Origin of the sequence: Actinocatenispora sera, from assembly GCF_018324685.1 — a bacterium.
In the GTDB taxonomy this organism is placed as follows: domain Bacteria; phylum Actinomycetota; class Actinomycetes; order Mycobacteriales; family Micromonosporaceae; genus Actinocatenispora; species Actinocatenispora sera.
Map to the genome: position 1 here is coordinate 1,139,330 of NZ_AP023354.1, position 56,848 is coordinate 1,196,177.

Annotated in this window: 52 protein-coding genes and 2 pseudogenes (2 of these 54 cut by a window edge); 20 read left to right on the plus strand and 34 right to left on the minus strand. The window is 72.3% G+C overall.

The genetic code is table 11. The features are described from left to right. Both Asera_RS05315 and Asera_RS05320 read right to left on the minus strand, forming a co-directional pair. On the minus strand, window positions 1–339 hold the 5' portion of the coding sequence (locus Asera_RS05315) for a septal ring lytic transglycosylase RlpA family protein (RefSeq protein WP_157034700.1). Its footprint begins 168 nt before the window's first position; only the first 339 of its 507 coding nucleotides appear in the window; it begins with the start codon at window positions 337–339; its stop codon lies beyond the left edge, outside the window. 353 nt (window positions 340–692) lie between these two features. Next, window positions 693–1,541 carry a polyprenol monophosphomannose synthase gene (locus Asera_RS05320; protein ID WP_084131115.1) on the minus strand — a complete coding sequence of 283 codons (849 nt, stop codon included), beginning with the start codon at window positions 1,539–1,541 and terminating at the stop codon, window positions 693–695. Window positions 1,542–1,780: 239 nt separating this feature from the next. Between Asera_RS05320 and Asera_RS05325 the strand changes: the two genes are divergently transcribed. Together Asera_RS05325 and Asera_RS05330 are read left to right on the plus strand one after the other, a co-directional pair. Continuing rightward, a complete protein-coding gene (locus tag Asera_RS05325) occupies window positions 1,781–2,833 on the plus strand; it encodes a questin oxidase family protein (protein WP_035295876.1) in 1,053 nt (350 codons plus the stop codon). Window positions 2,834–3,006: 173 nt separating this feature from the next. Then, window positions 3,007–3,561 carry a GtrA family protein gene (locus tag Asera_RS05330; protein ID WP_051801965.1) on the plus strand — a complete coding sequence of 185 codons (555 nt, stop codon included), beginning with the start codon at window positions 3,007–3,009 and terminating at the stop codon, window positions 3,559–3,561. Between the two features lie 166 nt (window positions 3,562–3,727). On the opposite strand, the gene Asera_RS05335 is transcribed toward Asera_RS05330, so the two are convergent. From Asera_RS05335 to Asera_RS05345, 3 genes are all read right to left on the minus strand, one after another. Continuing rightward, the gene (locus tag Asera_RS05335) at window positions 3,728–4,420 is read right to left on the minus strand and encodes a GOLPH3/VPS74 family protein (protein ID WP_051801966.1); all 693 of its coding nucleotides are present in this window, start codon (window positions 4,418–4,420) and stop codon (window positions 3,728–3,730) included. A gap of 61 nt (window positions 4,421–4,481) precedes the next feature. Then, window positions 4,482–5,507, minus strand: coding sequence for an acetamidase/formamidase family protein (locus Asera_RS05340; protein ID WP_030445216.1), 1,026 nt, complete (start codon window positions 5,505–5,507; stop codon window positions 4,482–4,484). A 16-nt stretch (window positions 5,508–5,523) separates the two neighbouring features. Further along, entirely contained in the window at window positions 5,524–6,924 is a 1,401-nt protein-coding gene (locus Asera_RS05345; RefSeq protein WP_211255514.1) for an APC family permease, read from the minus strand. Window positions 6,925–7,241: 317 nt separating this feature from the next. On the opposite strand from Asera_RS05345, the gene Asera_RS05350 reads away from it, so the two are divergent. Beyond that, window positions 7,242–8,213 (plus strand): ketopantoate reductase family protein, encoded by a 972-nt coding sequence (locus Asera_RS05350; protein ID WP_030445218.1) that lies wholly within the window; start codon window positions 7,242–7,244, stop codon window positions 8,211–8,213. Window positions 8,214–8,257: 44 nt separating this feature from the next. On the opposite strand, the gene Asera_RS05355 is transcribed toward Asera_RS05350, so the two are convergent. The 9 genes from Asera_RS05355 to Asera_RS05395 all read right to left on the minus strand — a co-directional run bounded on the left by Asera_RS05355 (window position 8,258) and on the right by Asera_RS05395 (window position 15,132). Next, complete coding sequence (locus tag Asera_RS05355) at window positions 8,258–9,193, minus strand: hypothetical protein (protein WP_030445219.1); 936 nt, start codon at window positions 9,191–9,193, stop codon at window positions 8,258–8,260. A 150-nt stretch (window positions 9,194–9,343) separates the two neighbouring features. Further along, entirely contained in the window at window positions 9,344–9,748 is a 405-nt protein-coding gene (locus tag Asera_RS05360; protein WP_030445220.1) for a hypothetical protein, read from the minus strand. Between the two features lie 261 nt (window positions 9,749–10,009). Then, complete coding sequence (locus tag Asera_RS05365) at window positions 10,010–10,753, minus strand: hypothetical protein (RefSeq protein ID WP_157034702.1); 744 nt, start codon at window positions 10,751–10,753, stop codon at window positions 10,010–10,012. 43 nt (window positions 10,754–10,796) lie between these two features. Further along, window positions 10,797–11,318: an RNA polymerase sigma factor gene (locus Asera_RS05370; protein ID WP_030445222.1), complete on the minus strand. Its 522-nt coding sequence runs from the start codon at window positions 11,316–11,318 to the stop codon at window positions 10,797–10,799. A gap of 133 nt (window positions 11,319–11,451) precedes the next feature. Further along, the gene (locus tag Asera_RS05375; protein WP_035295881.1) at window positions 11,452–11,691 is read right to left on the minus strand and encodes a MoaD/ThiS family protein; all 240 of its coding nucleotides are present in this window, start codon (window positions 11,689–11,691) and stop codon (window positions 11,452–11,454) included. Between the two features lies 1 nt (window position 11,692). Next, window positions 11,693–12,706, minus strand: a complete 1,014-nt coding sequence (gene moaA / locus Asera_RS05380) for a GTP 3',8-cyclase MoaA (protein WP_030445224.1) — start codon at window positions 12,704–12,706, stop codon at window positions 11,693–11,695. Window positions 12,707–12,820: 114 nt separating this feature from the next. Further along, complete coding sequence (locus tag Asera_RS05385) at window positions 12,821–13,816, minus strand: alpha/beta hydrolase (RefSeq protein WP_051802032.1); 996 nt, start codon at window positions 13,814–13,816, stop codon at window positions 12,821–12,823. A gap of 123 nt (window positions 13,817–13,939) precedes the next feature. Continuing rightward, entirely contained in the window at window positions 13,940–14,194 is a 255-nt protein-coding gene (locus Asera_RS05390; RefSeq protein ID WP_030445226.1) for a hypothetical protein, read from the minus strand. 176 nt (window positions 14,195–14,370) lie between these two features. Beyond that, window positions 14,371–15,132 (minus strand): GAF domain-containing protein, encoded by a 762-nt coding sequence (locus tag Asera_RS05395; RefSeq protein WP_030445227.1) that lies wholly within the window; start codon window positions 15,130–15,132, stop codon window positions 14,371–14,373. A 126-nt stretch (window positions 15,133–15,258) separates the two neighbouring features. On the opposite strand from Asera_RS05395, the gene Asera_RS05400 reads away from it, so the two are divergent. Both Asera_RS05400 and Asera_RS05405 read left to right on the plus strand, forming a co-directional pair. After that, window positions 15,259–15,765, plus strand: coding sequence for a DoxX family membrane protein (locus Asera_RS05400; protein ID WP_051801967.1), 507 nt, complete (start codon window positions 15,259–15,261; stop codon window positions 15,763–15,765). An 85-nt stretch (window positions 15,766–15,850) separates the two neighbouring features. Beyond that, entirely contained in the window at window positions 15,851–16,300 is a 450-nt protein-coding gene (locus Asera_RS05405; RefSeq protein ID WP_030445228.1) for an NUDIX domain-containing protein, read from the plus strand. 33 nt (window positions 16,301–16,333) lie between these two features. On the opposite strand, the gene Asera_RS05410 is transcribed toward Asera_RS05405, so the two are convergent. The 5 genes and pseudogenes from Asera_RS05410 to moaC form a co-directional block, all read right to left on the minus strand. After that, window positions 16,334–16,642: a hypothetical protein gene (locus tag Asera_RS05410; protein ID WP_157034703.1), complete on the minus strand. Its 309-nt coding sequence runs from the start codon at window positions 16,640–16,642 to the stop codon at window positions 16,334–16,336. Window positions 16,643–17,040: 398 nt separating this feature from the next. Further along, window positions 17,041–17,469 carry a molybdenum cofactor biosynthesis protein MoaE gene (locus tag Asera_RS05415; protein WP_425305939.1) on the minus strand — a complete coding sequence of 143 codons (429 nt, stop codon included), beginning with the start codon at window positions 17,467–17,469 and terminating at the stop codon, window positions 17,041–17,043. A 31-nt stretch (window positions 17,470–17,500) separates the two neighbouring features. Then, window positions 17,501–18,688: pseudogene (locus Asera_RS05420) on the minus strand (molybdopterin molybdotransferase MoeA); the annotation flags it as partial. 195 nt (window positions 18,689–18,883) lie between these two features. After that, window positions 18,884–19,390, minus strand: a pseudogene (locus Asera_RS05425) (MogA/MoaB family molybdenum cofactor biosynthesis protein); the annotation flags it as partial. Continuing rightward, window positions 19,354–19,854: a cyclic pyranopterin monophosphate synthase MoaC gene (gene moaC, locus Asera_RS05430; protein ID WP_030445232.1), complete on the minus strand. Its 501-nt coding sequence runs from the start codon at window positions 19,852–19,854 to the stop codon at window positions 19,354–19,356. The pseudogene Asera_RS05425 and the gene moaC, both read right to left, overlap by 37 nt. Window positions 19,855–20,954: 1,100 nt before the next feature. Here moaC and Asera_RS05435 point away from each other — a divergent pair. The 5 genes from Asera_RS05435 to Asera_RS05455 all read left to right on the plus strand — a co-directional run bounded on the left by Asera_RS05435 (window position 20,955) and on the right by Asera_RS05455 (window position 26,780). Beyond that, window positions 20,955–23,438, plus strand: coding sequence for a putative bifunctional diguanylate cyclase/phosphodiesterase (locus tag Asera_RS05435; protein WP_030445233.1), 2,484 nt, complete (start codon window positions 20,955–20,957; stop codon window positions 23,436–23,438). A gap of 157 nt (window positions 23,439–23,595) precedes the next feature. After that, window positions 23,596–24,912: a glycosyltransferase 87 family protein gene (locus Asera_RS05440; protein ID WP_244843754.1), complete on the plus strand. Its 1,317-nt coding sequence runs from the start codon at window positions 23,596–23,598 to the stop codon at window positions 24,910–24,912. 9 nt (window positions 24,913–24,921) lie between these two features. After that, window positions 24,922–25,584: a phosphoribosyltransferase gene (locus tag Asera_RS05445; RefSeq protein WP_051801969.1), complete on the plus strand. Its 663-nt coding sequence runs from the start codon at window positions 24,922–24,924 to the stop codon at window positions 25,582–25,584. A gap of 78 nt (window positions 25,585–25,662) precedes the next feature. After that, window positions 25,663–25,941, plus strand: coding sequence for a TFIIB-type zinc ribbon-containing protein (locus Asera_RS33860; RefSeq protein ID WP_051801970.1), 279 nt, complete (start codon window positions 25,663–25,665; stop codon window positions 25,939–25,941). A gap of 86 nt (window positions 25,942–26,027) precedes the next feature. Then, on the plus strand, window positions 26,028–26,780 hold the full coding sequence (locus Asera_RS05455; RefSeq protein WP_244843755.1) for a FadR/GntR family transcriptional regulator: 753 nt from the start codon (window positions 26,028–26,030) through the stop codon (window positions 26,778–26,780). A 25-nt stretch (window positions 26,781–26,805) separates the two neighbouring features. Here the strand turns inward: Asera_RS05455 and Asera_RS05460 are convergent, their stop codons facing one another. Beyond that, window positions 26,806–27,654, minus strand: coding sequence for a helix-turn-helix transcriptional regulator (locus Asera_RS05460; protein WP_030445238.1), 849 nt, complete (start codon window positions 27,652–27,654; stop codon window positions 26,806–26,808). Between the two features lie 225 nt (window positions 27,655–27,879). Here Asera_RS05460 and Asera_RS05465 point away from each other — a divergent pair, with 225 nt between their 5' ends. Next, window positions 27,880–28,953, plus strand: a complete 1,074-nt coding sequence (locus tag Asera_RS05465) for an aldo/keto reductase (RefSeq protein ID WP_030445239.1) — start codon at window positions 27,880–27,882, stop codon at window positions 28,951–28,953. Window positions 28,954–29,024: 71 nt separating this feature from the next. On the opposite strand, the gene Asera_RS05470 is transcribed toward Asera_RS05465, so the two are convergent. From Asera_RS05470 to Asera_RS05480, 3 genes are all read right to left on the minus strand, one after another. Further along, the gene (locus Asera_RS05470) at window positions 29,025–29,459 is read right to left on the minus strand and encodes an SPW repeat protein (RefSeq protein ID WP_030445240.1); all 435 of its coding nucleotides are present in this window, start codon (window positions 29,457–29,459) and stop codon (window positions 29,025–29,027) included. A gap of 331 nt (window positions 29,460–29,790) precedes the next feature. Next, window positions 29,791–32,724 carry a replicative DNA helicase gene (gene dnaB, locus Asera_RS05475; RefSeq protein ID WP_030445241.1) on the minus strand — a complete coding sequence of 978 codons (2,934 nt, stop codon included), beginning with the start codon at window positions 32,722–32,724 and terminating at the stop codon, window positions 29,791–29,793. 290 nt (window positions 32,725–33,014) lie between these two features. After that, window positions 33,015–34,841, minus strand: a complete 1,827-nt coding sequence (locus Asera_RS05480) for a DNA polymerase/3'-5' exonuclease PolX (protein ID WP_030445242.1) — start codon at window positions 34,839–34,841, stop codon at window positions 33,015–33,017. Window positions 34,842–35,032: 191 nt separating this feature from the next. On the opposite strand from Asera_RS05480, the gene Asera_RS05485 reads away from it, so the two are divergent. Beyond that, entirely contained in the window at window positions 35,033–36,517 is a 1,485-nt protein-coding gene (locus Asera_RS05485) for a vWA domain-containing protein (protein WP_030445243.1), read from the plus strand. Between the two features lie 121 nt (window positions 36,518–36,638). Further along, window positions 36,639–37,181, plus strand: a complete 543-nt coding sequence (locus Asera_RS05490; protein WP_051801971.1) for a GNAT family N-acetyltransferase — start codon at window positions 36,639–36,641, stop codon at window positions 37,179–37,181. 53 nt (window positions 37,182–37,234) lie between these two features. Here the strand turns inward: Asera_RS05490 and Asera_RS05495 are convergent, their stop codons facing one another. Continuing rightward, window positions 37,235–37,981 (minus strand): metallophosphoesterase family protein, encoded by a 747-nt coding sequence (locus Asera_RS05495; RefSeq protein WP_030445245.1) that lies wholly within the window; start codon window positions 37,979–37,981, stop codon window positions 37,235–37,237. A gap of 160 nt (window positions 37,982–38,141) precedes the next feature. On the opposite strand from Asera_RS05495, the gene Asera_RS05500 reads away from it, so the two are divergent. The 4 genes from Asera_RS05500 to Asera_RS05515 all read left to right on the plus strand — a co-directional run bounded on the left by Asera_RS05500 (window position 38,142) and on the right by Asera_RS05515 (window position 42,442). After that, entirely contained in the window at window positions 38,142–39,869 is a 1,728-nt protein-coding gene (locus Asera_RS05500) for an FGGY-family carbohydrate kinase (RefSeq protein ID WP_157034704.1), read from the plus strand. Then, a complete protein-coding gene (locus Asera_RS05505; protein ID WP_030445247.1) occupies window positions 39,866–40,498 on the plus strand; it encodes a histidine phosphatase family protein in 633 nt (210 codons plus the stop codon). Before Asera_RS05500 ends, Asera_RS05505 begins: the two co-directional genes overlap by 4 nt. Window positions 40,499–40,585: 87 nt before the next feature. Continuing rightward, window positions 40,586–41,371 carry a DeoR/GlpR family DNA-binding transcription regulator gene (locus tag Asera_RS05510; RefSeq protein WP_030445248.1) on the plus strand — a complete coding sequence of 262 codons (786 nt, stop codon included), beginning with the start codon at window positions 40,586–40,588 and terminating at the stop codon, window positions 41,369–41,371. Between the two features lie 33 nt (window positions 41,372–41,404). Next, the gene (locus Asera_RS05515) at window positions 41,405–42,442 is read left to right on the plus strand and encodes a 2-hydroxyacid dehydrogenase (RefSeq protein ID WP_035295883.1); all 1,038 of its coding nucleotides are present in this window, start codon (window positions 41,405–41,407) and stop codon (window positions 42,440–42,442) included. 219 nt (window positions 42,443–42,661) lie between these two features. On the opposite strand, the gene Asera_RS05520 is transcribed toward Asera_RS05515, so the two are convergent. The 6 genes from Asera_RS05520 to Asera_RS05545 all read right to left on the minus strand — a co-directional run bounded on the left by Asera_RS05520 (window position 42,662) and on the right by Asera_RS05545 (window position 46,536). Beyond that, window positions 42,662–43,492, minus strand: coding sequence for a hypothetical protein (locus Asera_RS05520; RefSeq protein ID WP_157034705.1), 831 nt, complete (start codon window positions 43,490–43,492; stop codon window positions 42,662–42,664). 214 nt (window positions 43,493–43,706) lie between these two features. Next, a complete protein-coding gene (gene rplI / locus Asera_RS05525; RefSeq protein ID WP_030445251.1) occupies window positions 43,707–44,156 on the minus strand; it encodes a 50S ribosomal protein L9 in 450 nt (149 codons plus the stop codon). An 11-nt stretch (window positions 44,157–44,167) separates the two neighbouring features. Then, on the minus strand, window positions 44,168–44,407 hold the full coding sequence (rpsR, locus tag Asera_RS05530) for a 30S ribosomal protein S18 (RefSeq protein WP_030445252.1): 240 nt from the start codon (window positions 44,405–44,407) through the stop codon (window positions 44,168–44,170). 54 nt (window positions 44,408–44,461) lie between these two features. After that, window positions 44,462–44,974, minus strand: coding sequence for a single-stranded DNA-binding protein (locus Asera_RS05535; RefSeq protein ID WP_030445253.1), 513 nt, complete (start codon window positions 44,972–44,974; stop codon window positions 44,462–44,464). A gap of 69 nt (window positions 44,975–45,043) precedes the next feature. Continuing rightward, complete coding sequence (gene rpsF, locus Asera_RS05540; RefSeq protein ID WP_035295885.1) at window positions 45,044–45,334, minus strand: 30S ribosomal protein S6; 291 nt, start codon at window positions 45,332–45,334, stop codon at window positions 45,044–45,046. Window positions 45,335–45,648: 314 nt separating this feature from the next. Beyond that, entirely contained in the window at window positions 45,649–46,536 is an 888-nt protein-coding gene (locus tag Asera_RS05545; protein ID WP_157034706.1) for a hypothetical protein, read from the minus strand. 364 nt (window positions 46,537–46,900) lie between these two features. Here Asera_RS05545 and Asera_RS05550 point away from each other — a divergent pair, with 364 nt between their 5' ends. Further along, the gene (locus Asera_RS05550) at window positions 46,901–47,692 is read left to right on the plus strand and encodes a deoxyribonuclease IV (RefSeq protein ID WP_030445256.1); all 792 of its coding nucleotides are present in this window, start codon (window positions 46,901–46,903) and stop codon (window positions 47,690–47,692) included. A gap of 67 nt (window positions 47,693–47,759) precedes the next feature. Then, on the plus strand, window positions 47,760–49,883 hold the full coding sequence (locus tag Asera_RS05555) for a hypothetical protein (protein ID WP_051801972.1): 2,124 nt from the start codon (window positions 47,760–47,762) through the stop codon (window positions 49,881–49,883). Between the two features lie 44 nt (window positions 49,884–49,927). On the opposite strand, the gene Asera_RS05560 is transcribed toward Asera_RS05555, so the two are convergent. The 4 genes from Asera_RS05560 to Asera_RS05575 all read right to left on the minus strand — a co-directional run bounded on the left by Asera_RS05560 (window position 49,928) and on the right by Asera_RS05575 (window position 56,250). Next, window positions 49,928–51,031, minus strand: a complete 1,104-nt coding sequence (locus tag Asera_RS05560; protein WP_157034707.1) for an aminoglycoside phosphotransferase family protein — start codon at window positions 51,029–51,031, stop codon at window positions 49,928–49,930. A gap of 174 nt (window positions 51,032–51,205) precedes the next feature. Then, on the minus strand, window positions 51,206–52,684 hold the full coding sequence (locus tag Asera_RS05565; RefSeq protein WP_051802034.1) for a glycosyltransferase family 87 protein: 1,479 nt from the start codon (window positions 52,682–52,684) through the stop codon (window positions 51,206–51,208). A gap of 42 nt (window positions 52,685–52,726) precedes the next feature. Beyond that, on the minus strand, window positions 52,727–55,729 hold the full coding sequence (locus Asera_RS05570) for a transglycosylase domain-containing protein (protein ID WP_157034708.1): 3,003 nt from the start codon (window positions 55,727–55,729) through the stop codon (window positions 52,727–52,729). A gap of 122 nt (window positions 55,730–55,851) precedes the next feature. Next, window positions 55,852–56,250, minus strand: a complete 399-nt coding sequence (locus tag Asera_RS05575; RefSeq protein WP_030445260.1) for a DUF5318 family protein — start codon at window positions 56,248–56,250, stop codon at window positions 55,852–55,854. Between the two features lie 219 nt (window positions 56,251–56,469). Between Asera_RS05575 and Asera_RS05580 the strand changes: the two genes are divergently transcribed. Then, window positions 56,470–56,848: the 5' portion of a PadR family transcriptional regulator gene (locus tag Asera_RS05580; RefSeq protein WP_084131060.1), read on the plus strand. 287 nt of this gene lie beyond the right edge of the window; 379 of the gene's 666 nt are visible here — the first part of the coding sequence; the start codon lies at window positions 56,470–56,472; its stop codon lies off the right edge, out of view.

The window sequence follows — 56,848 nt, forward strand, 5'->3', positions numbered from 1 at the left end:
GGTCCCGAACGGAAGGGTCATGTTGCCGGCGGTCATCGCGTTCTGATCGAACTTCTGGCCGCTCGCGGTGGTCGACCCGGTCGACGTGTAGTCGGCCTTGCAGCTGCCGCTGTCCCCGGTGACGACCGTGTGGACCGAGTCGTCGTCCTTCTTCGCGTCGGACCCCTGCGTGTCGCTCTTGCCGGCGGCGGCCGAACCGGTGGGGCGGGCCTTGTCGCGGGAGGCGCGCTTCTCGAGGGACTCGCGGTCGGGCTGGCTCTTGTTGTCGGCCGCGGCGGCCGGCTTGGTCGTCGGCCCCTCGTTGCCCGTCAGTGCGAAGGAAACCCCGCCGATGGCCATTGCTGCGACCGTGGCCCCGACCGCGATCGGGAGCACCGGCCGCGGAAACCGCCGCCGCACGTGTTTACCCTCCACGGTGCCCCCTTCGCTCAACAGGTCCCGCGGAACATAACGAACGGGTCACCCGGCAGGCAACCCCGCCAGCGTGTTGTGTCCGACGCGCGGAGTGACGATCGGTGAGTACTCGCCGGTAGGACCCGGTTTCCCGCCCGGAGCAGCGAAGACGATTGTTTTCCAGGTCACGCCGAGCCGGGGCGTTCAGTGGCGCGCGCCACTCGTACGGTGACGGACCGTACGCACGGGACCGCATGGTGGAGACCGCCACGACCCGGACACCGGCCGGCGCCAGCGGGTCAGCGGCCGAAGGTGCGGCGCTGCCGGCGCAGCCGCAACGGCACCAGCGCCGACTCCAGCTGCACCGCGAAGCTCATCTTCGAGGCGCCGCGGGCCCGCTCGTCGAACCGGATCGGTACCTCGACCACCTTGTGACCGCGCAGCACGGCGCGGTAGTTCATCTCCACCTGGAAGCTGTAGCCGTTGCTGCCGATCGACTCCAGCCGCAGGTCGCGCAGCGTGCCGGCGCGCCACAGCTTGAACCCGGCGGTCACGTCCCGGATCCGCAGCGACAGCAGCCGCTGGACGTAGAAGTTGGCCCAGGCGGACAGCAGCCGTCGGTGCACGCCCCACTCCTCGGCCAGCACGCCACCGGTGACGTACCGGGAGCCGATGACGACGCCGGCCCGGGTGGCGAGCAGCGTGCCGAGCATCTCCGGCAGCGCCTCCGGCGGGTGCGAGAGGTCGGCGTCCATCTGGACCACGAAGTCGGCGCCGGCGTCGAGCGCGCGGGTCATGCCGTCCACGTACGCCCGGCCGAGGCCCTCCTTGGCGGTCCGGTGCACCACGCTCAGCCGCCCGTCGTACTCGGTGGCCAGCCGGTCGGCGAGCTCGCCGGTACCGTCCGGGCTGTTGTCGTCGACCACCAGCACCCGTAGCTGCGGCAGCGGCAGCGCGAACAGCGCCTTCGTGATGATCGGCAGGTTGTCGGCCTCGTTGTAGGTGGGCAGCACCACCGTGACGGCCGAGTCGCACCACGGTTTCGGCAGCTCCACCGCGGTGGCGGCACGCTCGATCACCGGGTCGGTCGGCACGGCGGGCGGCGGCACCCGGTCCACGGCGGGAGCCGACGGAGGTTCAGACGACATGTCCTGATCGTCCACCACGCCGTTCTGCATCGTTGCGGTACCTCCGTGGTCGACCCGCCCGCCTGTCGTCCGCCGCTCGACCCCCGGCACCGCGGGTGACCAGCCTGCCGGAGCAGCGTAGTTCATCCATACCGCCCGATTCGGCGCCGCCGATCCGTCCGGTTGTCCACGCTTGACTTCAATCGAACGTGAAGTTCAACGATGTGCGGGCAGGCAACGACGCTGGATGGAGGCAGGAAATGCCGGACGGAGTACTCGACGAGGCGTACGAGCGGCTGCACCGCACCGGCCCCGAGCGACAGGGCTGGCTGACCAATCACGCCCCGATGGCCGTCGAGGTACTGGCTCGGCACGGCCACGAGGGTGACGTGCACGGCTGGCTGGACTGGTACCGGCCGAAGCTGACGGACATGCCGGCGCGGTCGGAGCCGATCGACGCGGCCCGGTGGCAGCCGGCGCTGGGTGATCCGCGGCGGATCGCCGACTGGGTCGACCTGCTGGTCGGCCAGGTCTCCGAACGTCCCTGGTCGGACGTGCTGGCCGAATGGTGGCCACGGCTGCTGCCGGGCATCGCGGCCGGCGCCACGCACGGGGTGATCCGGGTCGGCCACGCGGTCCGCACCCTGCGCGGTGGGGACGAGAGCCCGGCCGCGGTGGCCGAGCTGGCACACGCCCTGGCGTACTGGGCGGCGCGCTGGCAGACCGTCGGCGGGGTGAGCGCGCCGCGCGGCGGGCTGACCCCGGCGGCGGCGCTGGACCAGGTGCCGACGCTGCCCGACCAGACCGGTGGCATCCGGGACCGGCTGGCCCGGCTGGACACACTCGCCGGGTGGCCGGAGTCGGTGGCCGCCGCCGGACCGCCGGACGAACCGGACGCCGCCCGCGACTGGCTGGCCGGCCTGGTCGACGCCGCGGTCCGCCGGTACGGCCGGTACGGGTACGGGTCGCCGGTGATGCTGGTGCACTCGGCGACCGCGCCGAACGCGGTGCTGCGCACGTTGCCGGCGCTGCCCCGCTCGCAGTGGCTGCCCAGTGTCGGCGCCGCGTGGGCCGCCTCCGCAGCGGTGACCAGCGTGTACGCCCCGGCCGAGCCGATGCCGGCGGATCAGCTGGGCAGTGGCCCGAGCGGTACCGACCCGCGTACCGAGGTGCTCGACCGGGCCGCGGCCCACCGGGACGAGCACGTGCTCAAGTTCGTGGACACCGCGCTGGACGCGCACGCCCGTACCGGTGATCCGGCCGTGCTGGTCGCCGCGTCCGACGTGATCACCCTGATCGACCGGGACACCTGAGCCGACGACGCAGACGAGCCCGCCACGACGGGTCGAAGACGGCGGAGGCGGACCGGACGGCTGACCGGTCCGTACCGGCCCGGGACAACGCAGGTACAGAAGGTAGTCAACGGATCACCAACGTTCCCGGGTCGGTGCGGCCGCCGTGGCGGGCGGTGCGTAGGCTCCGTCGGGTGTTCGTGGTCGACAGCGCAGTGCGGCGGGTGCCGGAACCGATCCGGTCGCTGATCATCAAGCACCACGAGGGACTCAAGTTCCTGATCGTGGGCGGTACCTGCTTCCTGATCACGGTCGCGATCAACTACGGCCTGAAGCTGACGATCCTGCACGAGAAGCCGGTGACGGCGCTGACCGTGGCGACCATCATCGCCACGATCGTGTCGTACATCCTGAACCGGGAGTGGTCGTTCCGCACCCGCGGGGGGCGCGAGCGACACCACGAGGCGCTGCTGTTCTTCCTGGTCAGCGGGCTGGGCGTGGGCGTCAACGACATCCCGCTGCTGATCAGTCGGTACGTGCTGGAGCTGCGCACCCCGGCCGTGTCGCTGCTGACCCAGGAGATCTCCGACTTCGTCAGCGGAATGATCCTGGGCACCCTGCTCGCGATGGGCTTCCGGCTCTGGGCGTTCCGGAAGTTCGTCTTCCCGCACGCGGGCGCCCGCCCGCGGCCGGACCGCACCACCCGGCTCACCGCCGTCCCCGACCAGCCCGACGACGAGGTCGCCTGAGCCTCCGCTCGGCCACCCCCGGCAGCCCGGCCGGCTCGGCGGCCTCCTTGCTCGGCGGTCTCGTGGGTCGGCGGGCAGCGAGTCGGCGGTTTCAGTGGGTTGGTGGGCTCAGTGGGTCGGCGGGCTCGCCCGGCTCGGCGGTAGGCATCCCGGCGGTACCGGGGGGTCAGCGGTAGGCGCCGAAGGCGGAGGCGGCGATCGCGGCCCGGGTCGCGGCGACCACCCGGCGGGCCGAGTCGTCCATCGCCTCGTCCACGGCGCGCCGGCGGGCGGCCCGCTCCTCGGCCGCCAGGTCCTCGTACGCGGGCGGGGCCGGACCGAGTTCGCGGCCCAGCGCGGCGAGCACCGCATCGGTCGGCGCCAGGTCCTGCGCCCAGGTCAACGCGTGCGTGAACCACGCCTCGGTGCGGCCCAGCACGCTGGGATCGACGAACTGGACCCGGTCGGTACGGAACAGCCCGAGCCGGCGCGCGGTGACCCGGCGGCACAGCCCGGTGCGCTCCAGCGACTCCAGGATCCGGACCGCCGCGTCGGGCGCGAACTGGCCCACCCACTCGGCGGCGGTGTGCGGCCGTGGTTCGCCGGCGAGCGTGTCCAGCACCGCGAGGTGCAGGGCACGGGCGTCGGGGGGCGGGCCACCGAGGTCGGCGACCTTGACCGTACCGCCGTCGGCGACGGTCACCGCCCCGCCGATCGCCGCCTCGGCGAGCAGCGCGCCGCCGAGCACCACGTCCAGCAGCCGCGGGTGGTAGCGGGTGCGGCCAGCCTCGTCGTGGCCGAGCACGAACAGCGCCTCGGGCAGCGGCAGGTGGCCGCGCGCCGAGGCGTCCCGCGGCTCGTACCGGCCCGGCCGGCTCACCGGCCCGCCTCCCTCGCGGGCAGCCCGGCTCCGGCGCGGCGACTCAGAGGCCGACGTGCGTTCATCGGCTCGACAGGTACTGCCGACCGAGGGCGCGGAGCCGCTCGTGCACCCCGTCGTACGCGGCGGCCGCGCCGACCGCGGCCAGGTACTTCTTGGCCACCTTGGCGACCATCGTGTAGTTCGTGTCGACGACGTTGCCGACCGGCGCCTGCCCGGCCTGCGCGATCAGCTGGTACGCGTCCAGGGTGTCCAGCCCGGTCAGCCCGGCCGACCAGGTGACCAGGTCGTGCTGGCTGATCCGGAAGGCGTCCTCCAGCGGCCGGGCGGAACCGGTGGACAGCAGCGCGTCGTCGGACTCCAGCCGCGGCCACGGGGTACCCACGCCCTTGATCAGGTCGACCGCGACCACGGTGTTCATCGCCGCCTCGACCGCGGCTCCGGTCACCTCGCCCTCGCCCTGCCGGCAGTGCCCGTCGCCGATGGCGAACAGCGCACCGGCCACGTTGACGCCCAGGTAGACGGTGACGCCGGCGCGCAGTTCCGGGGTGTCCATGTTGCCGCCGTGCGCGTCCGGAGTGATCGTCATCCTCGCCTCGCCGGCGGCCGGCGCCACCCCGACCGTGCCGTGCATCGGGTCCAGCGGCAGCTCGACGGTGTGCCCGGACCGGCTGGCGTGGTAGCGGACCACTCCGGCGGCCACGTCCACGTCGTACTTCCAGACCCGCTCCTCCAGCGGATCCTGCAGCGTGGCCGTGGTGTGCGTGGAGGTGAGTGCGCCGAAGTGCGGCAGCGTGGTGGTGACGGCCCAGTCCCGGGCCGGCGCGATCTCGACGAAGTGCAGGGCCAGCGTGTCGCCCGGCTCGGCACCGTCCACGTGGAACGGCCCGGTGACCGGGTTCAGGAACGGGAAGTTGCACACCTGGGAGGGCAGGTCGGCGGTGGAGCGCACCACGCCGCCGAAGCAGTCCTCGGTGTACATCGAGATCAGGTCGCCCGGCTTGACGTGCCGCACCGCGGGCCGCCCGCCGAACGTGTAGGCGTAGTCGCCGGCGCCCGGCCGGTACTCGATCAGCTCGCTCGCCATGCTGCCTCCCGCGGCGTCACACCGTCTCCTGGACCGGCTCGTCCTCGGCCATGCCCATGCTGGGCACCCGGGGCCGGCGGCCGAGAGCGTACAGCGAGGCGAGCACGATCAGGCCGAGCGTCAGCCAGGCCACGCCGAGGATCTGGGCGTTGTGGTCGGCGTTGACCTCCACCAGGACCAGGATCGCGATGCCGACCACCGGCACGACCAGGTGCACGAACACCCGCCGGCTGCGCTGCTTGATCAGGTGGTACACCACGACGCTCAGGTGCAGCAGCATGAACGCGGCGAGCGCGCCGACGTTGATCATCGAGCTGAGCAGCGCGATGCCGTCGTCCCGGCTGGACATGTACAGGCCGACGCCGAGGGTGACCAGCGCGGTCAGGAAGATCGCGTTGGTCGGCACCATCCGCTTCGGCGACACCCGGGCGAGGAACTTCGGCAACTGCCGGTCCCGGCCCATCGCGAACAGCAGCCGCGACGTCGCCACCTGCGCCACCAGCGAGTCGGCGAAACCCCAGGCGATCGCGGTGGTCAGCGCGGTCAGGGTGGACAGCCACGGCCCACCGGCGACCTTGGCCGCGTTGTAGAACGCGTTGTCCACGTCCCCCTTGATCTGCGCCGGGCCGGACACGAACATCGACGCCACCCAGGTCTGCACCATGAACAGCAGCCCGGCGAGGACCAGCGCGCCGATCAGCGCCCGGCCGACCTGGCGCGACTCGCCGCGGTTCTCCTCGGCCAGCATAGAGATGCCGTCGAAGCCGAGGAACGACAGCGCCGCCACCGACACCGCGCCGAACGCGACCGTGGTGGAGAAGTGGTGCGAGTCGAACAGCGGCTTCAGCGGGTCGCCGGTCGCCTTGCCGGTGGCCACGCCGTAGATGCCGACCGCGAGGAAGATCAGCAGTACGGCCAGCTCACCGACGAGCATCACCCGGGTGGTGACGGCGGTCAGCTTGATGCCGAAGAAGTTCACCGTGGTGTTGAACGCAAGGAAGATCAGCAGCCACGCCCACACCGGCACCCCCGGTACGAAGGTGGTCATGGCACTGCCGGCGACGAGGTAGAGCAGGCTCGGTACCAGGATGTAGTCGAGCAGCACCATCCAGCCGGCGACGAAGCCGACCGGCGGCGCGATGCCGCGCCCGGCGTACGTGTAGACCGAGCCGGCCATCGGGAACGCCTTGACCATCTGGGCGTAGGACGCCGCGGTGAAGACCATCGCGACCATGCCGATCCCGTACGCCAGCGTGACCATGCCGCCGGAGGCCTGGTACACGCTGCCGAAGATGCCGAACGGCGCGATCGGCACCATGAAGATCAGCCCGTAGAAGAGCAGATCGGGGAAGCTCAGGGATCGCCTGAGCTCCTGCTTGTACCCGAATCGCCGGAGATTGTCCTGCTCGAAGACCACGGCGCCGAACACTAGAACACCGCGTCGAGCTGCCGGGATACGTCCGGCGATCGAGGTTGTGCCACCCTCGTGCCTCTGCCGCCGATTGTCACCATCTGTGAAGGTGATTCGGGCCTATTGCCAGCATTAATCGGCTCTTACACCAGAATCTACTGCATTCCGTAAAGGGTGTGATTCACGCCACATGGTCACGAGGCGATCTCATCGAGATCACCGAGCGTGGCCCGATCCATCCGGGACGTCAGCGCGGTGCGGGCCACGCCATTCCCGGGGCCACCCGTCGCCGCGCACCGGAGCCGCCGTGGCAACCTGCGACCATGCGCTTCATCGTGTACGGCGCCGGCGCGATCGGCGGGGTCCTCGGCGGCCGGCTGCACCAGGCCGGGCAGGACGTGATGCTGATCGCCCGCGGCGAACACCTGCACCGGATCCGGCGCGACGGGCTCCGGCTCGAGGACCCGGAGACGACCGCCACGCTGCCGATCCCGGCCGTCGCCTCGCCGGCCGAGATCGACTGGCGGGACGGCGATGTCGTACTGCTGGCGATCAAGACCAACGGCACCGCCGCCGCGCTGGCCGACCTGGCCGCCGCCGCCGGCCCCGACGTCCCGGTCTGCTGCGTGCAGAACGGCGTGGCGAACGAGCGGCTCGCGCTGCGCCACTTCGGCACCGTGTACGGCGTGTGCGTGATGATGCCCGCCGGCCACCTGGAACCCGGGGTGGTACAGGCGTACTCGGTGCCCACCACCGGCATCCTCGACCTCGGCCGGTACCCGTCCGGCGTCGACGCCGGCGCCACCGCGCTCGCCGAACGGCTCGCTGCCGCCACGTTCGTCGCGCAGCCGCGGCCGGACATCATGCGCTGGAAGTACCGGAAGCTGCTGATGAACCTGGCCAACGCCGTCGGCGCGCTCGTCGCCGACGACGACAGCGACGAGGCGGTGACGCTGATCGACGCGGCCCGCGCCGAGGGCGAGACGGTACTCGCCGCCGCCGGCGTCGACGTGGTCTCGATGGCGGAGGACCGGGAACGGCGCGGCGAGATCCTGCGCATCACCCGGTTCGGCCGCACGCGGGCGGGCTCGTCGTCGTGGCAGAGCCTGTACCGGGGGACCGGCAGCGTCGAGACCGACTACCTCAACGGCGAGATCGTGCTGCTGGGCCGGCTCACCGGCGTGCCGACCCCGGTCAACGAGTTGCTGCGCCGCCGCAGCAACGAGCTCGCCCGTACCGGCGGCGCCCCCGCCTCGCTCCGCGCCGCCGACCTGCACGCCGCCCTCGGCGGCTGACACCACAGGTTCCACGGCGATCGCTCCCGGCCGAGTCGGTCCGGCTACACCGGGTCGGCTGGAGCCGAGCCCGGCTGCCGGTTGTGGAACTCGGCGGTGATCGTGGCGACGAGCGCCGCGGTTTCGATCATGCGGCGCCACAGCGCGGGATCGAGGATGTCGCGGCTCCTGTAGTAGGCGAGGAACCAGCCGTCGACGACCTCGGCGTTGGCGGGGTGGCTCTCGTTGGTCAGCACGCCGATCAGCGCGTCGGTGAAGAACTCGCGGGCGACGCGGCCGGTACCCGGTCGGCAGATCAGCCGCGGCCGGTGCCTCGACGGCAGCGTGGGGTCGTCAGCGAGGACGTCGGTACCGAAGTGGGGGTCACCCTGCGGGTAGATCGACCTGCCGCAGTCGAAGCTGACACGCGGCAGGTCGATGTCGAGCCGGACGCCAAGGTAGCGGACCGTGAACGAACTGTTCTTGCCGAACGACCGGTAGCAGGTGGCGACCTCGACGGGCCGCCCGCCCTGATCCCACTCGACCAGGTCCGACAACGACTGGTACTGCGGGTTGCTGTGCGGCCGAAGCGCGCCCGGCCGGGAACGCGGCGTGGCGGCCGGCTGCACGTCGAATTCGTTGGCCTGGGCGAACGCGATCAACTGGGCGCTGCGCCGCCAGCCCCGATGGTCCTTCAGGACGAACAGCACGTACAGGCTCCCGAAGCCGAGCACGACGATTCCGGTGCAGAAGAGGCCCGCGAGCCAGTCGCCGATGTCACCGCCCTGTGCGCCGTGCACGATCGTGACGATGACGAAGATCAACGTCAGGAATCCGCCAACGAGGCCGACCGCGATCCGCCGGTTGCCCGCGGCGCCGCGCACCTCCGTTGCGGTCTTCTTACCGAACGCACCGGCGAGCGCCTCCCGCCGCACCGCGTCGGCCTCGGCCGGGGAGGGGCGTGCGGTCAGCGGCGCGTAGTCGACCGTGCTCGGGTCCATGCGCCACACGGTAACCACTTCCGGTCCTGTACGGCTGCCGCGACCGGTGCGCCCCGATCGTCACGTGTCGATGCGGCGGTGGCCGACCAACAGCAGGGCCCAGGAAAGCGGCCGATCCGGACGGTACCCACCGCGCGGCGTTCGCCGGCGTCAGCCGCCGGCGAACGGGGGGAGCACGTCCACCGTGCACCCACCGGTCAGCTTCCGCTGGGCCCGGTAGGTGATCTCCGTGCTGCTTCCCGGCCACAGCACCGTAACGCCGCCGTACGCGACCTTCTCCGTGCCGGGGACGAGGTCCCGGTAGTGGGCATCGCCGCGCGGCGCGATCGTGGCAGACGACCACTCGCGGCCGACGTGCTCCGAGATCTTCGCGGTCTGGCTGGTGTTGTTGTGCGCGGTCCAGATGGTGACCCATCGCCCCGCCAGGGTGTCGCGGGTCGTCTTTCCGGACACGGTGATTCGTTCGTCGCCGGCGAGCGCCGGTGCCGCGAGCGCCATCGGCGCCACGACGGCGGCGCAGGCCACGGCGAGTGCGGCCGTGACCCTGCGCAGCATGCGAGAGGGGGTTTCACGGGGATCTCCAGCCCACCGCCCGCCGACGCTGCCCGCTGTGGCCGGCTGGGGTGGTCGGAGGCGATGCCCGACGCGCGTTGTCGTCACGCCGTCGGCACCGACTCCACCGTTCGGCCGATACGGCGCGCAGCGCGGCGTTCCGGCGCGACGCGGCGCTCGGGCAGGCTCGGCGCAGCCGAACGGGCCGGACGCCGCCGCGCGGCGCATCGCCGCCGCGCGGCACATCCCCGCCGCGCGGCGCGCTCAGTTCTGCCGGTGGTACCACCTGCCGACGGTGACGCCGCCGGTGCTCGACACCGGATCGCCGGTGATCGACACCGCGCCGCCGGACTGCGTGACGAGGTGCAGCCCCGAGTAGGTCCGTTCCGCCCCGGCACTGGGTTCGGAGACCGTGGCGACGTCGAACAGCACCGTCTGGTGTGGACGGACGGTCCCGCCGTACGCCTTCGCTGGGCCACCGTCGAAGTAGGTACCGTGGCCGGCCGGCAGCCGGCAGTACTCCGGATCCGCCTGCGCGCTCCCGCCACAGAGGTAGGTCAGCTCGGGGTACTTCTCGGGCAGCGTGCAGGGCTTCGCCCCGGAATAGGTCATCGAGACCGTGAACAGTGCATGCCCGCCGCCAACACCGCCGGCGTCGATCGTCGCGGCCGTCATCGCATCGAGATCGCACTCGGCGCTGGCACCGCCGTCGGACGGTCCGCGGCTCTGCCCCCCGTCCGGCCGCTCCGACAGCGAACCGGTCGGGGATGGCGTGTTCCGCCGCGACGGGCTCGCCCGGTGCGACGGGCGGTGCGACGCGGTCGCCGATCGGGTCGGCGACACCGCCGGGTGCCCGGTCGGCGCCGAACCCCAGCCCGCCGCGTACGCGGTGCCGCCGAGGCCGGCGATCGCGAGCGTCACGGCGGACGCGACCGCGACGATGCGGTGCCGGCGGCGGCGTTCGGCACCGGCGCGGATCTCGCCCGGATGCTTCAGTCTCGTGTTCATCGCGAGTCGTGCGGATCCGGCGCGCAGTGCCCGTTCGAAGCGGTCAGCCATGGTTGGCCACCTCCGAGACTCCGGCGGTCAGTTCGGCAGTGAACTCGGACAGGTGTGGGGCCAGCGCCTGCCGGCCGCGCGTCAGCCGGGCCCGCACGGTACCGACGGCGACGCCGGTCTCGGCGGCGATCTCCGGCACCGACAACCCGACCAGGTGGTACAGCACGACAGCGCGCCGCTGGTCGGGCGCGATCCGGCGCAGGGCCGCGACGATCGCCACGTAGTCCGGGTCGGCACCGGGCAGATCCTCCGGTACGCCGTGCCGCCGATGCGCGGTGAGCCGGTTACGCGCCTTGCGCCAGGTACTCACGGCGATGCGGAAGGCGATCGTACGGACCCATGCTTCCGGGCTGTCGTACCCGGCCACCCTGTCCCAGTGCTGCCACGCCCGCGCGTACGCCTCCTGCGTGATGTCCTCGGCGTCCGCCCGGTTGCCGACCATCGCGTAAACGTGGCTGGTGACGCGAGGCGCGGTGCCCAGGTAGAAGGAGTCGAAGTCGCGCGAATCGCGCACACGCTCCCCTCTCGGGACGTGGGCCGGGTCCTTCGGCCGCCGGCCTCACCCTCTTGTCACGCCCGAGTGGTGCAATTGCTGCGTGATGTCGGGGAAAATTCCCCCCGAAACCGGTTCATCACCGACAGCAGTGTCAGCCGCCGGCGAACGGGGGGAGCACGTCCACCGTGCAGCCGACCCGCAACCTCGCCTGATGGTCGTGTGCGGCGACGCCGTCGACCAGGAACGACGCCGCGCCGAGGACCCGGCCGAGCCCGTCGCCGTGCCGGTCGGCGAGGCCGGTCAGCAGCTCACCGAGGCTGTCGGCCCGCACCTGCTCGCTGGCCGTACCGGCGGCGGCGCGGGCACCGGCGAAGTAACGAACGGTGACCACCTCAGCCGCCGATCGCGGACATCGGCCGGGACGGCTGCAGGAACGACGGATCGTTGATCGCGTGCCCCGGCGCCTTGCCCCACATCGCCGTCCGCCAGGCCGCCGCGAGCTCCTCGTCGGTGGCGCCGCCGCGCAGCCCGCCACGCAGATCGGCCTCGTCCCGGCTGAACAGGCACGACCGCACCTGCCCGTCGGCGGTCAACCGGGTCCGGTCGCAGTCACCGCAGAACGGCCGGGTCACCGAGGCGACGATGCCGACCCGGGCCGGGCCGCCATCCACCAGCCAGGTCTGCGCCGGAGCGCTGCCTCGCTCTCGGTCGTCCGGCGCCAGCTCGTGCCGGGACGACAGCCAGGCCAGGATCTCGTCCGCGGTGACCATCCGGTCCCGCCGCCAACCGTGCTGGGCGTCCAGTGGCATCTGCTCGATGAACCGCAGCTCCAGCCCGTGTTCCAGCGCGTAGTCGAGCAGCTCGGGCGCCTCGTCCTCGTTGAGGTCCCGCAACAGCACCGTGTTGACCTTCACGGGGGTCATTCCGGCCTCGGCCGCCGCGGCGATCCCGGCCAGCACGTCGGGCAGCCGGCGCCGGTGGGCCAGCGTCTCGAACCGGTCCGGCCGCAGCGTGTCCAGCGAGACGTTCACCCGGTCCAGCCCGGCCGCGCGCAGCGGCCCGGCCAGCCGAGCCAGCCCGATCCCGTTCGTGGTCAACGCCAGCTCCGGCCGCGGCGACAGCGTCGCCAGCTCGGTGACGATGTCGACGAGCCCCGGCCGCAGCAACGGCTCACCGCCGGTCAACCGGACCTGCCGCACGCCCAACCGCTCCACGGCGATCCGGCACAACCGGACCACCTCGGCGTCGGTCAGCAACTCCTGCCGGGGCAGCCAGGGCAACCCCTCCGGCGGCATGCAGTAGCTGCACCGCAGGTTGCACCGATCGGTCAACGACACCCGCAGATCGGTCGCCACCCGACCAAACTGGTCGACCAGCGTCAACGCCTTACGAGTCTCGACCGTCACCCCCCGACCGTATCGCGCGCCGGGGGTCTGTTCCAGGATCCCGCCAGTTGGCGGCACCCTGGTGCCACCGTTCCGGGCCCTGGCGAAACCCCCGAGGGGTGTTTGAGCAGACCCTCAGGCCGGGAGGTACGCGTCCAGCCAGCGCGCGGTCTCCGCGTAGACCCGTTCGCGGACCGGCTTGGCCGAGAGCACCAGGTCGTGCATTCCGCCCTCGATCCGGAGCAGCGTCACGTGCCGACCGAGCTTCGGCGACCAGCGGGCGATCTGGTCGGCGTCCAGGACGGTGTCGAACCGCTGCGCCTCCTCGTTCCAGCTGCGCGGGAACCGGCTGCCGGTCGAGCACATCACCAGGACGGGGCAGCGGATGTCGAGCCCGTAGTGCACCCACCGGTGGGCCCGGCGCACCGCTCGGAACCAGCCGGCCCGGACCGGGAACCCGCCCAGCGGCTTCCAGACGGTGTCGAAGTCCCATTCGCCGTGCTGCTCGTGGTGCAGGCTGTACCCGTACACCCCGGCCTCGTTGGCCCGGACCACCGCGCTCGGCTTGAGCTTGCCGATCACGTCGAGTGCCTCGGTGCCCGGCGTGCGCACCAGCCAGGAACCCTGCATGTCCAGCCACGGGCTGTTCAGGACCACGGCGTCGATCAGGCCGCGCTCGCGCACCCAGTGCGCCCAGATCGCGGCGATCAGGCCGCCGGTGGAGTGCGCGTTCAGCATCACCCGCCGGGCGCCGTGCTCGGCCCGGATGATCCGCACCGCCTCGTCCAGCTCGGCGAAGTAGTCGCGCAGGTCGGTGATGTATCCGGGGGTCTGGTGCTCGCGCAGCGAGCGACCGTACTTGCGCAGGTCGAGCGCGAAGAAGTCGCTGCCCCGGGCGGTGTGGAAGTCGGCCAGCTCGGTCTGGAAGAAGTAGTCGGAGAACCCGTGCAGGTAGAGCACGGCGTCACCGGTCGGCGTGGCGGTGGGGCGGTGGTGCACCAGGGTGGCGACGACCTCGCCCTCGTCGTCGTCGGGCAGCGGGATGGTCCGGGCCGTGTAGCCGGACCCGAGCACGTCGTCGGCCGGCTCGTCCGAGATCGGCAGGGCGCGCTCGGTCACCTCGTCGCTCATGCCGCACAGTGTGCCACCGGACGGCACGTACGCCACGAATGCGTTGCGGCGGATCACAGGCACCGCAACGGTCTGCCACGGCCGAACCACGCCGTGCCGGTAGTGGGCGCGCGACGGACGGGCTCAGTGCACGGCGGCGAGGCGAAGGCGGCTCCACAGCGGCAACCGGGTGCGCTGCGCCTTCTTCTCGGACAGCTCGCGCTGCACGTCGGCCTTGGCCTTCTTGCCGGCCCAGCTGCGGGCGTCGGCGAAGTATCCCTTGGGGTCCTTGAGCAGGCGGGAGGCGCGGTCGCGCGGACTCTGGTCGACATCCCGCGCCTCGTCGTGTGCGGTCGAACCGAGGAACGGCGCGCCGCATGCTTCGATCAAGCTCGACACCGGAGACCCCCATCCAGAACCGATCGGGTCCAGCCTGCCATGACCTCGCCGACGTCGCCAACGCAACGGCGTTCGTCCGCACGTTGCCACGCACACTAATGCGCACTTGTCGAGTGGACTGTCCTAGATCCGTCAGCTCCGAGCCTTGAAATCCGCCCGTTCGTGTGAGCGGGCGATCACCGGTTCAACCCGGCCGCCAGCAGCTCGCCCAGCAGCCGGACCAGCTCGCGGTCCTGGTCGTGCAGCGCGCCGCACTCCTCGGTGTCCACGGTCAGCAGGCCGAACTGGCGCCGCGCGGTCACCACCGGTACGCAGATCAGCGACCGGTGCTTGTGGTCGTCGGTGACCCAGCCGGGCGGCGCCTGCACGGTCAGGTCCGGGTAGAAACCGTCGGTGTCGGTGTCGATCAGGTGGAACGCGGCGTCGCCCAGCGGGGTACCGGCGACGAACTCGACGGTGCCCGGCTCGGCCCGGCCGTAGTAGCCGACCAGCTCCAGCCGGCGGCTGCGGCCACCGACCGCACGGAAGTAGCAGGCCCGCGCGCCGTCCGGGGCGACGAGCTCGCACGCGGCGGCGAGGACGATCTGGCGGGCCTGTCCCTGCAGCTGGTCCAGGTCACCGCCGCGCGGCCGGGCATCGCTGATCTCGCCCAGCAGGTACGCGAGCGGGGTGAGGACCCGGCCGACCACGATGCGCATCTGCTGGGTGGCGCGTTCGGCGATCTGCCGGGCGTCGGTGGCCCGCACCGACGCGGCGCGCTCGGCGTACATCGGCAGGCCGACGGAGACGGCGGTGAACGCGGCCGCGCCGGCGAGCAGCAGCCAGAAGGGCCAGCCGGCCGTCTGGCTCGCCGCCGAGCCCAGAGCGAACGCGCCTACCGCCGAGCAGATCGCGATCGGACGGTAATGGCAGACAACCCCGGACGAAAGGCGCGACATAATGCCACTTACCGTAGCCGCACGGTACGACAAGAGTCACTCCCCGGGAGTTGCGACACGGGTCACGGGCCGGCGAATCGTACATTGTCTGATTGATCCGAGCCGATCGGCGGTATGAAAACAGGTATGAAGCCGGTACGGAGCCTCGCCCACGCCATGCTCGCCTCGGTGTTCGTGTCGGGCGGGATACACACCCTGCTGCACCCCGAACACGCGGCCAAACAGGCCGAGCCGGTGAGCGCGCGGCTCGCCGCCGCCACCGAGCACACCGCGCCGTGGTTGCCCACCGGTCCGGTCGCCGTGGTACGGGCGAACGCGGCGGTCCAGGTGGGCGGCGCGGCGCTGCTCGCGAGCGGCCGACTGCCCCGGCTGGCGGCGCTCGCGCTGGCCGCCTCGCTGGTGCCGACGACCGTCGTAGGGCACGCCTGGTGGCGCTACCAGGACCCGGCCCAGCGGTCCAACCACCGCAACCACTTCCTCAAGAACGTGGCGATCCTCGGTGGTCTGGCGCTGACCGCGGTGGACACCCAGGGTCGACCGGGGCTGGGTTGGCGCGCCTCGCACGCCACCGAGACCGCGGCGAAGCGGGTCGGCCGGCTGCGCCGCCGCGCCGTCGAGCGCGTCACGCCCTGACCGCTCGTACCGCCCGGCCACGAACCGCGCGGCGACGCCCGGCGGCACTCGGTTTCCGGCAACCGATCGGCTACGCTTCGCTGGCATGGCGCCCATCGGACACCGCATCGCGTTGATGGTTGTCGTCGGCCGTGGCGGTGCGCTGTTGATGCAGCTGCGCGACGCCGCCGCCCGGGTCGACCCGAGCCGGTGGTCACCACCCGGCGGCCACGTGGAATCCGGTGAGACCGCGGAGCAGGCGGCCCGGCGCGAGTTGACCGAGGAGACCGCGCTGACCGCGACCGGACCGGTGCACCCGGTGGCGGAGGGGACCATGCCCGACCGGGTCAGCCCCGGCCGGGTGGTCGCCTGGCACGTGTTCGCCACCGCGCTGCCCGTCACCCGCGACGACGTGCGGCTGGGCGAGGGGCAGGCGCTGGAGTTCGTCGCGGCGGACAAGGTGCCGCAGTTGGACCTGACCGACATCGCCCGCCAGGTGCTGCCGCCGTTCCTCGGCTCCGACGCCTACCGCCGGCTGGCCGCGGCGACCGAGTGACCGAACGCGACAGCCTGCCGCCGAGTCGTCGACTCAGCGCTGGGCGATCGGCGGTTCCGGGGTCGGCCACAGCGGCGGGAACGCCTTGTCCTCGGCCAGGTAGTCGGCCACCGGGCGGTTGGAACTGCGCAGCATCGCCGCGTAGTCGAGCCGCGCGTTGCGCTCCTCGTCGAGGATCTGACCGACCTCCTCGGTCGACCCGCTGCCCAGTTCCAACATGCTGTGCACCTGCTGGACCGACTGCCACCAGCGCCGGTAGGCATCCATCAGCCCACGCGCGACCAGTGGTGGATCATCCTGGACTGCCGTTTCGGCGGCAGCCTGCGTCGCAACCATGCTCATCTGCACTCCCCCCACATGCATTCCACCATCGGGCGGCGATGGCGCCGGTTGCGGACTCCGCCCCCGGAGTCACCTCAAACCGAAACGCCGCCCACCGGGCGCTCGCCGTTCCAACACCGAACCATGTGCACTGTCTGGTCGACACCCGAACCGAGCCGGGCGGCAAGCCGCATAGTACGACGTGCCAACCAGCGACACCATAGGCCGCCGGACGGCGCGATGGGTAACACAATGGCCCCGTTGGAGGGAAGCGGAGGTCAAGTGTCGGGTTTCTGACCCAACGGCGCGAATCGGTGCGCTAACGCGTTAGAGCATCGTTACCGTTCGACGCGACGGAAAGCTGCCGGCCGCCACGATAACCCGTCATCGTGCAACCGTCCATTCCGGACAGAGGCGCGTCAGGGGCAGTTGACCCACTCGTCGGTACCGTCCGCGAACAGCTGGTGCTTCCACACCGGTAGGTGCGCCTTCACCTCGTCCACCAGCTGCCGGCAGGCGTCGAACGCGGCCCCCCGGTGCGCGCAGGCGACCGCCACCACCAGCGCCGCGTCCCCGATCGCGAGCGGGCCGACCCGGTGCCCGACCGCCACCGCCTGCAGCTCCGGGCAGTGCACCACCACGTCGGCCACCACCTTGCCCAGCACGTCGGCCGCGCTCGGATGCCCTTCGTACGTCAGCTCCCGGACGGTACGACCGTGGTCGTGGTCGCGCACCACGCCGGCGAACGAGACCACCGCCCCCGCGGCACTGCGGGACACCGCTTCCTCGAACTCCGCCGGTACCAGCGGTTTCTCGGTCACCTCGACCCGGACCAGCTCGGTCACCACGACACCTCCCGGGCACCCCCGCGGGGCGCGGTCATGGCCGTTCCCCGGCACTGAGCGGGAACGGCAGGAACTCGGCCGGCTCGCCGGCGCGGCCGGTGGCGCCCGGCGGTACCAGCACGAAGCCGTCCGCCCAGGCGAGCCCGCGCAACATCGCCGATCCGTTGTGGGGCAAGGGGTACGCCAGTCCATCCGGTTCCAGCCGGGCGAGCGCGAGGTGGGTGTCGTCGCCGCGGCCGGCGATCTCGGCGCCGAGCCGGACCCGGCTCAACCGCGGCACCGATCGCCCGGTCAGCCCGGCGACCAGCGGCCACACCAGCGTCAGCAGACCGATCACGGCCGACTGCGGGTTGCCCGGCAACCCCGCCACGAACCGGCCGCCGGGAAGCTTGGCCAGCACCATCGGGAAGCCGGGCCGGACCGCGACGGTGTCCACCACGTACTCGGCGCCGAGCTGCGCGAGCGCCGGATGCAGGTGGTCGACCGGACCGCGCATGGTGCCGCCGGTGGTGCACACCAGCTCGTGCGAACCCGCCGCGGTCGCGATCGCCTCCACGTGCGCGTCGAGCGTGTCGCCGACCGGCGTCAGCCGAGCGGAAACCGTTGGCAGCGCACCGATCCGCGCCAACCAGCCGGGCAGTTGCGGGCCGAGCGAGTCGCGCACCAGGCCGCGACCCGGCAGGCCCTCGGTGAGCAACTCGTCACCGAACACCAGCACCGTGGCGCGGGGCGGGCGGCGCACCAGCAGGTCATCGTGCCCGCACTGGGCGGCGACGCCGACCACCCCGGGCGTCACCGGGGTACCGGCCGGGAGCAGTTCCTCGCCCTTGACCGCCTCCTCGCCCGGGACCCGCCACTCCGGCGTCGGCCTGCGCGGCTGGCCGGAGACCAGGCCGTCGGCGCTCCGGGTCGAGTCCTCGACCCGGATGATCTGGTCGGCACCGGGCGGCACCATCGCACCGGTGGCGATCTCCACCGCCATACCGTCGGCCAGCGCGACCGCGACCTGGCCGGCGAGCACCCGGCCGGACACCCGCCACGGCCCCGCCCCACGCACCGCGTACCCGTCCACGCTGGCCGTGGTGAACGCCGGCAACGGGGTACGGGCCCGGACCGGTTCGGCGAGGGTCGCGCCGGTGGCGTCGGCCAGCGCCAGCCGGACCGGCTCCGGCGGTGCCGCCGCCCCGGCGGTATGTGCGGCGGTCCGGGCCGCCGCCCAGCCGACGGCACCGTCGCCATCGGCGCCGGTGCCGGGAGCCCCCGTTCCCGGACCGCCGGCAGCACTGGCGCCGGGCTTTCCGGCAGCGCTGGCACGCGAACCGCTCGCCGCGCCGGTGGCGGGGCCGCCGGGAGCCAGCGACGTGGTCGGCTCGCCGGCGCCCGGCGACGTGGCGGTCGGCCCGTCCGGTGAGCGCGGATGGTCGCCGCCCCGGAGCTGGTCGACCGCGTGGGCCAGGATCGGGCCGAGTACGACGAGGCCGTCGGCGACGGCACCGCGCGAACCGGCCAGGTTGACCACCAGGGTGCGGCCGGCGACGCCGGCGATGCCGCGGGACAGCGCCGCGGTCGGCACCTTTCCCACCCCGTACGCCCGGACCGCCTCGGCGATGCCGGGGATCTGGTAGTCGACCACCCGGGCGGTCGCCTCCGGGGTGCGATCGGTGGCGGAGACGCCGGTACCGCCGGTCGTGAGGACGACGTCCACCCGCGCGGCGACCGCCTCGCGCAGGGCCCGCTCGACCGGGTCCCCGTCCGGTACCACCACCGGCTCGGCCACCGTGGCGCCCAGCTGGCGCAGCCCGTCGACGAGCACCGGCCCGGTGGTGTCGGCGTACCCGCCGGACGAGGCGCGGTTGGAGGCCACGATGACCCGGGCCTGGAAGTCGGTCACGGCTGCCTCCCGTCGTCGGCCGGGCGGATCCAGGTACCGGTCTTGCCGCCGTCCTTGCGCAGCACCCGGACCGCGTCGATGCGCGCCGCCGGGTCGACCGCCTTGATCATGTCGATCAGCGCGAGACCGGCGGCGAGCACCGAGGTCAGCGCCTCCATCTCGACGCCGGTGCGGTCCGCGGTCCGCACCGCCGCCCGTATGTCCACTGTGGACTCTTGTGGCTCGAGGTCGATGACCACGCCGTGGATGGCGATCGGATGGCACAGCGGGACGAGGTCCGGCGTGCGCTTCGCCGCCATGATGCCGGCGATCCGCGCCACCCCCAGCGCGTCGCCCTTGGCCAGTCCGTTCGTTCGGATCAGGTCGAGCACCTCGGTCGTGGAACGCACCACGCCGGCAGCGACGGCACTGCGGACGGTGACGTCCTTGCCGGAGACGTCCACCATCCGGGCCGCGCCCGTCTCGTCCACATGGGTCAGGCCGCTGGACTCGGTCACACGACGAGCCTACGCAGCCCGGCCGGCCTGGACCGACACGGCGGGCGAATCGGTACGCCCCACCGCGCCACCGGCGGGCCCGGCGCCCAGGGACCGAGCCGTTTCCTCCCAGGAAGTGATCATCTGTCATCCTTTTCGCACATGGCCCTGCCATAGACGGCTATCTATGCTGACGGTGTTCCTCCTGCCGGAGATGGCGGTGCCCCGGCCCGCCCCGCGACGCAACGGGCCGCATGCACCGGCCACGACGCGCGCGACGTTGGGGGGCGGTCGTGACGACGCCGCGAAAACGGGCATGCACCTCGCGCTCCTCGTACCGCGCCGCTGGGCTGCCGCCGACATGCGACCGCCGATGCACCGGCACACACTCCCGAGACGTACCGAAGGGGGTCCGTCGTGCGCGAACACAACTGGAGCTGAACAACCCGGGCAACGCCCCGACCAGCAGAAAGGGGCACGCCATGCGCGAACACAACTGGAGCTGAGGGCCTCGGACCCGTTCTGACCAGCGGAAGGGAGACCGCCGTGCGCGAGCACAACTGGAGCTGAGCCGATGTCGCAGCCGGCAACACGAGCAGGAAGGGGCACGCCATGCGCGAGCACAACTGGAGCTGAACACCTCGGACTCGCCCTGACCAGCGGAAAGGAGACCGCGATGCGCGAACACAACTGGAGCTGAGCCGATGTCGCAGCCGACAACACGAGCAGAAAGGGGCAGGCCATGCGCGAGCACAACTGGAGCTGACCCGCCGACACCGACACGACGAGCAGGAAGGACATCTCGTGCGCGAACACAACTGGAGCTGAGCCGATGTCGCAGCCGACAACACGAGCAGGAAGGGGCACGTCATGCGCGAGCACAACTGGAGCTGAACACCCGGACACCGTCCTGACCAGCGGAAAGGAGACCGCGATGCGCGAGCACAACTGGAGCTGACCGGCGCCCCATCGGCCATGTCGTACGAAAGGAGACGCCGTGCGTGAACACAACTGGACCTGACGACGAACTGTGGTGTTGTCGAACAGTCACTTACGTCGATCCGCGCATCCGCGTAGGATCTGCGCATCCGTCACCCGCTTCGCCCCGGGGACCTGCCACCGTGAGTACTGCCGACGCCGCCACGGCCCGCAACGCCACCCTGCGCCGCTACATCTTCGGACACGCCGCGCTGGCGCTCGGCGTGCTCCTGGTCGCCACCGCCAAGCTGCCCGGCCCGGCCGGCGCGCTGTGGCTCGCGGTGGGCATGCTCGCGCTGTACACGGTGGCCGGGCTGGCCCCGGTGCAGCTGCGGCTGCGCAGCCAGGGCGTGCAGTTCGCCTGGGGCGAGGCAGCCGTCATCATCGGGTTGGTCGTGCTGCCACCGAGCACGATGATCTGGGCGGCGGCGTTGGGGCGCCTCGCCGCCGAGCTGATCGGTCGCCGCCCCGCGGACAAGCTCACCCTCAACGTCGCGAAACAGGTCGTCGCGGTGACGGCGGCGGCAACCCTGAGCTACCTGGTGGCCGGCACCCGGGTGGATCCGTTCAGCGTGCGTGGCGCGGTCGCGCTGGTCGCCGCGACCGGGGTGTACGCGCTGTTCGCCGCGCTGTCGGTGAGCATCGCGATCGCCCTCGCCAACGGGACGCGGCTGCGGCTGATGCCGCTGCACCGGGTCGAGTTGATCGCGATCAGCGGCAACATCGCGATCGCGTTCCTCATCCTCGCCGTGCTGCGGTTCGACCCGCGGCTGCTGTTCGCGATCCCGCCGATGATCGTCTTCCTGCGGCTGGCCTACGCCTACCGGCTGCGCACGCACACCGAACGGGAGGCGTGGCAGCGGCTGGCCGCGGCGACCGACCGGTTCAGCGAGGTCGACCTGGCCCAGGTGTTGGGTACCGCGGTGACCGGCGCCGCCGAGCTGTTCGGCGCCGACGAGGTCGAGGTGCTGGTTCGGCTGGGTACCGAGCCGGACGGCCTGGTCCGCGGCGACGCGCAGGGCGTGTCCTGGGCGGGCCCGGCCGCCGACGCACCCGCCACCGGCGAGGCCGAGACGATCGAGACGCCGCTCGGCGGGACCGACGCCGACGCCGGACCGGGGGAGCTGCGGCTCCGGTTCGCGGGCACGGTGCGGCTGAGCGACAGCGAGCGGTACGCACTGCGTACCTTCGCCGCCGCCCTGGGCACCGCGCTGCGCAACGCGTACGCGTACGCCGAGGCGCAGCGACGCGCGGCCCGGCACGCCTACGACGCGGCGCACGATCCACTCACCGGCCTGGCCAACCGCCGGTACCTGCTGGACGTGGGCGAGCAGGTGCTGTCCGAGCGGCCGGCGCGCGGCACCCAGGCGATGGTGCTGATCGACCTGGACCACTTCAAGGAGGTCAACGACACCCTCGGGCACTCCGCCGGGGACGAGGTGTTGACCGCGATCGGCCGGCGGCTGGCCACCGCGGCCGGCGCCGACGACATCGTGGTACGGCTCGGGGGCGACGAGTTCGCGGTGCTGTTCGTGGCGCTGCCGGCGCCCGCGCTCGCGGTGCACCGGGCCCGGCAGATGCTGGCCACGCTGGACCCGCCGATCGAGGTCGACGGCATCCGCATCACCGTCGGCGGCAGCGCCGGCGTCGCGCTCGCCCCGGTCCAGGGCGGGGTCGGCGAGCTGCTGCGCCGCACCGACGTGGCGATGTACCAGGCGAAGCGGGAGGGCAGCCGGCTCGCCGAGTACGTCCGCCAGCGCGACACCGCCGACGTCGGCCGGCTCGCCCTCGGCGGTGAGCTGCGCGCGGCGCTGCACGGCAACCAGTTCGCCCTGCGGTACCTGCCGATCGTCGAGCTGAACTCAGGCCGGATCAGCGCCGCGGAGGCGCTCGCCCGGTGGGAACACCCGTACCGGGGGGAGATGGCGCCGCGGCAGTTCCTCACCGCGATCGAGCGCTCCGACCTGTTGCCGGAGTTCACCGAGCTGGTGCTGGACACCGCGCTGGAGGCCGCGTACCAGTGGGCCGAGGCCGGGCACCCGATCGGCGTCGCCGTGAACCTGTCCCCGCGCAGCCTGCTCGACCCGGACTTCCTGCGCGTCGTGCAGCGGCGGGTCACCGCGAGCGGGGTACCGCCCGAGCAGCTCACCCTGGAGCTGACCGAGACGCGCAACCTGAGCCGACTGGACGTCGTCGACGAGACCCTGCGCGGGCTGCGCGAGCTGGGGGTGCGCATCGCCCTGGACGACTTCGGTACCGGCAGCTCCTCGCTGGGCATGCTGGCCCGGGTGCCGGTGGACGAGCTGAAGATCGACCGCAGCTTCGTCGCCGGCCTGGTCACCTCGCCGGAGCCGGCCGCGGTGGTCCGCGCCGCGATCGACCTCGGCCGCAGCCTCGACCTGTCGGTGGTGGCCGAAGGGGTGGAGAGCCAGCGGCAGCGGGCGCTGCTGTTCGAGCTGGGCTGCCCGTGCGGCTCCGGCTACCTGTTCTCCCGGCCGGTGACCGACGCCAGGATCGGCGAACTGCTCGCGGCGGAGACCCCGCTGGCACCGCCGATGTCCGCGGACGCGCAGGTCATCCGCATCCCACCGGGCCGGCTGACCCGCAGCAACCGACACCGTCTGTAACCCGCGACCCCGAACCCGCGCCGGCGACCGTGCCGGTTCGGGCCACCACCGGCGCCGGGGCGGTTCCGGCCGTCGCCGGCCGGGGCGATCGGCGGTGCGGCGGGACGGGTCGTACCGGGAGTGCGAGGCCGGTGGGAGCGATGCCAGACTGACCGGCGTGACGCTGACCGGAATCGCCCGCGCAACGCACCGGGCCGGCCGGGGCACGGTGGTCGACATCGCGCTGTACGCGGTTTCCGCCGGCTATGCCGGCATCATCGCGTTCAACACCGGGATGCCGGCGCACGCCCAGTGGGGCCGGATCGCGGTGTTCGGCTACCTGGCGCTGACCGTGCTCGCCGTCGTCCAACGGTTCGCCGGCCGCGGCCTGGCCCGGCCCGCGGTACGCATGGTGCTGGTGTTCGCCGGCTGGGCCGCCACCACGCTGCTGCCACTGCTGATCGAGGCGGCCCAGCGGGCCGCCGGTGCCAGCGGCCGGGCTCAGGACGAGGTGACCGTCGTCGAGATGGCCGGGGCACGGCTCGTCGACACCGGCAGCCCGTACCTGTCCCACGACGGCATCGTCGGCGCGCTGCCGTCGCTCGGCTACCTCGCCTACGTGCCGTACAACCCGGGCATCGCGGTGTTCGGGCTGCCCCGGCGGTACGCGGGGGACCAGTGGTGGACCGACGCCCGGGTCGGCTTCGCCCTGGTGACCGCCGCCGCGATCGTCGCCGCCCTGGTACTGCTGCGCCGGCTCGCCCCCGCCTCGGTACTGGTCCGCGCCGCGCAGGTGGCGACGCTGTTCCCGGTCTGCGCGCTGACCCTGGCCACCGGCGGCGACGACCTGCCGGTACTCGCGCTGTGCCTGCTCGGGCTCGCCTTCGCGGTCCGCGCGCGGGTGGACGACCGGGGTGGCGCCGTCTGGTGGTTGCTGTCCGGTCTGGTCGTCGGCGACGCCGCGGCGATGAAGCTGTTCGCCCTGCCGGTACTGGTGGTGCTGGCGGTGTTCGTCGGGTTCCGGGCCGGCGGCCGGTCGCTCGGCTGGTACCTGACGCCGGCACTGGCCCTGCCGGTCGTCACGCTCGGCCCGATCGCGCTGCGCGACCCGGACGGGGTGCTGGAGAACCTGGTCCGCTACCCGCTCGGGCGCGGCCTGGCCGAGAGCCCCGCCGCGAGCAACCTGCCCGGCCACCTGATCGCCGTCCTGCTACCGGGCGGGCAGGTCGTCGCGGCCGGCCTGCTGGTCGCGGCCGGCCTGGCGTTCGTGATCCACCTGCTGGTCCGGCCGCCGGCCGATGTCGCCACCGTGGCGTGGCGGGTGACCGCGGCGATGCTGCTCGCGATCTGCCTGGCGCCGGCGACCCGGTTCGGCTACCTGCTCTACCCCGCCGCGTACGCGGTCTGGGCGGTGGCACTGCGCATACCCCGCGAACCGGTCGACAAGGTACGGCATGTCGGCGTTCGAGTCGCGACCGCGATGGATCCGGCGTAGACAGGAGAGATGCGGTCGCGACCCCGACATCGGCTCGCCGGCCCGGTCGTCGACCGGACATACCGGGACCGGCGGGAGGCGGGTGCCGCGCTCGCGGCGCTGCTCGGCTGGCACGCCGGCCACACCGACGTCGTCGTACTCGGGCTGGCCCGGGGCGGGATGCCGGTGGCCGCCGAGGTCGCCGGCCGGCTCGGCACCCCGCTGGACGTACTGGTGGTGCGCAAGCTCGGCGTGCCGTGGGCGCCGGAGGTGGCGTTCGGCGCGATCGGGCCGGACGAGGTCGTGGTGTTCACCGAGTTCGCCGACCGCCTGTCCGTCGACGAGATCGACACCGTGATCGCCACCGAACGCGACGAGCTGGCCCGGCAGGACGCCCGCTACCACGCCGACCACCCGGCTGCGGACCTGTCCGGCCGCACCGCCGTACTGGTCGACGACGGCCTGGCGACCGGCGCGACGGCGCGGGCCGCGGTCGAGGTGGCCCGGCGCCGCGGCGCCACCACCACCGTGCTCGGCGTACCGGTCGCCGCACCCGACGCGGCCCGGTCGCTGGCGACGGTCGTGGACGAGCTGGTCTGCCCGTACCGGCCGGAGAACTTCGACGCGGTCGGCCGGTTCTACCAGGACTTCCGGCAGATCTCCGATGCCGAGGTGCACGGACTGCTGAGCTGACCCCGCCGCGGCCGCGCAACCTCAACGGAGCCTTATCGGGCTTGGTGGATCGGCTGATCGCTCGGCTACCGTTGCCCGATGGATCTGATCTGCCCGAAGTGCCAAGGACAGATGCGCCAGTACGAACGCAACGGCGTCACCGTCGACCAGTGCACCGACTGCCGCGGCCTGTTCCTCGACCGCGGCGAGCTGGAACACCTGATCAACGCCGAGCAGGGCTGGTACGGCCCGGGCGACCACCAACGGCCACACGACGCGCGCGGCCGGCAGGAAACCCGCCGGTACGATGAGCGACGCCACCCGGACCATGGGCAGCGCCGGAAGCGCCGCAGCTTCCTCGAGGACCTGTTCGACTAGACGAGCCATCGCAGGCTCGGCACGCCGCGGCGTCAGCGGGCGCCGCGGCGCGCCGGGTGCGCCGACCAACCGCACCGCGCGCGGTCGTGGAGACGGGGGCCCGGCTGCCGCGGGGCACCGCCCGGCAGCTGGAGGGCTGGATGGCGCTGACCGACGAGGCGATCAACCGGATCAAGAACATGATCACGTCCGGTGAGCTGCGCCCCGGTGACCGGCTGCCCAAGGAAGCCGACCTCGCCGACCGGCTCGGCCTGTCCCGCAACTCGTTGCGCGAGGCGGTCCGCGCGCTGTCGCTGATCCACGTGCTCGACGTGCGGCAGGGCGACGGCACCTACGTCACCAGCCTGGAACCGCAGCTGCTGCTGGAGACGATGAGCTTCGTCGTCGACTTCCACCGGGACGACAGCATCCGCCAGTTCCTGGAGATCCGGCACATCCTCGAACCGGCCGCCACCGAACTCGCCACCCGGCGGATGACCGACCAGCAGCTCGAAACGCTCGGCGCCATCCTGGCCGAGCTGCCGGACGACCCCAGCGTCGACGAGCTGGTCGCGAACGACCTGCGGTTCCACCGCGAGATCGCCGTCGGCGCCGGCAATCCGTCCCTGGCCAGCCTGCTGGAGAGCCTGTCCGCCCCGACCGTACGGGCCAGGGTCTGGCGCGGCCTCACCCAGGAAGGCGCCGTGCAGCGCACCCGGGAACAGCACGCCGCGATCCACGCCGCCATGGTCAGCCGCAGCCCGGACGTGGCCCGCGCCTGGGCGACCGTTCACGTGGCCGGGGTGGAGGACTGGCTGCACCAGACGCTCACCGAACCCCAGGCCACCGCCGCCGACTGACGTCGCCGCGAGCCGGTGGTGGTCGTCAGCCGACGGCGGTCGGGGTCGCCTCCCGGGCGATCGTGTCCAGCACCCGCTGCGACACCTCGTCGGCCGCCCGGTACAGCACGACGCGCAGGTCCGGCTCCGACATCGGCAGCAGCACCTCGTAGTCGACCGTGAGCGGGCCGAACTCCGGGTGCAGCATCGGCTTGCGGCCCCGCCCGTTCACCCGGACCGCATGCAGCTCCCACAGCCGGGCGAACTCCGGGCTGGCCGAGACCAGCTCGTCCAGCAGCGCGGCCAGCTCCGCATCGTCCGGATGCGCGGCCCAGGCGGCCCGCAGATCGGCGATGCCCTCCCGGATCACCCGCTCCCGCTCCACGTAGAAATGCTCGAACCGGCTATCCATCAGGCACAACCGCATCGTGTTCAACGACTGCGCCGGCAGCGTGTCCAGCCCCAGCATCACCCGGCTCATCTCGGCGTTCCACGCCAGCACGTCGAAGCGGTGGTCGATCAGCATCGCCGGCAGCGGCGACAGGTCGTGCACCAACCGGGCCGCCGCCGCCGGGAACACCGGCCGATCCGACGGCCGGTCCGCGGGACGCTGCCGGACCAGATCGAACAGGTACGACCGCTCGTCGGTGGTCAGCCGCAGGGCCCGGCACAACGCCTCCAGCACCTCCGCGGACGGCCGCAACCCGCGCGCCTGCTCCAGCCGCACCACGTAGTCGACGCTCACGTTCGCCAGCTCCGCGACCTCCTCGCGGCGCAGCCCCGGCGTACGCCGGCGTCCCGTCACCGGCAGCCCCACCTCGGCCGGGGTCAGCCGCTCCCGCCTGGTCCGCAGGAATGCCGCCAACTCCGCACTGACGTCCACCGTCTCCGTCATGCACCCAGCCTACGAGCCGCCGGGCACGCCGCCGACCACCAGCGACCCTGCCGCCCGGCGCCGGCCGTGCCTCGGGCCCAGCGCCGGGCCCACCCCACGCCGAACGCCCGGCCACATCGCTCAGCCTGGGATCCGCTTTCCCAGGAAACGTCGTCCCTGAACGTCGAGCCGCCGCTCGGCGAAGCTGGTGCTCAGGAAGTCAGCGAACGCATCAGGAGCGACACCATGGCACACACCACACCCTCCCTCGACCGGTACCGTCTGCTCGGCCGCTCCGGCCTGCGCGTCTCGCCGCTCGCGCTCGGCGCGATGACCTTCGGTAGCGACTGGGGTTGGGGCGCCGACCGGGACGAGACCCGGCGCATCGTCGACGCGTACGTCGACCGGGGCGGCAACTTCATCGACACCGCCGACGTGTACACGAACGGGACGTCGGAGCGGCTGGTCGGCGAGACGGCCGCCGGCCGGCGCGACCGGTTCGTCATCGCCACCAAGTACACCAGCAACACCGACCCGGGCAACCCGAACGCCGGCGGCAACCACCGGCGCAACATGGTCCGCTCGGTCGAGGACAGCCTGCGCCGGCTCGGCACCGACTACATCGACCTGCTCTACCTGCACGCCTGGGACTCGACCACCCCGGTCGAGGAGGTACTGCGGGGGATGGACGACCTGGTCCGCAGCGGCAAGGTGGTCTACGTCGGGATCTCGGACACGCCGGCCTGGCAGGTCTCCCGGATGCAGGCGATCGCCGACCTGCGCGGCTGGTCCCCGCTGGTCGCCCTGCAGATCGAGTACAGCCTGGTCGAGCGCACCGTGGAACGCGAACTGATCCCGATGGCGGCCGAACTGGGGCTCGGCGTCGTACCGTGGTCGCCGCTCGCCTCCGGCGTCCTCACCGGCAAGTACGACCGGAGTGACCTGGTTGCCGCGGGGACCGGGTCACCGACCGGCAGCCGGCGCGACATCGCGGCCGGCAACGGTGCGCTGACCGAACGCGCACTCGACATCGCCGACGCCGTCGCGAAGGTCGCCGCCGAACTCGACACCACCCCGTCCCGGGTGGCGATCGCCTGGGACCTGCAGAATCCGGCGGTCACCGCACCGATCCTCGGCGTACGCACCCTGGCACAGCTGGAGGACAACCTGGGGGCGCTGGACATCGAGTTCACCGCCGACCAGCTCGCGGCGCTGGACGCGGCCAGCTCCGTCCCGCTCGGCTTCCCGCACGAGTTCCTGCAGCGTCCGATGACCCGCACGGTGATGAGCGGCAACACCGTCGTCGAAGCCCGTCGCTGAGCGACCGGATACGGCGGCGCGCGCTCCCGGTCCTCCGGGGCGCGCGCCGTCGTTGCGTTGGTACCGCAGGGTCACCGGTGCGGCATCATCCGCCGGGTACCCACCGACATCGCGGCCAGCCCGAGCAGCACGCACACCGCGCCGACGATGATGTTGTTGATCATCGTGGTGGTGGTACTCGCGTCCACCCCACGGATCACCCACGGCGACACGATCACCCAGACGCCCATGATCGGCGCCGTCCACGCGATCCCGTGCGTACGGCCGAAGGCGGCGACGAATCCCATCGCCATCGCGCAGTACGCCAGGCCGACGATCAGGTTGCTCGCCGCCAGCGCGTGCAGGCCGTTGAAGCCCAGCACCCACGGCGAGATCGCCAGATACAGCCCGGCCAGCACGGTCAGCCCGTCCAGCACCTGCACCATCGGCCGTGCCGCGGCGCGCTCGTACTTGTCGCGCAGCTCGACGAGGTCTGGATGCTGTTCGATCCCTGGAGCGCTCGCCATCGCGCCCTCATCTCCCCTACCGATGCGATCCTCGGCGGCCCGTTGCGGGTCGCCCTGTTGCGAGGGCTGCCGGGGCGTCATCGAACCAGCGAGGCACCGCGACAGCTCCGAGCCCTTCCCGGTGTGCAGGACCCGCTGCCCCGGCTCGGGTGGCTCGGCGTGTGGCGAAAGGATCGTCGGCGCGTCGGGTCCCACGACGGGACACGCGGCTAACGCATCAAGTTGACCACGCCGGCCGCGTTTTGCCCACTACCTGATCGGCCGCCCTCGCCCATCCCGTTTCCCTACGACGGGGCCCACGGGCGGGCGGCCGGCACCCTGCCGGCGAGGGTCAGCTGACCGCCATGTCGACGAACCGGGACAGGTGCAGCTGTGCCGCCACCGTGATCGTGTCGGTCGGCCCGTTTCGATGCTTGGCGACAATAAAGTCCGCCTCCCCGGCGCGCGGCGTCTCCTTGTCGTAGTAGTCCTCACGGTGCAAGAGCAGGACAACATCCGCATCCTGCTCGATCGATCCGCTTTCCCTCAGATCGGACAGTTGAGGGCGTTTGTCGGTGCGTTGTTCGGGGCCGCGGTTGAGCTGGCAGGCCGCGATCACCGGGCAGTCGACCTCCTTGGCCAGCAGCTTCAGGCCACGGGACAGCTCGGCGACCTCCTGCTGCCGGCTCTCCGCCCGCTTCGGCCCGCTCATCAGCTGCAGGTAGTCGACCACGATCAGCTTGATGTCGTGCCGCTGCTTCAACCGCCGGGCCTTGGACCGCACCTCCATCAGGTTCATGTTCGGGGTGTCGTCGCAGAACAGCGGCGCCTCGGAGATCTCGCCCATCCGTCGGGCCAGCTTGGTCCAGTCGTCGTCGGACAGCTGCCCGGACCGCAGCGTGTGCAGCGGCACCCGCGCCTCCGCCGACAGCAGCCGCATCACGATCTCGACCTTGCTCATCTCCAGGCTGAAGATGACGCTGGCCATGTTGTTCTTGATCGAACACGCCCGGGCAAAATCCATCGCCACGGTGGAGTTGTGGGTAGGGATCCAGGATTCGCTGGCCAGGTACATGTGGTCGGCGCTGTCCACCTGCACGCACCGCACCGGCACGCTGGCCACCGGCCGCACGTCCACGACGTACCGGCGGCGCGTCGTCACCCGGGTCGCACCGCGCTGTCGCACCAGCTTGCGCCGCAGCCGGAACACCGGCTCGGCCGGCGTGAACGTGAGCATGTAGCAGATCGAGCTCGCCTCGCGGCGGCCGTCGACCCGTTTGGTCGACATCGAGACCTGGTAGCCCAGGCTCAGCACCAGCTCGCGAACGTCGTACGCGAGTCGGCGGCAGGTCACCGCGAACTGCACGGTGCCCGACGGCATCGCGTACCCGTCGGAGTCGAGCAGGCCGGCGAGCAACGCACGCCGCTGCCGCTCGGAGGCCCGCAGGTAGTCGCGCGGAATGTGCTTGTCGTCGTACACACCGAGCGATCGGAGCCGCGCGGTGAACGAACCGCTCCGAGCACGGCAGTCGCGGCACTGCCGCCGACCGGCACCGGCACCGGTCGCCGGCCCGCCGCAGTCCGGGCAGTTCGGCTCCGGCTCGGCGGCGGACACGAACCGGGCCCTGCCATCGCAGCTTCGACCGCAGGTGCGCACGTTGCTCGCCTTGGGACGGAACTCGCGACCGCAGACCGCACAGGATCGGTTCGGGATGGCGGCGGGCGCCGGCAGCTTGATCGAGTACCGGAGTCCGCCCAGCGCGGTGACCTGCATTCCCTCGTCCCGAACGTACTCGGCGATCTCCGGGTCTGCGGACGTGTACCGGTTCCCGGCGGAGTCTCCGTCCCCGAGCCATATCCCCAGCGTGTAGGCGGGAATCGGAAGCTCACGTTCGGGTAGCTCGGCCGGGCCGGCCACGGCGATCGCGTGGTTGGGTCGGCCGTCCGGGCAACGCACCGAGGCGGCGATCTCCTCGGTGGTGACCACCTCCCGGTGCCGCACCGTCTGGCCGTCGTCGATCGGGACGACGGCCCGGTCATGCAGGGCGGACAGCACCGCCTGCCGCGAGTACGCGGGAACGGCGCGGGACCAGGAACGGCCGCCGCGCTGGTAGGTCCGGGTGACGCTGCCGGCACTTCCCACCGCCCCGGCGACGGTGTGCAGCACGTGCCGGAACTCGGCGCCGAAATCGGCGGTCACCGCCGACAGTGCCACCCACTGGTCGGGCCCTTGCTCGGCGGCGGCACGAGCCTGCCGCAGCCGGTGCATGCCCTCCATCGACCAGCGCAGGCTCCGATTCCCCTCGGAGCGCTGCCGGCGGCTGGCCCGGGTGCTGGTTCGCCACTGGTGCTGGGCATCGGCGACGATGACGGTGCCGTCCGAGAACTCGACCTCGTAGCAGGGACGGTCCTGCATCACCTCGGTTGCGGCGACCACCCGGGTCGGCCGGCCGTCGGCGCCGATCAACCGGTCGCCGACCTGGACCTCCCCCATGGTGGTCCAGCCGTCGGGTGTGGGCAGCGGGGTGTCCAGCGCCAGCGCCTTGCCCAGGCCGGGGCGGCCGGCGACGATGATCAGCTGGCCCGGGTGGAGGCCGTTGAGGAGGTTGTCGAGGTCGGTGAAGCCGGTGGGCACACCGGTCATCACGCCGCCGTTGGCGCCGATCGCCTCGATCTCGTCCAGCGTGGGCTGCAGCAGCTCGTTCAGCGGGGCGAAGTCTTCCGAGACCCGGCGCTCGGTCACGTCGTACACGGCCTGCTGGGCCATGTCGATCACGTCGTCGATGTCCCGGCCGGCACCGGCGGCCGCGCCGTAGCCGAGCTGGGTGACCCGGGTGCCGGCCTCGATCAGCCGGCGCAGCATCGCGCGGTCGGCGACGATACGCGCGTAGTACGCGGCGTTGGCCGCGGTGGGCACGGCGGAGACCAGGGTGTGCAGGTAGCCGGCGCCGCCGACCCGGCCGATGTCGCCGGAGTCGACCAGCGCGGACGCCACGGTGATCAGGTCGGCCGGCTCGCCCCGCCCGTACAGATCGAGGATGGCGTCGAAGACGATGCCGTGTTTGGGCTGGTAGAAGTCGTTGGTCTTGAGGATCTCGACGACGTCGGCGATGGCGTCCTTGCTCAGCAGCATGCCGCCGAGCACGCACTGCTCGGCGGCGACGTCCTGCGGCGGGGTGCGCTCGAAGTCGGCGGCGCTCGGCTCGTGCTGCTGTCGGGGTGGCCGCGGGTGCGGCTCGTCGTCCGGACCGTCGCCGGCCGGCCGGACGTCCTCCGAGATCGACATTGCGCCCCCCTGCTGTCGGCACCGCACGCGGTACCGAGTACCCCCGCAGCGAACCACACGGCACCGACATTCTTGCCGGCGACGCGCTGGTCGCCAGGCGAGGTTAGAGAGCGGTACGGCACGGGATCAAATCGGCCGGTGGACAGTGCGGGGGACAACCTGTGGACAACCCGCGGATGTCTGTGCACAAGGCTGTGCACAGGGTGGGGATAACTACTGGGGATAACTAGCCACAGCGCTGTGAGCTGGGGAAACTCCGTGAACAAGGTGTGGAGGAGGAAAACTTTCGGCTACCTCGGCCGAGTGAGGAACTCGAGCACCCGCTCGTACGGCCAGCAGTTGAGCACCTGGTCCGGGGTCAGCCAGCCGCGTTGCGCGGTGAGCGTGGCGTACCGGACGAAGTCGAGCTGCGGGACGGCGTGCGCGTCGGAGGAGATGGCAAACGTGACCCCGCGCTCGGCGGCCCAGCGGATGTGCTCGTCGCGCAGGTCGAGGCGGTCCGGCCCGCCGTTGATCTCCAGCGCGGTACCGGTGGCGGCGGCCGCCTCGAACACCGCGGGCAGATCCAGGTCGATCGGCTCGCGGCGGCCGATGAGCCGGCCGGTCGGGTGCCCGATGATCTGCACGTACGGGTTCTCGCAGGCGCGGATCAGCCGCCGGGTCTGCTCGGCGGCGGGCAGCGTGAAGTGGCTGTGCACGCTCGCCACGCACAGGTCGAACTCGGCGAGCACCTCCTCCGGCCAGTCGACCGAGCCGTCCGGCGCGATGTTGAGTTCGGTGCCGTGCAGCAGCCGCATGTCGGGGTAGCGGGCGCGCCGCTCGGCGAGCTGCTCGCGCTGGGCGAGCGCCTTCTCCAGCGTCATCCGCTGCATGAACAGCTCGGGCGCGTGGTCGGTGACCGCGCAGTAGTCGTACCCGCGTTCCGCGGCGGCGGCGAGCATCTCGTCGAGGCTGGCGACCCCGTCGGTGAGGTTGGTGTGGGTGTGCAGGTCGCCGCGCAGCGCGTCGACCGTGACCAGCTCGGGCAACTCGCCGGCGCGCGCGGCGGCGACCTCGCCGAGGTCCTCGCGCAGGGTGGGCGGGATCCACTGCAGGCCGAGCCGCTCGTACACCTCCTGCTCGGTGCCGGCGACGATCAGCTCGTCGGTCTCGGCGTGGAACAGCCCGTACTCGGAGAGTTTGAGGCCGGCGTGCACGGCCAGCTCGCGGACCCGGACGTTGTGCTCGCGCGAGCCGGTGAAGTACTGCAGGGCCGCGCCCCACACCTCCTGCGGCACGACCCGCAGGTCGATCTGCAGCCCGCCGGCCGCCGAGGCACCGCCGGCGGCCGCGGTCGACGCCCCACCGGTACCGGTGTGGTCGGGATCGGTCTGCGTGCCGGCACCGGCGGCGGGCAGCGCGGCGGCGGGGTGCAGGGCGGTACGGATGGAGGTCTTGGTCTCGCCGCGCACCAGCACGGTGTCGGCCTCGGGCAGCGCGACGAACGCCGCCATCAGCGGCCCGGAGTCGGCCGCCGCGGCGAGGATGTCGATGTCGCCGACGGTCTCCTTGCCGCGCCGCAGCGACCCGGCGTACGTGCAGCGGTCGGCGAGCGGTGCGAGCCGGTCGACGATGGATTCGGCGAGGTCGAGGGCGGTGGCCATGAGGACCCGGCCGGCGCCGCCGCGGACGAGTTCGATGCCGGTGCGGATGACCTCCTCGGTGCGCGGACCGAACCCCTTGAGCTGCCGCAGGTCGCCGTTCTCGACGGCGGCGAGCAGCGCGTCGATGTCGGCGATGCCGAGCTCCCGGTAGACGGCGAGTGCCTTGGCCGGGCCGAGGTTGGGGATGCGCATCAGCGTCAGCACGCCGGCGGGTATCTGCCGGCGCAGCTCTTCCAGCTGCGAAAACGTCCCGGTTTGGACTGCCTGGTGCACCTTGCCGGCGATGGACGCGCCGACGTTGGGGATCTTGCGGATGGCGGCCTCGTCGAGCGTGGCGAGGTCGGTGGCGTAGCCGCCGACGCCGCGGGCAGCCTTCTCGTACGACCGGATCTTGAACCGGTCGCCACCCGTCATGGCCAGCAGTTCGGCGTACTCCGCAAGGAGGCCGGCGACCCGCTCGTTCGCCCGCGCCATGCGATCAACTCTACGGGCTGGGCCCGACACCGGCGCGCCGTGAAACGGATCTTGGCACGGGTCGCGGCGCACCAGCCGGTGACGCTGTGTGCCGGCACGACCCCGACACGGTGCGGACACGACTCGGCCACGCCCGGATCCGGGGCCGGCCCCCGCGCGTCTGACGGTCAATCGACGTGAGGGAGGTTCCGATGCGAATCGTACGTAGCGTCACGGTGGTGGCGGCGCTGGCCGGGCTGGCGCTGGTGGCGGGGTGCAGCGGGCACGGCGGGAACCGGTCGTCGGCCGGTACCGACTCGGCACCGCGGAAGGTGACCGGCGCGACGGCTCCGGCGACGGGGACCGCGCGCCCGGGTGACGCGCCGCCGGTGGACGCGCGGACCACGCCGAAGTCGACGTTCGCGCTGGACGTGGACACGGCGTCGTACTCGTACGCGCGGCGTCAGCTGGCGGCGGGCAGCCTGCCGGACCCGTCGACGGTGCGGCCGGAGGAGTTCGTGAACGCGTTCCGGCAGGACTACGCGCAGCCGGCCGGGTCGGGGTTCGCGGTGACGGCGGACGGCGCGACGCTGCCGGACTCCGGTACCCGGGTCATGCGGGTGGGGTTGCAGACCCGCAGTGAGGACGCCGGGACGCGCCGGGACGTGGCGTTGACGTTCGCGATCGACACGTCCGGGTCGATGGACTACGACGGGAAGCTGGGGCTGGTCAAGGACGCGCTGCACACGCTGGTCCGGCAGTTGCGGCCGTCGGACCGGGTGGCGATCGTGGCGTACGCGGACGAGCCACGGGTGCTGCGCGAGCTGACCGCGGTCTCCGACCGGGACGCGCTGGACGACGCGATCGACGAGCTGTCCGCCTCCGGCAGCACCGACCTGGGCAGCGGGGTGGAGACGGCGTACCGGGTGGCGCGGGACGGGTACCGGAAGGGCGCGACGAACCGGGTGATCCTGCTGTCCGACGGGCTGGCGAACCAGGGCGACACCGACTCGAAGACGATCCTGGACAAGGTGTCGGACCAGGCCGGTCGCGGCATCACGCTGCTGTGCGTCGGGGTGGGCGGCGACTACGGGGACGCGTTGATGGAGCAGCTGGCCGACCACGGGCACGGCATGGCGGTGTACGTGGGTGACCGGGCCGAGGCGCGGCGCACGTTCACCACCGAACTGACGGCGAACCTGTCGGTGCGCGCGCGGGCGGCGAAGGCGCAGGTGGAGTTCGATCCGAAGCAGGTGCGCAGCTACCGGCTGATCGGGTTCGACGACCGCCGGCTGGCCGCGGACGACTTCCGGAACGACTCGGTGGACGGCGGCTGGGTGGGTCCCGGCCACAGCGTGACCGCGCTGTACGAGGTGACGCTGGCGCCGAAGGCGACCGGCCGGGTGGCGACGGCGCGGGTGCGCTGGCAGGACCCGGAGTCGGACGGGGCGAAGGAGGCGAGCCGTACCGTCTCGGTGTCCGATCTGGACGGTGCGCTGGCCGACGCGACGCCGCGGCTGCGGGCGGACCGGGCGGTGGCGGAGTTCGCCGAGTGGCTGCGCGGCGACCGGTACGCGTCGGACGTGCGGCCGGAGTCGCTGGCCTCGACGGTGGACGCCGCGGCGGACGCCACCGAGGACGCCCAACTGCACGAGCTGGCGAAGCTGATCCGCACCGCCGCGAACCTGAAGGACTGACCGCGCCCCGCGGGGAGGCGCCGTCCGCCCCGCGCTCACTTCGCAGGCAAGCGCCAGGGTCTGTTTCGTAGCGCCCGCCCGGAGCCATGAAGACACGCCCTAGCTTGCTAGCGTCCTCGTCATGGTCGCGACCGGCAACGAGAACGTCCCGCCGGGCACCGCGGGCCGCCCGGCGCCGTACCTGGTCCGGCCGGCGGTGCCGGGCGACGTGCCGGCGCTGCGGGCGCTCGGCGAGCGCGTCGTCGCCGACACGTACGAGCCGATCGCCGGACCGGACTACGTGCGATACATGCTGGACCGGTGGTGGCAGCCGGAGCAGCTGGCCGAGTCGATGGCGCGAACCACCACGTTCGTGGCCGAGGCCGCCGGTCGCGTCGTCGGTACGGCGAATCTCGGCCAGACCACCGACGGCGTGCCGGTGATGTGGAAGCTCTACGTCGACCCGGCGATGCACGGCCGGGGCCTCGGCTCGGCCCTGCTCGCCGCGGTACTGGCCGCGCTTCCGCCGGGTGCCGACCGGCTGGCGCTGTCGCACCTGGCGGGCAACACTCGCGCGGCCGAGTTCTACCGGCGGCGTGGCTTCCGGCCGTGGCGGATCGAGCCGGACCCGGACGGTTGGCCGGACCAGGTCTGGCTCACCCTGCCGGCGACCGGCGGCGGCTGAGCCTCCCGGGCCTCAGCCCGCGCGACCCGCCACCCGCCGACCTCCGACGCCGGTCAGTCCTTCGGGGTGAAGACGGCGAGTGCCTCGGCGTCGGACGGGACGGTGCGGACGTTCTCGGCGACGAACTCGTCGATGCCGGGATAGTCGGGTGCCGCGGCGAGCAGCGTGTCGGCCGCCGCGGCCAGGTCGTACGTCGTGTGCCGGAGCGTGACGTGCGGCCCGAGCAGCGCCCAGTACGCGCCGGGCTCGCCGTACGGCATGCCGACGCTGCCGGGGTTGACGAACCGGCGGCGGTCGGCGAGCCGGTCGAACGGCATGTGCGTGTGGCCGAGCACGACGGTGCGCTCGGCCCGGTCGGCAAACGCTTCCCGGTACCGGTCGACCGGCGAGTCGACGAGCACCATCTCGGTGTCGCTGCGGCTGGTGGCGTGGCAGAACAGGGTCGGGCCAAGGCCGTCCACGTCCAGCGTGACGGTCAGCGGCAGGCCGGCGAGCAGGTCGCGGTGGGTGCGGGTGAGCCGGCTCGCCGCGTACCGGGTGGGCAGCGCGACGAGGTCGGGCAGGTCGGTGGGCAGCCGGCCGTCGTACTCCTCGACGAGTTCGCGGTCGGCGTTGCCGCCGACCCAGATCGCCCGGTCGCCGAGTTCGAGGAGCCGGTCGAGCGTCTCGGCGGGCATCGGGCCGGTGGCGATGTCGCCGTTGAGGACGAGGGCGTCGACGCCGGCGGCCTCGACGTCGGCGAGGACCGCGTCGAGTGCGGGCAGGTGGCCGTGGATGTCGGCCAGGACGGCGAGCTTCATATCAGAAACGCTATGGTGCTCCGCCTGGTACGGCAACGATCTTCGCTGCGGGCAGACCGCAGTGTCGGATGCCCCATATGTTCTGAGGTTGTTTACAGTCTTCTATGTTAAGTTAACATCGGTAATCGCACCCGTAGGTCGAGCCAGAAGGCACCAACTGATGGCGGAAACTCAGCCGAGTCCGAACGAGCTCTGGGCCGGCGCCGATGTCGGTACGCAGAGCGTCCGCGTCACGATCGTCGACGAGACCGGCGCGACCCGGGCCACCGGCAGCGCGCCACTGGCCTCGACCCGCACCGGCAACCGGCACGAGCAGGATCCCGGGCACTGGTGGCAGGCGTTCTGCCAGGCCAGCCGGCAGGCCGTCGGCGCGCTCCCGGCCGGCGCCGCGAGCCGCATCGGCGGCCTCGCCATCGACGCCACCTCCGGTACCTTCCTGCTCGCCGACCCCGACGGCACCCCGCGCACCCCCGGCCTGATGTACGACGACGGCCGCGCCGGCGCCGAGGTCGCGGACGTGCTCGCGGCCGGCGCCGGCCTCTGGGACCGGCTCGGTTACGCGATGCAGCGCAGTTGGGCGCTGCCCAAGCTGGTCTGGCTGCTGCGCACCGACGCCACGCTGCGCGCCGACGCGATCGCCGGCCGGCTCCGGCTGGTACACCAGGCCGACCACCTCGCGGCCCGGCTCACCGGCGGCCCCGTCGCCACCGACTACAGCCACGCCCTCAAGACCGGGTACGACCTGGACGCCGAGCGCTGGCCGTCCGACGTGCTGACCCGGCTCGACGTGCCCGCCAGCCTGCTGCCCGCGGTCGTACGCCCCGGCACCACGCTCGGCGCCGTCGACCGCGCCGCGGCCGAGCAGACCGGTCTGCCCGCCGGTCTGCCGGTCCGCGCCGGGATGACCGACGGCTGCGCGGCGCAGCTCGCCGCCGGCGCGCTCACCGAGGGGTCCTGGAACTCGATCCTCGGCACCACGCTGGTGCTCAAGGGCGTCACCGCGCAGCGGCTCACCGACCCGGGCGGCGCCGTGTACTCGCACCGGCACCCGGACGGCGGCTGGCTGCCCGGCGGGGCGTCCAGCTCGGGCGCCGGCGCGATCGCGGCCGCCTACCCGGGGCTGGGCCCCGCCGAGCTGGATGCGCTGGCCCAGCGCGCCGCCGCGTACGAACCGGCCGGCGCGTTGCGCTACCCGATCGCCACCGTGGGAGAACGCTTTCCGTTCGTCGATCCGGCCGCCGAGCCGTTCGTGGTCGGCCGCCTCGCCGACGACGCCGACGGGTACGCCGCGCTGCTGCAGGGCGTCGGCTACGTCGAACGGCTCTGCTTCGCCTACCTGCGCAGCCTCGGCGCGCGTACCGACGGGCCCGTCACCCTGACCGGCGGCGGCTCGCGCAGCCGGTACTGGTGCCAGCTGCGCGCGGACATCCTCGGCCGGCCGCTGCGGGTACCGCAGGACGCCGAACCGGCCGTCGGGATGGCCGTGCTGGCCGCCGCCGGTACCGGATCGGTCGCCGCGACCGCCGCCCGGATGGCCCGGCCGTACGTCGAGATCGAGCCGCGGCCGGGCGGGCCGGAACGGTTCACCGAGCCGTACCGGGAGTTCGTCGCCGAGCTGCACCGCCGCGGCTCGATCGGCGCCGACCTGCTCGCCGCCGCCGATGACCCGCGCGCCGACCTTGCCCCCGCCGCGGCCGGCACGCCCGCCGGCACGGCCGGCACGCCGGCCGGCGCGGACGGCACGACCGTCGAGCAACTCGCCGGTACCCGCGCCGCGGCCGACCCGGCCGCCGCCGGATCCACCGGCACCGCCGCCGACCGGGCCCCCGTCGCTGCCACGGCGGGGCAGCCCGGCGGCCCCGAGCAGCCAGCGGAGGATCAGACATGAGCCCGACGACGGTGTTCCTGGCCCGGCACGGGCGAACCCCGTGGCACTCGCCGAACCGGTACTGCGGGAGCAGCGACGTCGGCATCGACGAGGTCGGCGTGCAGCAGGCCGCCCGGCTCGGCGAGTGGGCCCGCACCGCCGGGCTGACCTCGCTGTACCGCACCGATCTGCGCCGCACCCAGCTGACCGCGGAGCCGGTCACCGCGGCGACCGGGCTCACCCCCACGGTCGAGCCGCGGCTGCGCGAACTCGACTTCGGCATCGCCGAGGGGCGCACCCTGGACGAACTGCGGGCCAGCCATCCGGACGCGGTCGAGAAGTTCGAGCAGGACCCGGTCGAGCATCACTTCCCGGACGGCGAGCACCCCGCCGACGCGGTACGCCGGGCGCGGGCCGGGCTGGCCGACCTCGTCGCCGCCGATCCGGGCGGCCGGATTCTCGTCGTCGCGCACTCGACGCTGATCCGGCTGCTGGTCACCGACCTGATGGGTGGCCCGCTGGCGCGCTACCGGGCACTTCTGCCAGATCTTGTACCCACCTCGCTGACGACGTTTCTGGTACGGCCGGGAAATATGGCCCTGGCGGCGTTCAACGTGCCGCCGACACCCGAACCGCCCATTACCCGGTAGCGAGGCATCCATGAGAGATGGTCAGCGAACGACCAGTAGGTACTGCGCGTCGTGCCTCGTCGGGCTTCCGACGAAGGAGGAAGGCCGATGAGCAGTGCACCGACCGAGCGGAACCGGCCGGCCCAGCGGCAGGCGGAGATCGCCGAGCACGTGCTCCAGCACGGCTCCGTCGCCGCGGCCGACCTGGCCGAGAAGTTCCACGTCAGCCTGATGACGATCCACCGCGACCTGGACGAACTGGAACGCCAGGGCGTGGTGCGCAAGTACCGCGGCGGCGTCAGCTCCCAGCCGTCCAGCGTGTTCGAGTCGAACGTGGCGTACCGGATGCGCTCGTCCACGGCGGAGAAGCAGGCCATCGCGCGGCGGGCGCGGGAGCTGATCGAACCCGGCATGGCGATCATGCTGGACGACTCCACCACGACGCTGGAACTGGCGAAGCTGCTCACCGACATCACGCCGCTGACCGTGGTGACCAACTTCCTGGAGACCATCAAGCTGCTGTCCGCCGCGCCCGGGGTGCGGCTGATGGCGCTCGGTGGCGAGTACTACCCGACCCACGACTCGTTCCTCGGCGTGCCGTGCATCGAGGCGATCGAGGCGATCCGGGTCGACCTGCTGTTCACGTCCACCTCCGCCGTCTCGGGCGAGTTCGCGTACCACCAGGAGCAGGAGATCGTGCTGGTCAAGCGCGCCATGATGCGCTCGGCGCAGCGCAGCATCCTGATGGTCGACCACACCAAGCTGCGCCGGGTCGCGCTGCACCGGCACGCGCACGTCACCGATTTCGACCGCATCATCACCGATGCCAAGGCCACCGAGAGCGAACTCGCCGATCTCACCGAGCACGGCGCCCGCTACGAGCTGGCCGACTGACCGCTGCGCCCGGCGCAGCCGAGAGGAGCACCCGTGCCCCGGACCCAGGTCCTCGTCGCCGGCGACCACTTCGTCACCGACGCGCTGATCCGCGAGGCGTTGAACGCGGAGCTGGGCGCCGACGCGCTGTCGGCGACGACACTGACGCTGCCCTGGCCGTACACCCCGTACGGGCGGGTCGCCGAGGTCGACGAGGCGTCCGGGGACGAGGACTCGCTGATCGCCGCGCTCGCCGGCGCGCAGGTCGCGGTGACCCAGATGGCCCCGTTCACCGAGCGGGTGCTGGCCGCGTCGGACGCGCTGAAGCTCATCGTGTGCTGCCGTGGCGGCCCGGTGAACATCAACGTCCAGGCCGCCACCGAGCGCGGCATCGCGGTGTGCACCACTCCCGGCCGCAACGCGGTCGCCGCCGCCGAACACACCGTCGCGCTGTTGCTCTCGGCGCTGCGCGGGATCCCGCAGCGGCACGCCTCGGTACAGGCGGGGGAGTGGCGCAGCGACCTCTACGCGCTGACCGAGTGCGGTAGCGAGCTCGCCGGCAGCACCGTCGGCCTGGTCGGGTACGGCGCGATCGGTCGCCGGGTCGCCCGCATCCTCGCCGCGTTCGACGCCACGGTGCTCGTGCACGACCCGTACCTGCCGGCCGACGCCGAGGTGACCTCCACCCCGCTGGCCGAGCTGCTGTCCCGGTCCGCCGTGGTCAGCCTGCACGCCCGGCTCAGCGAGGAGACCCGCGGCATGATCGGGGCCGCCGAAATCGCCGCGATGCCGCGCGGCGCGACACTGGTCAACACCGCCCGCGGCGGCCTGGTCGACTACCCGGCCGTGGTCGAGGCGCTCGGCTCCGGTCAGCTCGGCGCCGCCGCCTTCGACGTGTACGAGACGGAGCCGGTCGATCCCGCCTCGCCGCTGCTGACCGCACCGCACACCGCGCTCACCCCGCACCTCGCCGGCGCCACCGTACAGACGGCGCAGCGCGCGGCGCGGCTCGCGGCGACCGCGGTCGGCGCGTACCTGCGGGGCGAGACGCCGCCCGCGCTGGCCAACCCGGACGCCCTCGCGGTGCGCTGACGCCTCGCGGTGCGCCCACGCCTCGCAGCGCGCTGACGCCGGCGCTGCGCCTGTGCCGGCACCGCCGCCTGCTTCGAGCGTGCGCCGACGCCTCGGCGGCCGGTACGCGGGTGGCCCGCCCGGGGCGTGTCGAAAAATCCCGCGCGGGGTCTCCGACACGCCCCGGTCTGTCGTGGCGTGCCCAGCCGCAGCCGGCACGCGGGACTTGCGAAACAGACCCTAGTCCGCGGTGGCGGGGCTCGCGGAGCCGGCGGTCGAGGACGGGGTCGGGTTCGGCGCGAGCACGGTGTAGAGCTGCTGCGGCGCCTCCCGGACCTGCGCCGCGGGCGGCGCCTCCACCCATACCGGCGTGCCGAAGTCGCGGTACCGGGTGGTCACCGTGGACTGCGCCGAGCTGTCCGTCCGCAGCACGCTGATCGCCAACCTGGTGAGCCGGCCGGACCGGTCCACGGACGCCTCGAACGTGACCCGGCTCGGCGACGGCCCGAGCAGCATGGTCAACTGCTGGGCGGTACGGTCGCCGGCCGCCCGGGCGCGCAGCGTGGCCAGGTCGATGCGGCCCTGGTAGTGGCCGGGCGAGGTCTCCGCGGCCGACTCGATCGTCTCCAGGTAGCGGGTGCTCAGCGTCGGGTCGATCGCCTGCGCCAGCACGTTGCCGGGGGCGAGCCGGGCGGTGCGGATCCGCAGCCAGACGTCCGGGTCCTTGTCCACACCCTTGACGTACAGGTCGGTACCGACCAGCACGGCGTCCATCGCGCCGATCCCGAACGAGCCGTCGAGCTGGCCCAGCTTCCGCTTCGGCTGGTACGAACCGCTGACCCGGGCGATGCCGGTCCCGCCGTCGAACGCGAAGCTGGTCGCCTCGAGCTTGCGTACCGCCCGGGTCAGCTCGGCGGTGGCGTGCCGGGTCTGGGCCGGGCCGGCGCTCGGCGTGGCCGACGTGGCGCCGACGGTGTCCCGGGGCTCGCCCTGCGGCGTACCCGAGTCGCGGCATCCGGCGAGCAGCAGGCCGGCGGCGCAGACGGCGACCGCCGCGATCATCCGTCGCATCGCCGGTCTCCTCCTGCCCGAGTCTGCTCGTCTGCCCGGTCCGATACCGGACCAACTGGCCATCCCGTCAGCATAGGTCCCGACCTGCGGGTACCGACAGTCTCGACCTGCCGACTGGGAGGCATCGCGGGCGCGCGCCGCGCGGTCCGGCGCCGAAGACACCGGTGCCCGGGCGGTCGTGGACCGCCCGGGCACCGGGATGGATCTCGCGAACCTACTTCGACGCGACCACGTCGAGGTTGACGGTCGCGACGACCTCCGGGTGCAGCCGCACCGGGATCTGGTAGCTGCCGACCGTCTTGATCGGCGAACCGACCTGGAGCCGGCGCCGGTCGAGCGCCGGGCCACCGGCCGCCTGCACGGCGGAGACGACCTCCGCCGGGGTGACCGAACCGAACAGCCGACCGCCGTCGCCGGCGCGCTCGGTCAGCGTGACCTTCAGCGTGTCGAGCTGGGCCTTGACCTCCTGCGCCTGGTCGACGTTGCGGATCTCGCGGATCGAGCGGGCCCGCTTGATCTGCGACACCTGCTTCTCCGCGCCCCGGCTCCAGCTGATCGCGAAGCCCTGCGGGAGCAGGTAGTTGCGGCCGTAGCCGTTCTTCACCTCGACGATGTCGCCGGGCTCACCGAGGTTGGAAACCTCCTGAGTGAGGATGATCTTCATGTCGGTCCCCCTCAGCGGTTCTGCGCGGTGTACGGCAGGAGGGCCATCTCGCGGGCGTTCTTGATGGCGCGCGCGATCTGCCGCTGCTGCTGCGAGTTGACACCGGTGACCCGGCGGGCCCGGATCTTGCCGCGGTCGGAGATGAACTTCCGAAGCAGCGCGGTGTCCTTGTAGTCGACGTAGATGATCTTCTCTTTGTCGAGAGGATTCACCTTTTTTTTGGGCTTCCGCAAAGACGGAGGCTTAGCCATTTCAGTGTTGCCTTTCACGTACGGATGCCGGTGCCGCGCGGGGCGGCACGCCGGCTAGAACGGGGGCTCGTCGTCGAAACCGCTGTTACCGCCGCCGGAGCGGCTCGCGGCCGGAGTGGCCGACGCCCACGGGTCGTCGCCGCCGGAGTTCCCACCACCGGAACCGCCGGACGAACCGAACCCGCCACCGCCGCCACCGCTGCGCGACATCTTCTGCACCTTGGCCGTCGCGTACCGCAGGGAGGGGCCGATCTCGTCGACCTCCATCTCGATGACGGTGCGCTTCTCGCCCTCCCGGGTCTCGTACGACCGCTGCTTGAGCCGGCCCTGCACGATGACCCGGCTGCCGCGCTGCAGCGACTCGGCGACGTTCTCCGCCGCCTGCCGCCACACCGAACAGCTCAGGAACAGCGCCTCGCCGTCCTTCCACTCGCCGGACTGGCGGTCGAAGGTGCGGGGCGTCGACGCGATGCGGAAGCTCGCCACCGCCGCGCCGGAATTGGTGAACCGCAGCTCAGGGTCGTTGACCAGGTTGCCAACGACCGTGATGACGGTCTCTCCTGCCATGACTCACTCCTCACACTCGGACCCCGAGGGTCGCACCGACGTACGACACAACGAGTGACCGATCGGATATCAGTGAATTTCGGGCCGGAGGACCTTGGTCCGCAGCACCGACTCGTTGAGTCGCAGCTGGCGGTCCAGCTCGGCCACCGCGGCGGGCTCGGCCGACAGGTCGATGACGGCGTAGATGCCCTCGGTCTTCTTGTTGATCTCGTACGCGAGGCGGCGCCGGCCCCACACGTCGGTCTTCTCGACCGATCCGCCCGAATTGCGGATCACGTTCAGGTACTGGTCGAGCGACGGTGCGACGGTGCGCTCCTCGAGATCGGAATCGAGGATCACCATGACTTCGTAGTGACGCAAGACGTTCTCACCCCCTGTGGACTAGGCGGCCACGGACTTTCCGTGGCAGGAGGTCTGTGCGTCGTTCGGCACCGAAACGCCGCGGGGACGACCCCGCGGCGCGGACCGAACCGTAGAAGGTTATCAGCCGGTGGTCACCCGACCCGAACCCGGCGTCCCTGCTCACAGCCCTCTCGGGCGAGGGCGAAGGGCCGCGGGGCGCCCGGTCCGAGCCTTACAGGGTGGGACCTGGGGAGGAACGACCACACCGATGAGGTGGGAGCCGGCCGCCCCGCGGAGACTATGTGCGCCGTGTCCTGGTGACCACGACGTTGTCAACTGTGTGCCGCGCCGCCCCGACCGCGCTGGGACAGCACCGTTCGTACCGCGGCGGCACCGACGCCGACCAGGCAGATCGCCGCGATCAGGGCGAGCACGCTGGTGGCGCTGTTCGGACCGACGCTGGCGACCGGGTGCGCCGCCACCGAGCCCGGTGCCTTGGCGATCGAGGTACCGGAGACCTCGCCGCCACCGCCGCTGGTGCCCGAGCCGGCACCCGGCTCGGCCGCCGAGGACGGCACCGCACCGCGGGCGACCGGGTCGTGCACCTTCGGTGCCGCGCCGCCGTTCGGCTGGTGCCCCGGCACCTGCTGCGCCGAGCTCGCGTCGCCGGTCGGGTGCTTCGCGGTGCCGCCGGAGTCGCCGGCGTCACCGGACGGCTGGTGCGAGCTGCCGGACGTGGACGAACCGCCGCCGGAGGTCTCCTTCCCGCCGGTGCTGCTGCTCTCCGCCGGCGTGACGGTGATGGTCGCCGCCTTGTAGTTGCCGTCGCCGCCGCTCGCCAGGCACTCCGGCTTCATCGTCGGGTGCACGGTGCCCTGGTCCATCGAGATCGTTTTGCTGTCGCCGGCGGCGATGTCCTTGTAGGTCTGCGAACCGATGGTCAGGGTGGCCTTGACCTTCATCTTGTTGACGAACACCACCGAACTGCCCGCCGGCACCGAGACCGGCTGGTCGGTGTCCGGCTTCGACTTGCCGAACAGCCCGATGCCGAGGCCGCAGTCGCCGGTGTAGTTGATCGTCGCCGCGGGCGACGGGTTCGCCGCGACCGGCGCTGTCGCGAACATCAGTGCGGCACCACCGCCCACCAGGCCGGCGACCACCATCGAGGTCGCGGCCACGGTGCGGGCGCGGGGGCGAAGATGTCTTGGCTGATAACGCATTCCCGGTCTCCCCAGGTCATTGCGGCAACCCGCGAGCGGCGGATCTACCGTGTCAACGAGATGCATCACGGTCAGTGACGCCCGTTGCCGCGTTTTCCTGTCGACGTCGTACGGCCGTTGCCCGGTGGCGGCGACGGGTCCGCGACAGGCAGCGGCCAGATATGAAGCCCTATCTTGCTACCGATCGGTAGATCGCACAACCCGAACGTTTTCCGGATTTCGGCTACTTGGCCCGCACCGGTCGCCCTGCGCGACCGCATCCCGACCGTACGGACATGCCGGGCCCGGGCCGCCCACGAGACGGGCCCGGCCGCCCGGCGGGACGGTCCGCGGGATGTCGGCGCGACGCCGTAGGCTCGGCGGCATGCGTATCGGGGCACATGTGGACAGCGACGACCCACTCACCGGCGCACGCGAGCGCGGCGCCGACGCGGTGCAGTTCTTTCTCGCCGATCCGCAGGGATGGAAGGCGCCGACCGAGCACCCGCACGCCGCGGAGCTGCGGGAGGCCGCGGCGTCCGGCGAGTTCGAACTGTACGTGCACGCGCCGTACGTGCTGAATCTCGCCTCCACGAACAACCGGATCCGGATTCCCAGCCGCAAACTGGTCGCGCAGCACGCCGAGGCGGCCGCGGCGATCGGCGCCAAGGGGCTGATCGTGCACGGTGGGCACGTGACCGCCGCCGACGACATCCAGGTCGGTTTCGACAACTGGCGCAAGGCGTTCGAGGGCGCCGCGAAGACCGGCGGGTACCCGCTGCCGATCCTGATCGAGAACACCGCCGGCGGTGACCACGCCTGCGCCCGCCGGTTCGACAATCTGGCCCGGCTGTGGGACGCGATCGGCGACTTCGGCCCCGGCCTGTGCCTGGACACCTGCCACGCGTTCTGCGGCGGGGAGCAGCTCGGCGACGCGGTCGACCGGCTGCGCGGCATCACCGGCCGGGTCGATCTGGTGCACGCCAACGGGTCCCGGGACGGCTTCGACTCCGGCCGGGACCGGCACGCGAACCTCGCCGACAGCCCCGACCTGGCGGCCGAGCAGGTCGCCGAGGTGATCCGGGCGGCCGGCTGCACCGCGGTGGTGGAGACGCCGAACGCCGACGGCGGCCAGGCCACCGACATCGCCTACCTCCGAGAGCGACTGGTCCCGTGAGCCAGCGACCGGCGGGGCACGCCGCGATCCGGTGGCGCACCAGCGTTCGGACGAAGGAGGGCCGCTCGTGAGCGGCGAGGAGACGCCGGAGCCGCGGCGCGGCGGCGCGTTGGCGAGCAGCGGCGCGGCGAGCGACCCGTCGGTCGCCCACCTGACCCTGCGGCAGTCGGCGCCCGAACAGCGCGACGACGCCGACGGTCCCGCCGCCGAGACCGGCACCGGCCGTACCGGCTCGGGCCCGCAGGCCGCCGAATCGGCGCGCAAGGCGACCGGGACGACGGAGGTGGCCGGGGAGCCGGGGAAGCCGACCGACCGCGCTGCCGCCGACACCGTCGAGGACGCCGCGCCGGGCAAGGGTGACGGCGGTACTGGCAAGGGCGACGAGGCCGGGTGGTCGCGGTTCGCACCGGTCGAGCCGAACCCGCCGGGCCTGCTGCGCCGGGTCGGCGCCGGCATCGGCCGGTTCGTCACCCACGAATGGACCGTGGCCAGCGTCGGCGGGCTACTGCTCGCGGTGCTGATGACCTGGCCGACGGTGCTGCATCCGGCGAGCACGATCCCGCAGGACATCTACGATCCGCTCCTGCAGACCTGGCAGGTGGCCTGGGACGGGCACGCGCTGCTGACCGACCCGCTGCACCTGTGGGACAGCAACACCTTCTTCCCGGACCACGACACGCTCGCGTTCTCCGACAGCCTGCTCGGGTACGCGCCGTTGGGCATGATCGGTTCCGGTCCCGTCGCCGCGCTGGTGCGCTACAACCTCCTGTACGTGCTGGCGTACGCGCTGGCCTTCGTCGGGATGTACGCGCTGTGCCGGCAGCTCGGTACCCGCAAGCCCGGTGCGGCGATGGCCGCCGCGGCGTTCGCGTACGCGCCGTGGCGGTTGGCGCACGGCGGCCACCTGAACATCCTGTCCACCGGCGGAATCGCCCTGGCGCTGGCGATGCTGGCCCGCGGGCACGGGTTCAGCTTCCGGCGGAACGGGAAGCCGGGCCGGATCCGCTGGGGCTGGGCGCTCGGCGGCTGGCTGGTCGCCGCCTGGCAGGTCACGCTCGGCTGGGGCCTGGGACTGCCGTTCTGCTACCTGCTCGGCGTGCTGGTCGTCGTCGGCTGCGCGACCTGGCTGGTACGCAAGATTCACCGCCGGCTGCGCAGGGACACCGCGCCGGCCGGCCGGTTCCACCTGTCGCTGCTGTTCGGCAACCTGGCCGGGCTGGCCGTGTTCGGCGCGACCTGCCTCTACCTCGGGCTGCCCTACCTGCGCGCGGTGCACGAGCACCCGGAGGCCCGCCGGACCGTCGCCGAGCTGAAACTGTTCTCGCCGCCGTGGCAAGGCTTCTTCATCGCGCCCGAGCAGTCCTTCCTGTGGGGCGACACGCATGCCCGGGCGCGCCAGGCGTTGCCGTTCCAGCCGGAGATGACGCTGCTGGTCGGGATGGTGCTGGTGGCGTTCGCGGTGCTGGGGCTGTTCCTGTCCAGCTGGCGGATCCGGACCCGGCTGCTGTTGCTCGCCGGGGTCGCGGTCAGCGTCGTACTGGCGATGGGCACCGCCTTCCCGGGCGGCGGCAGGTACACCTACCTGGTGCTCTACGACCACCTGCCCGCGTGGGACGCGATCCGTACCCCGGGCCGGCTGGTGCTGTGGACGACGCTGCTGCTGGCCCTGCTCGCCGCCGGCGCGGTGAACGCGCTGAGCCAGCGGGCCGACGAGTTCGCGGTGTCCCGGGGTCGCAACCCGCGCCGGATCGGGCCGGCGCTGCGGCTGCTCGTCGCGGTACCGCTGGTGCTGGTGCTGGTCGAGGGGTGGGCGCGCACGCCGCACCCGCAGGTACCGACCGAGCCGAGGGAGCTGCACGCGGTCGCCGGGCCGGTGCTGATCCTGCCGACCGACACGCTCACCGACCAGCGCTACATGTACTGGTCGACCGACGGGTTCCCGCAGCTGGTCAACGGCGGCAGCGGGGTGCAGCCGGCGAAACAGGACCAGATCCGGCAGGCAGCAACGGACTTCCCCAGCCAGCGCAGCGTCGCCTACCTGCGTCAGCTGGGGGTCCGCACCGTGGTGGTGTTCCGCGACGGCCTGGTCGGCACGCCGTACCAGAACGTGATCTCGAAGTCGACCATCGGGCTCGGTATCAAGATCTCCGACACCGGGCCGGCGGTCGTCTACACCCTCGACCCGCAGTAACGCCCGTCCCCGGGCCGGGCGGTCCGGGGACGACGCGCGGCCGGTCAGCTCGCCGCGAGGGCGGTCGCACCGGCGAGGTAGGGGGCGCCCTCGCCGGCCGGTACCGCCCAGGTCAGGTTCTCCACCGCGCGGATCAGCGCCCAGCCGCGCACCCGCGCCCGGTCCACGCCGAGCCCGGCGGCGATCCGGTCGACGAGGCGGGCCGCCCGGGCCGGGGTCGGCTCGTACCGGAGCAGATCCCAGAGCAGGTGGCCGGCGTCGAACGCGGCGTCACCGACGACCGGCTTCGGGTCGATGAGCAGCCAGGCGGACCCACCGCGACCGGACAGCACGTTGCCGGTGTGCGCGTCCCGGTTGACGAGCACGTCCGGCCCGTCCGGCTCGGCGAGCGCGACGCACAGCTCGGTCGCCTCCTCGAACAGCGCCCTCGGCAGCTCCATCGACCCGGCCGCCACCCGGCCGCCGGCCGCCGCCGCCCGGTCGTCGCCGCCGGCCGTCGACGGTGACCCCTGGTCGGCGCCGGGCGGCGCCGCTGTGGTTACCGGGCCCCCGCCGGTGGCCGGTTCGGTCAGCTGGCGGTACGCCACGGGCAGCTCCCCGGCCCATCGCAGCGCCAGGTCCCGGACCAGCGGGAACGGCTCGGCCACCGCGGGCGGCGTACCGTCCGGGGCGTCGATGCCGGGTCGCGGGGCCGGGTGGCTCAGGTCGCCGGTCGGCACCCGGCGGAGCCGGCGCAGCAGCCCGGTCGCCACCCCGACGACCTCGTCCAGCGTCAGCGCGCCCCGCTCGTACTCGGTGAGCAGCGCGGTACCCGGATCGGCCCGCTCCAGCAGCAAGGCACCGGAGTCGAGATCGACGTCGTACAGCCGGACCGCGCCGTCGCCGGCGTAGCAGCGCAGCGCCGTGCACTCGGCGAAGTTCTCGTCGTCCAGCACGGGTACCTTCAGCACCAGCTCGCGCTCGCCGCGGCGCACCGGCACCACGTACGAGCAGGTGCCGCCGGGCAGCACCGGGCCGGTGATGCGTACCCCGAAGCGCCGGCAGGTCGCGTCGACCAGCGCGGGCAGGTCGTCGAGCCAGCGCCGGCCGCGCGGCCCGAAGTCGGTCCCGATGGATCCGGCCAGCTCGGCCGGCAGCTCGTGTTCCACCACGTGTTTCCCTTCGCCGTGTTCCTTCGATGTCCGGTGGATGCCGAAGGACGACGGCGGTGCCCGCGCTCGCTGCTGATCCGTCGCGGCCCGGATCGGGGCCGCGCGCAGCGAACGTGCAGTGCTCGGGCAGTCGTACTGCCGGCGGAGGGGCCGCGCCGGCTCGGCCGGGCGTCAAGAAGGGGCGGGCGCCGGCGTGGTCGGCCGGGCCGCGCCGGGCAGCCAGGACACGTCCGGGGCGTGGTCGAACTCGCCGCCGTCCGGGTCGTCGCTGCCGTCCGCGCGGACCGCATCGCGGGCCGGCACCAGGATGTCGCGCACCACGTACCCGACGAGCACGACCAGCGTGGCCAGCCGGCACAGCGAGAAGAACACGAACACCCACTCCGGTACGACGGTGGTACCGGAGGCGGCCATCAGTTCGGCGTAGAACGCCAGGAAGTAGCCGACCTCGGCGAGCTGCCAGGCAAGGAACGCACCCCAGCGCGGCCTGGCCAGCACCGCCAGCGGGATCAGCCACAGCACGTACTGCTGGGACCAGACCTTGCCGGTGATCAGGAAGCAGGCCACGACCAGGAACGCCAGTTGCGCCAGCCGCGGGCGACGCGGCGCGAACATGGCCAGCGCGCCGATGGCGAGGCAGCAGAGCGCGAAGAGCACCCCGTACAGCAAGTTGAGGGTGGTGATGTGGGTGCTCAGGTAGCCGAACCCGGGCAGCCCGGCGTTCTCGCCGCCGGTCGGGAAGTGCGCCCCGACGTACCAGAGGGTGCCCCAGTCGACGCCGCGGGTGGAGTTGAGTCGGAAGAACTGCAGCCACGAGTCGGGGTAGAGCATCGCGATCGGCGCGTTGATGACCACCCAGGTGGCGGCGGCGGTGAGCACCGTGGTGCCGGCCTGCCGCAGCTTCCCGCTGCGCAGCGCGAGCACCAGCAGCGGCCCGAGGATCAGCAGCGGGTAGAACTTGGCGGCGACGCCGAGCCCGAACAGCAGCCCGGCCAGCCACGGCCGTCGTCTGGACCAGGCGAGCAGCGCGCCGACGGTCGGCGCGATCGCGAGCAGGTCCCAGTTGACGGTGGCGGTGACCAGCATCGCCGGTGCGATCGCGAGCAGCAACGCGTCGAACGGTCGTCGGCGTCTGAGCGCCAGCACCATCGCCACCGTGCCGATGCCGAGCAGCGACAGCATGATCGCGTTCGCGTCGTAGAACCACTTGCCCTGGTTGATGTCGACATGCTGGGCGAGGGCGTGCACCGGCAGCCCGAGCGCGCCCATGAACAGGCCGGTGAGCACCGGGTACTCGACCGCGTGGTCGGCGTACGGCACCTTGCCGTCACCGAGCCCCTCGGCGTAGTACAGCGCGAGCACGTCGGTGTAGCAGTGGTCCTTGTACTGCTTCAGGTCGCCCCAGGCGCCGTCCCGGCAGGGCGACTTCTGCACCCAGTGCAGCGCGAACAGCAGGCAGGCCAGCGCCAGCACGATCCGTACCGGCGTGACGTAGCGCCGGTGCGGCGGCCGCACGGCATGGTCGCCCAGCGGCCCGCCGATCGCCTCGGACAGGCCGCCGGCGAACCAGTCCTCCCGGGCCGGTTCGTCCGGCAGCCGCAGGCGCGACCCGCCGAGCCGCGACGGGACGTTTCGGGTCTCGCCACTCATGCCGCCCATCCTGCCCGACGCCGCCGGCGGGTGTGCACCCCGCTACCCGGCGCCGTCGGGAGCGGCGTTGTTCCCGTTCGGATTGCCCGGGCCGTTGGTCTTGCAGTTCGGATCCCAGATGTTGCAGGTCGGCGAGGACGGGCCGTCCGACGGTGTCCCGGTACCCGGCGGCCAGCCGCCCGGCGGGGTCACGCTGTTGGTGGGCCGCCCGGTCGGGTGCGGGTTGGTGCTGTGGGTCGGTTTCGGTGACGGCGACGAGGAGGCCACCTGGCCGGCCGTCTTGCTGCCACCGTAGACCGGCGGCGGGAAGTTCTGCGGCGGCATGTGCAGGTCCTGCACCGCCTTCGACATGTACGCCTTCCAGATGTACGACGGGTACTCCGAGCCGTACATCGGGGCGCCCCACATGTTGTAGATCGGGCCGTCACCCTTCTTCCGGCCGATCCAGACCACCGTGGCGAGCTGCGGCACGTACCCGCACATCCAGGCGTGCGAGTTGGCGTTTATGCCTTCCTTGTTCGGCCACTCCCAGGTACCGGTCTTGTTCGCCTGGTCGCGCGGCGGGTCGATCTTCTGCCTCTCGTTGCCGGCGACCTGCTTCAGCACCCAGTCGAGGTCGGCGGCGGTGGAGGCGTCGAACAGCTGCCGGTGCTTGACCTTCGGCAGCTGCACCTGCACGCCGTGCGAGTCGGTGACCTTGGTGACGAAGTGCTCGGTGCTGTACTTGCCGCCGGCGGCCAGCGTGGCGTACCCGTTCGCGTGGTCCAGCGGGGTCACCGGGTACTGGCCGAAGCCGATCTCGTTGCCCAGACCGCCCTGCGCGACGGCGTCCTGCGCGCTGACGGTGTTCAGGTCGAACTTGTGCGCCGGCTTGCCGTTGGAGCCGTCCGACATGATCATGTTGATGCCGGCCTGGTGCGCGAAGTCGAGCACCTTGTCCTTGCCCAGTTTCTGCGTCAGGGCATAGAACACGGTGTTCAGCGACATCACCGTGGCCCTCGACAGGGTGCACAGCTCGTGGCCCTGGGCGTCCATGCCGCCGTCGCTGCAGTGTTCACCGTCGGAGTTGTGCACCTTGCCGTCGCCGCCGCGGTCGTCGAACTTCTCGGCCTCGTCGCCGTTCCACAGCGACTTGACCGAGATACCGTCCTTGATCCCGAGCGCCAGCGAGTACACCTTGAAGGAGGAGCCCGGCTGGTGCGGGTTGGCCGCCATGTCGAACCCGGTGCCGTCGTCGCCGCCGTAGTAGGCGATCACCTTGCCGGTGCCCGGCTGCACCGAGACCAGCGCGGTGGCGAGCCGGTGCTTGTTCTGCTTCTGGGCGTCCTTGTATTCCTGGTCGCCGTTCATCACCTCGTGGGCAGAGGAGATCGCGTCCTGCTCGGCCTTCTTGTTGATCGTGGTGACGATCTTGTACCCGCCGGTCTCCAGCCGCTGCTTCGTCTCCTCCCGCGCCTTGGCGTAGGTCGACGCGTCGGAGAGGGTGCGGTTGCGGGCGAGCTCGTTGATCACCTGGGTGACCACGAAACCGGTCGGCTTGTCCAGGCCGAAGCTCGCCCCGGTGTTGGCCTTCGGCTTCTTCGGCATCGGGTAGTTCGCCAGCGAGATCGACTTGTCGTACTTGCCCAGCTTCGTCATCTGCCTGAGCGTGTACTCCCAGCGAGCCTGGGCGAGCTTCTTGTTCACCGCCGGGTCGTCCTGCGACGGGTCCTTGATCACCGAGGCCAGCACGGCGGCCTCCTCGGTGGTCAACTTGCTGATGTCCTTGTTGTAGTAGACCTTCGCCGCCGCCTGGATCCCGTACGCACCGCGGCCGAAGTAGACGGCGTTGAGATAGAAGCCGAGGATCTGCTTCTTCGAGTACTTCTGGTCGAGCTTGACCGCGACGACGGCTTCCTTCAGCTTCTGCGTGTAGGTGCGGTCCGCGGCGGTGTTCGCGTCCTCGGACAGCTTCGCGTACTGCTGGGTGATCGTCGAGGCGCCCTGGGTGTCACCGCCGGTCACGTTGTTCCACAACGCCCGGATGGTGCCCTTGACGTCCACCCCGGAGTTGGTGAAGAACGTGTTGTCCTCCGCCGCCACCACCGCGTACTGCACCCGCTCGGGCACCTTGTCGATGTCGACGACGTTGCGGTTGGAGTCGCTCGCGCCGAGCCGCGCCATCGGCGTCTTGCCGTCGTCGTAGTAGAACGTCGATGCCTGCGGGGTGGGCAGCTGCCCGGGCAGCGTCACGTTGGTGAAGTAGAACGCGCCGCCGATGGTGCCGATGCCGGTGAGCAGCAGCAGCACCGCGACGCCGGCGATGATCCGGCGCCGGCGCCGGCGCTTCTTGCGCGCCTTCGGTGTCTCGTGCGACCGGCGGCGCTCCTCGGCCCGGCTCAGCGGGCTGCCGTCGTCGCGGAAGAAGTCGGTCGGCCCGTCCGGCCCGGCGGGGCGCACCGTGGCGCGGCCCATCCCGGCGCCGCCGACCGAGGCGGACCCGACCGAGGCGGACCCGACCGAGGCCGAGCCAACCGAGGCGGAACCAACCGAGGCGGAACCGACCGAGGCCGAGCCGACCGAGGCGGACCCGGTCGCGCCGCTACCGAACGCGCTGCGCCGGGTGGCGCCGCCGACGGAGGCGGAACCGGTCGGCGGCTCGGTCGAGTGCCGACCACCGCCGCCAGCCGAGTGCCGGCCGTTCGGCGGCTCGTCGTCCGCACCGTGCCGGGCTGGCCGCCCGTACGCGGTGCCCGGCTCGCGCGGGGCCGAGCCGGTGCTGCCGGTCGGCCGGGCGGAGCCGCCGTAGGTGCCGGCGCCGGGCCGGTCGGCGGCGCGACCACCACCACCACCGAGCCCCCGCCGGTACGGCTGGTCGGCGCCGGCCGCGCCGTGCCGCGCCGTGCCGTAGTCACCGCCGGCCACCCCATGGTTGCCGGTTGAACTGTGGTTGCCCGGGACGCTGTGCCGCCCGGGCTGGCCCGCATCGCGGACACCACCGGGACCGTCGGGATCCGGCCCGGGTACCCGGGCCGAGCCACGCGGGCGGTTCGGGGGGCTCGTCATTCGTCACACCATGCCGTCGGGGACGACGGCTGCCCAGCCGCCGTCCGGTTCGTGTGAGCTACACCGCACCACCGCACACATGCTCCACGCTCCGCCGGACCCGGCGGTGGCGGTGAAGGTGTTCACTCGGCCGCCTCGTGTCGCGTGCCGGGGTCACCGACCCCGCGTCCGAGCAGGAACTGCTCGGCCAGGTGGTTCCAGCCGCAGCCGCGGCAGACCTCCACCACGTACACCGTGAACTCGCGGTAGGTCTGTGCCAGGGTCGTCAGCTCGGCCTTGCGCCGAGCCTGGCCGGCGGACTGCTTCAGCTCGTCGCCGTAGATGTAGTGCACGTGCCAGAGTTGCTCGCGGCGGCAGACCGGACAGGGCGTCTCGGTGCGCTCACCGTGGAACTTGGCCGCGTTGAGCAGGTATGGCGAGGCGTCACAGGCTTCGTACGTGCCGATCCGCCCAGCGAACAGCGCGCGCAGCGTCGCTCGCTTCTGGAGCGAGTAGTCGACGACCTGCCGCTGCGTGCGCATGGGCACGAGGGTACGCGCCAACCACGCTCACGCACACCCGCGCAAGGTTAAAACGGGCACTACTCACCGTAGTTGTCGCTGCGCAGTAAGGCCACGGGGAGCGATGGGTTTCCCCCAGGTCGCACGGCTGTTATGGTGTCGATGTATCGAGCCGATACATCGGCGTGGCCCATTTGGGTCGCTGGCAGTGACGACGGGGCGAGGGGGAGGTGGCAGCCGGTGCTGGATCTCGCGGTGCTCGGCCTGCTGCACGAGTCGCCCATGCACGGGTACGAGCTGCGCAAGCGGCTGACCACGATGCTCGGACCGTTCCGGGCCGCGATCAGCTACGGCACGCTCTACCCGACGCTGCGCCGGATGCAGCAGGCCGGCTGGATCACCGAGGACTCGGATCCGGTCGAGCCGGCCGCGACCGGCGGCGCCGAGCGTCCGCTGCGGCGCAAGCCCGGCTTCGGCAAGCGCAGCCGGATCAGTTACAAGCTGACCGCGGAAGGCAAGGAGCGGTTCGGCGACCTGCTCGCGCAGGTCGGCCCGGAGGCGTACGACGACGCCGCGTTCGGCGTGCACTTCGCCTTCTTCGGCCGTACCGACGCGGCGA

Bases quoted from the DNA above. Each gene is read 5' to 3' on its own strand.
- Asera_RS05320 (WP_084131115.1), bottom strand. From the start codon at position 1,541: ATGTCGTCTGAACCTCCGTCGGCTCCCGCCGTGGACCGGGTGCCGCCG.
- Asera_RS05325 (WP_035295876.1), top strand. From the start codon at position 1,781: ATGCCGGACGGAGTACTCGACGAGGCGTACGAGCGGCTGCACCGCACC.
- Asera_RS05340 (WP_030445216.1), bottom strand. From the start codon at position 5,507: ATGGCGAGCGAGCTGATCGAGTACCGGCCGGGCGCCGGCGACTACGCC.
- Asera_RS05350 (WP_030445218.1), top strand. From the start codon at position 7,242: ATGCGCTTCATCGTGTACGGCGCCGGCGCGATCGGCGGGGTCCTCGGC.
- Asera_RS05355 (WP_030445219.1), bottom strand. From the start codon at position 9,193: ATGGACCCGAGCACGGTCGACTACGCGCCGCTGACCGCACGCCCCTCC.
- Asera_RS05360 (WP_030445220.1), bottom strand. From the start codon at position 9,748: ATGCTGCGCAGGGTCACGGCCGCACTCGCCGTGGCCTGCGCCGCCGTC.
- Asera_RS05365 (WP_157034702.1), bottom strand. From the start codon at position 10,753: ATGAACACGAGACTGAAGCATCCGGGCGAGATCCGCGCCGGTGCCGAA.
- Asera_RS05385 (WP_051802032.1), bottom strand. From the start codon at position 13,816: ATGAGCGACGAGGTGACCGAGCGCGCCCTGCCGATCTCGGACGAGCCG.
- Asera_RS05395 (WP_030445227.1), bottom strand. From the start codon at position 15,132: ATGTCGCGCCTTTCGTCCGGGGTTGTCTGCCATTACCGTCCGATCGCG.
- Asera_RS05400 (WP_051801967.1), top strand. From the start codon at position 15,259: ATGAAGCCGGTACGGAGCCTCGCCCACGCCATGCTCGCCTCGGTGTTC.
- Asera_RS05405 (WP_030445228.1), top strand. From the start codon at position 15,851: ATGGCGCCCATCGGACACCGCATCGCGTTGATGGTTGTCGTCGGCCGT.
- Asera_RS05410 (WP_157034703.1), bottom strand. From the start codon at position 16,642: ATGAGCATGGTTGCGACGCAGGCTGCCGCCGAAACGGCAGTCCAGGAT.
- Asera_RS05445 (WP_051801969.1), top strand. From the start codon at position 24,922: ATGCGGTCGCGACCCCGACATCGGCTCGCCGGCCCGGTCGTCGACCGG.
- Asera_RS33860 (WP_051801970.1), top strand. From the start codon at position 25,663: ATGGATCTGATCTGCCCGAAGTGCCAAGGACAGATGCGCCAGTACGAA.
- Asera_RS05460 (WP_030445238.1), bottom strand. From the start codon at position 27,654: ATGACGGAGACGGTGGACGTCAGTGCGGAGTTGGCGGCATTCCTGCGG.
- Asera_RS05465 (WP_030445239.1), top strand. From the start codon at position 27,880: ATGGCACACACCACACCCTCCCTCGACCGGTACCGTCTGCTCGGCCGC.
- Asera_RS05470 (WP_030445240.1), bottom strand. From the start codon at position 29,459: ATGGCGAGCGCTCCAGGGATCGAACAGCATCCAGACCTCGTCGAGCTG.
- dnaB (WP_030445241.1), bottom strand. From the start codon at position 32,724: ATGTCGATCTCGGAGGACGTCCGGCCGGCCGGCGACGGTCCGGACGAC.
- Asera_RS05480 (WP_030445242.1), bottom strand. From the start codon at position 34,841: ATGGCGCGGGCGAACGAGCGGGTCGCCGGCCTCCTTGCGGAGTACGCC.
- Asera_RS05485 (WP_030445243.1), top strand. From the start codon at position 35,033: ATGCGAATCGTACGTAGCGTCACGGTGGTGGCGGCGCTGGCCGGGCTG.
- Asera_RS05490 (WP_051801971.1), top strand. From the start codon at position 36,639: ATGGTCGCGACCGGCAACGAGAACGTCCCGCCGGGCACCGCGGGCCGC.
- Asera_RS05495 (WP_030445245.1), bottom strand. From the start codon at position 37,981: ATGAAGCTCGCCGTCCTGGCCGACATCCACGGCCACCTGCCCGCACTC.
- Asera_RS05500 (WP_157034704.1), top strand. From the start codon at position 38,142: ATGGCGGAAACTCAGCCGAGTCCGAACGAGCTCTGGGCCGGCGCCGAT.
- Asera_RS05505 (WP_030445247.1), top strand. From the start codon at position 39,866: ATGAGCCCGACGACGGTGTTCCTGGCCCGGCACGGGCGAACCCCGTGG.
- Asera_RS05510 (WP_030445248.1), top strand. From the start codon at position 40,586: ATGAGCAGTGCACCGACCGAGCGGAACCGGCCGGCCCAGCGGCAGGCG.
- Asera_RS05520 (WP_157034705.1), bottom strand. From the start codon at position 43,492: ATGCGACGGATGATCGCGGCGGTCGCCGTCTGCGCCGCCGGCCTGCTG.
- rplI (WP_030445251.1), bottom strand. From the start codon at position 44,156: ATGAAGATCATCCTCACTCAGGAGGTTTCCAACCTCGGTGAGCCCGGC.
- rpsR (WP_030445252.1), bottom strand. From the start codon at position 44,407: ATGGCTAAGCCTCCGTCTTTGCGGAAGCCCAAAAAAAAGGTGAATCCT.
- Asera_RS05535 (WP_030445253.1), bottom strand. From the start codon at position 44,974: ATGGCAGGAGAGACCGTCATCACGGTCGTTGGCAACCTGGTCAACGAC.
- Asera_RS05545 (WP_157034706.1), bottom strand. From the start codon at position 46,536: ATGCGTTATCAGCCAAGACATCTTCGCCCCCGCGCCCGCACCGTGGCC.
- Asera_RS05550 (WP_030445256.1), top strand. From the start codon at position 46,901: ATGCGTATCGGGGCACATGTGGACAGCGACGACCCACTCACCGGCGCA.
- Asera_RS05565 (WP_051802034.1), bottom strand. From the start codon at position 52,684: ATGAGTGGCGAGACCCGAAACGTCCCGTCGCGGCTCGGCGGGTCGCGC.
- Asera_RS05570 (WP_157034708.1), bottom strand. From the start codon at position 55,729: ATGACGAGCCCCCCGAACCGCCCGCGTGGCTCGGCCCGGGTACCCGGG.
- Asera_RS05575 (WP_030445260.1), bottom strand. From the start codon at position 56,250: ATGCGCACGCAGCGGCAGGTCGTCGACTACTCGCTCCAGAAGCGAGCG.